At 62.2% G+C, this 55,904-nt stretch carries 58 protein-coding genes, 1 tRNA gene and 1 riboswitch (2 of these 60 running past the window's edge); of the genes, 31 read left to right on the forward strand and 28 right to left on the reverse strand.

The features are described 5' to 3' along the window. From G6N78_RS16480 to clpP, 8 genes are all read right to left on the reverse strand, one after another. Positions 1-73, reverse strand: the beginning of a protein-coding gene (locus tag G6N78_RS16480) for a hypothetical protein (RefSeq protein ID WP_165220371.1). Its footprint begins 584 nt before the window's first position; the window shows 73 of its 657 coding nt (coding positions 1-73); it begins with the start codon at positions 71-73; the stop codon falls past the left edge of the window. An 805-nt stretch (positions 74-878) separates the two neighbouring features. Further along, complete coding sequence (locus G6N78_RS16485) at positions 879-1,898, reverse strand: NAD-dependent epimerase (RefSeq protein WP_165220374.1); 1,020 nt, start codon at positions 1,896-1,898, stop codon at positions 879-881. Positions 1,899-2,068: 170 nt separating this feature from the next. Continuing rightward, positions 2,069-4,267: an esterase-like activity of phytase family protein gene (locus G6N78_RS16490; RefSeq protein ID WP_165220377.1), complete on the reverse strand. Its 2,199-nt coding sequence runs from the start codon at positions 4,265-4,267 to the stop codon at positions 2,069-2,071. Positions 4,268-4,365: 98 nt separating this feature from the next. Continuing rightward, positions 4,366-5,226, reverse strand: coding sequence for a DMT family transporter (locus tag G6N78_RS16495; protein ID WP_165221904.1), 861 nt, complete (start codon positions 5,224-5,226; stop codon positions 4,366-4,368). Between the two features lie 178 nt (positions 5,227-5,404). Beyond that, a riboswitch (FMN riboswitch) is annotated at positions 5,405-5,559 on the reverse strand. A 129-nt stretch (positions 5,560-5,688) separates the two neighbouring features. Then, a complete protein-coding gene (gene hupB / locus G6N78_RS16500) occupies positions 5,689-5,964 on the reverse strand; it encodes a DNA-binding protein HupB (protein WP_165220380.1) in 276 nt (91 codons plus the stop codon). Positions 5,965-6,161: 197 nt separating this feature from the next. Next, positions 6,162-8,582: an endopeptidase La gene (lon, locus tag G6N78_RS16505; protein ID WP_165220383.1), complete on the reverse strand. Its 2,421-nt coding sequence runs from the start codon at positions 8,580-8,582 to the stop codon at positions 6,162-6,164. Between the two features lie 349 nt (positions 8,583-8,931). Further along, positions 8,932-10,212: an ATP-dependent Clp protease ATP-binding subunit ClpX gene (gene clpX, locus G6N78_RS16510; protein WP_165220386.1), complete on the reverse strand. Its 1,281-nt coding sequence runs from the start codon at positions 10,210-10,212 to the stop codon at positions 8,932-8,934. A gap of 288 nt (positions 10,213-10,500) precedes the next feature. After that, the gene (clpP, locus tag G6N78_RS16515; protein ID WP_165220389.1) at positions 10,501-11,133 is read right to left on the reverse strand and encodes an ATP-dependent Clp endopeptidase proteolytic subunit ClpP; all 633 of its coding nucleotides are present in this window, start codon (positions 11,131-11,133) and stop codon (positions 10,501-10,503) included. A gap of 247 nt (positions 11,134-11,380) precedes the next feature. On the opposite strand from clpP, the gene G6N78_RS16520 reads away from it, so the two are divergent. The 6 genes from G6N78_RS16520 (at position 11,381) to G6N78_RS16545 (ending at position 16,844) form a co-directional block, all read left to right on the forward strand. Continuing rightward, complete coding sequence (locus G6N78_RS16520; RefSeq protein WP_165220392.1) at positions 11,381-12,637, forward strand: GGDEF domain-containing protein; 1,257 nt, start codon at positions 11,381-11,383, stop codon at positions 12,635-12,637. Between the two features lie 114 nt (positions 12,638-12,751). Next, positions 12,752-14,509, forward strand: coding sequence for a gamma-glutamyltransferase (ggt, locus tag G6N78_RS16525; protein ID WP_165220395.1), 1,758 nt, complete (start codon positions 12,752-12,754; stop codon positions 14,507-14,509). A 50-nt stretch (positions 14,510-14,559) separates the two neighbouring features. Next, positions 14,560-15,807: a cytochrome P450 gene (locus G6N78_RS16530; protein ID WP_165220398.1), complete on the forward strand. Its 1,248-nt coding sequence runs from the start codon at positions 14,560-14,562 to the stop codon at positions 15,805-15,807. Positions 15,808-15,867: 60 nt separating this feature from the next. Then, entirely contained in the window at positions 15,868-16,140 is a 273-nt protein-coding gene (locus G6N78_RS16535) for a hypothetical protein (RefSeq protein ID WP_165220401.1), read from the forward strand. Then, entirely contained in the window at positions 16,137-16,523 is a 387-nt protein-coding gene (locus G6N78_RS16540; RefSeq protein ID WP_165220404.1) for a type II toxin-antitoxin system VapC family toxin, read from the forward strand. The genes G6N78_RS16535 and G6N78_RS16540 overlap by 4 nt, the downstream gene beginning before the upstream one ends. A gap of 81 nt (positions 16,524-16,604) precedes the next feature. After that, positions 16,605-16,844, forward strand: coding sequence for a type II toxin-antitoxin system Phd/YefM family antitoxin (locus G6N78_RS16545; RefSeq protein ID WP_165220407.1), 240 nt, complete (start codon positions 16,605-16,607; stop codon positions 16,842-16,844). 60 nt (positions 16,845-16,904) lie between these two features. On the opposite strand, the gene G6N78_RS16550 is transcribed toward G6N78_RS16545, so the two are convergent. Both G6N78_RS16550 and G6N78_RS16555 read right to left on the reverse strand, forming a co-directional pair. Further along, on the reverse strand, positions 16,905-17,249 hold the full coding sequence (locus tag G6N78_RS16550) for a cupin domain-containing protein (protein ID WP_165220410.1): 345 nt from the start codon (positions 17,247-17,249) through the stop codon (positions 16,905-16,907). A 53-nt stretch (positions 17,250-17,302) separates the two neighbouring features. Continuing rightward, complete coding sequence (locus tag G6N78_RS16555) at positions 17,303-18,586, reverse strand: O-acetylhomoserine aminocarboxypropyltransferase (protein ID WP_165220413.1); 1,284 nt, start codon at positions 18,584-18,586, stop codon at positions 17,303-17,305. A 248-nt stretch (positions 18,587-18,834) separates the two neighbouring features. Between G6N78_RS16555 and G6N78_RS16560 the strand changes: the two genes are divergently transcribed. Continuing rightward, entirely contained in the window at positions 18,835-19,269 is a 435-nt protein-coding gene (locus G6N78_RS16560; protein WP_165220416.1) for a hypothetical protein, read from the forward strand. Between the two features lie 104 nt (positions 19,270-19,373). On the opposite strand, the gene G6N78_RS16565 is transcribed toward G6N78_RS16560, so the two are convergent. Continuing rightward, positions 19,374-19,808, reverse strand: coding sequence for a CoA-binding protein (locus G6N78_RS16565; RefSeq protein WP_165220419.1), 435 nt, complete (start codon positions 19,806-19,808; stop codon positions 19,374-19,376). Positions 19,809-19,908: 100 nt separating this feature from the next. On the opposite strand from G6N78_RS16565, the gene G6N78_RS16570 reads away from it, so the two are divergent. The 10 genes from G6N78_RS16570 to G6N78_RS16615 all read left to right on the forward strand — a co-directional run bounded on the left by G6N78_RS16570 (position 19,909) and on the right by G6N78_RS16615 (position 27,597). After that, positions 19,909-20,259, forward strand: coding sequence for a hypothetical protein (locus G6N78_RS16570; RefSeq protein WP_165220422.1), 351 nt, complete (start codon positions 19,909-19,911; stop codon positions 20,257-20,259). A 241-nt stretch (positions 20,260-20,500) separates the two neighbouring features. Further along, a complete protein-coding gene (gene rplM, locus G6N78_RS16575) occupies positions 20,501-20,965 on the forward strand; it encodes a 50S ribosomal protein L13 (protein ID WP_165220425.1) in 465 nt (154 codons plus the stop codon). A 2-nt stretch (positions 20,966-20,967) separates the two neighbouring features. Further along, positions 20,968-21,435, forward strand: coding sequence for a 30S ribosomal protein S9 (rpsI, locus tag G6N78_RS16580; protein WP_165220428.1), 468 nt, complete (start codon positions 20,968-20,970; stop codon positions 21,433-21,435). 142 nt (positions 21,436-21,577) lie between these two features. Continuing rightward, a protein-coding gene (locus tag G6N78_RS16585) for an IS5 family transposase (RefSeq protein ID WP_234905797.1) occupies positions 21,578-22,359 on the forward strand; the annotation gives its coding sequence in 2 pieces (ribosomal slippage) (positions 21,578-21,908 and positions 21,908-22,359; 783 coding nt in all). Positions 22,360-22,389: 30 nt separating this feature from the next. Beyond that, positions 22,390-23,427, forward strand: a complete 1,038-nt coding sequence (locus G6N78_RS16590; RefSeq protein WP_165220431.1) for a GTP pyrophosphokinase — start codon at positions 22,390-22,392, stop codon at positions 23,425-23,427. Between the two features lie 2 nt (positions 23,428-23,429). Continuing rightward, a complete protein-coding gene (gene speB, locus G6N78_RS16595; protein ID WP_165220434.1) occupies positions 23,430-24,389 on the forward strand; it encodes an agmatinase in 960 nt (319 codons plus the stop codon). A gap of 72 nt (positions 24,390-24,461) precedes the next feature. Continuing rightward, positions 24,462-25,394, forward strand: a complete 933-nt coding sequence (gene argC / locus G6N78_RS16600) for an N-acetyl-gamma-glutamyl-phosphate reductase (RefSeq protein WP_165220437.1) — start codon at positions 24,462-24,464, stop codon at positions 25,392-25,394. Positions 25,395-25,430: 36 nt separating this feature from the next. Further along, positions 25,431-25,829 carry a VOC family protein gene (locus G6N78_RS16605; protein ID WP_165220440.1) on the forward strand — a complete coding sequence of 133 codons (399 nt, stop codon included), beginning with the start codon at positions 25,431-25,433 and terminating at the stop codon, positions 25,827-25,829. Next, on the forward strand, positions 25,826-26,704 hold the full coding sequence (locus tag G6N78_RS16610; RefSeq protein ID WP_165220443.1) for an aminoglycoside phosphotransferase family protein: 879 nt from the start codon (positions 25,826-25,828) through the stop codon (positions 26,702-26,704). Before G6N78_RS16605 ends, G6N78_RS16610 begins: the two co-directional genes overlap by 4 nt. 65 nt (positions 26,705-26,769) lie before the next feature. After that, positions 26,770-27,597 carry a DODA-type extradiol aromatic ring-opening family dioxygenase gene (locus G6N78_RS16615; protein WP_165220445.1) on the forward strand — a complete coding sequence of 276 codons (828 nt, stop codon included), beginning with the start codon at positions 26,770-26,772 and terminating at the stop codon, positions 27,595-27,597. Positions 27,598-27,605: 8 nt separating this feature from the next. On the opposite strand, the gene G6N78_RS16620 is transcribed toward G6N78_RS16615, so the two are convergent. After that, positions 27,606-28,709, reverse strand: coding sequence for a COX15/CtaA family protein (locus tag G6N78_RS16620; protein ID WP_165220447.1), 1,104 nt, complete (start codon positions 28,707-28,709; stop codon positions 27,606-27,608). Between the two features lie 135 nt (positions 28,710-28,844). On the opposite strand from G6N78_RS16620, the gene G6N78_RS16625 reads away from it, so the two are divergent. Both G6N78_RS16625 and G6N78_RS16630 read left to right on the forward strand, forming a co-directional pair. Beyond that, positions 28,845-29,054 (forward strand): DUF2842 domain-containing protein, encoded by a 210-nt coding sequence (locus G6N78_RS16625; RefSeq protein WP_165220449.1) that lies wholly within the window; start codon positions 28,845-28,847, stop codon positions 29,052-29,054. A 135-nt stretch (positions 29,055-29,189) separates the two neighbouring features. Continuing rightward, complete coding sequence (locus G6N78_RS16630) at positions 29,190-30,419, forward strand: GNAT family N-acetyltransferase (protein WP_234905823.1); 1,230 nt, start codon at positions 29,190-29,192, stop codon at positions 30,417-30,419. A gap of 24 nt (positions 30,420-30,443) precedes the next feature. Here the strand turns inward: G6N78_RS16630 and G6N78_RS16635 are convergent, their stop codons facing one another. Continuing rightward, positions 30,444-32,660 (reverse strand): GumC family protein, encoded by a 2,217-nt coding sequence (locus tag G6N78_RS16635; RefSeq protein WP_165220451.1) that lies wholly within the window; start codon positions 32,658-32,660, stop codon positions 30,444-30,446. 215 nt (positions 32,661-32,875) lie between these two features. On the opposite strand from G6N78_RS16635, the gene G6N78_RS16640 reads away from it, so the two are divergent. The 9 genes from G6N78_RS16640 to G6N78_RS16680 all read left to right on the forward strand — a co-directional run bounded on the left by G6N78_RS16640 (position 32,876) and on the right by G6N78_RS16680 (position 38,844). Beyond that, entirely contained in the window at positions 32,876-33,430 is a 555-nt protein-coding gene (locus tag G6N78_RS16640) for a polysaccharide biosynthesis/export family protein (protein WP_370691527.1), read from the forward strand. Between the two features lie 5 nt (positions 33,431-33,435). Further along, positions 33,436-34,596 (forward strand): glycosyltransferase family 4 protein, encoded by a 1,161-nt coding sequence (locus G6N78_RS16645; RefSeq protein WP_165220455.1) that lies wholly within the window; start codon positions 33,436-33,438, stop codon positions 34,594-34,596. 79 nt (positions 34,597-34,675) lie between these two features. Continuing rightward, on the forward strand, positions 34,676-36,226 hold the full coding sequence (locus G6N78_RS16650) for an undecaprenyl-phosphate glucose phosphotransferase (protein WP_165220471.1): 1,551 nt from the start codon (positions 34,676-34,678) through the stop codon (positions 36,224-36,226). Then, the gene (locus G6N78_RS16655; protein WP_165220474.1) at positions 36,223-37,482 is read left to right on the forward strand and encodes an O-antigen ligase family protein; all 1,260 of its coding nucleotides are present in this window, start codon (positions 36,223-36,225) and stop codon (positions 37,480-37,482) included. The genes G6N78_RS16650 and G6N78_RS16655 overlap by 4 nt, the downstream gene beginning before the upstream one ends. A gap of 63 nt (positions 37,483-37,545) precedes the next feature. Continuing rightward, positions 37,546-37,839, forward strand: a complete 294-nt coding sequence (locus G6N78_RS16660; protein WP_165220477.1) for a helix-turn-helix domain-containing protein — start codon at positions 37,546-37,548, stop codon at positions 37,837-37,839. Positions 37,840-37,900: 61 nt separating this feature from the next. Next, positions 37,901-38,065 carry a hypothetical protein gene (locus G6N78_RS16665; RefSeq protein WP_165214244.1) on the forward strand — a complete coding sequence of 55 codons (165 nt, stop codon included), beginning with the start codon at positions 37,901-37,903 and terminating at the stop codon, positions 38,063-38,065. 108 nt (positions 38,066-38,173) lie between these two features. Continuing rightward, positions 38,174-38,362 (forward strand): hypothetical protein, encoded by a 189-nt coding sequence (locus tag G6N78_RS16670; protein ID WP_165220480.1) that lies wholly within the window; start codon positions 38,174-38,176, stop codon positions 38,360-38,362. An 82-nt stretch (positions 38,363-38,444) separates the two neighbouring features. Then, positions 38,445-38,521 (forward strand) — tRNA-Pro (locus tag G6N78_RS16675). 140 nt (positions 38,522-38,661) lie between these two features. Next, positions 38,662-38,844 (forward strand): hypothetical protein, encoded by a 183-nt coding sequence (locus G6N78_RS16680; protein WP_165220483.1) that lies wholly within the window; start codon positions 38,662-38,664, stop codon positions 38,842-38,844. Between the two features lie 24 nt (positions 38,845-38,868). Here the strand turns inward: G6N78_RS16680 and G6N78_RS16685 are convergent, their stop codons facing one another. From G6N78_RS16685 to G6N78_RS16710, 6 genes are all read right to left on the reverse strand, one after another. After that, entirely contained in the window at positions 38,869-39,411 is a 543-nt protein-coding gene (locus G6N78_RS16685; protein ID WP_165220486.1) for a MerR family transcriptional regulator, read from the reverse strand. Between the two features lie 129 nt (positions 39,412-39,540). Next, positions 39,541-39,879 (reverse strand): integration host factor subunit alpha, encoded by a 339-nt coding sequence (locus tag G6N78_RS16690; protein ID WP_165220489.1) that lies wholly within the window; start codon positions 39,877-39,879, stop codon positions 39,541-39,543. Between the two features lie 89 nt (positions 39,880-39,968). Beyond that, positions 39,969-40,940: a beta-ketoacyl-ACP synthase III gene (locus tag G6N78_RS16695; RefSeq protein ID WP_165220492.1), complete on the reverse strand. Its 972-nt coding sequence runs from the start codon at positions 40,938-40,940 to the stop codon at positions 39,969-39,971. Positions 40,941-40,959: 19 nt separating this feature from the next. Next, positions 40,960-42,009 carry a phosphate acyltransferase PlsX gene (gene plsX, locus G6N78_RS16700; RefSeq protein ID WP_165220495.1) on the reverse strand — a complete coding sequence of 350 codons (1,050 nt, stop codon included), beginning with the start codon at positions 42,007-42,009 and terminating at the stop codon, positions 40,960-40,962. A 94-nt stretch (positions 42,010-42,103) separates the two neighbouring features. Beyond that, positions 42,104-42,676 (reverse strand): YceD family protein, encoded by a 573-nt coding sequence (locus G6N78_RS16705; protein WP_165220498.1) that lies wholly within the window; start codon positions 42,674-42,676, stop codon positions 42,104-42,106. Between the two features lie 7 nt (positions 42,677-42,683). Further along, on the reverse strand, positions 42,684-43,277 hold the full coding sequence (locus tag G6N78_RS16710; protein ID WP_165221909.1) for a ubiquinol-cytochrome C chaperone family protein: 594 nt from the start codon (positions 43,275-43,277) through the stop codon (positions 42,684-42,686). A 209-nt stretch (positions 43,278-43,486) separates the two neighbouring features. Here G6N78_RS16710 and G6N78_RS16715 point away from each other — a divergent pair, with 209 nt between their 5' ends. After that, positions 43,487-43,978 carry an outer membrane protein assembly factor BamE gene (locus G6N78_RS16715; protein WP_165221912.1) on the forward strand — a complete coding sequence of 164 codons (492 nt, stop codon included), beginning with the start codon at positions 43,487-43,489 and terminating at the stop codon, positions 43,976-43,978. A gap of 77 nt (positions 43,979-44,055) precedes the next feature. Here the strand turns inward: G6N78_RS16715 and G6N78_RS16720 are convergent, their stop codons facing one another. The 4 genes from G6N78_RS16720 to ribH form a co-directional block, all read right to left on the reverse strand. Then, positions 44,056-46,194: a sodium-translocating pyrophosphatase gene (locus G6N78_RS16720; protein WP_165220501.1), complete on the reverse strand. Its 2,139-nt coding sequence runs from the start codon at positions 46,192-46,194 to the stop codon at positions 44,056-44,058. 193 nt (positions 46,195-46,387) lie between these two features. After that, positions 46,388-47,614, reverse strand: coding sequence for an MFS transporter (locus G6N78_RS16725; protein ID WP_165220504.1), 1,227 nt, complete (start codon positions 47,612-47,614; stop codon positions 46,388-46,390). Between the two features lie 12 nt (positions 47,615-47,626). Further along, a complete protein-coding gene (gene nusB / locus G6N78_RS16730) occupies positions 47,627-48,106 on the reverse strand; it encodes a transcription antitermination factor NusB (RefSeq protein WP_165220507.1) in 480 nt (159 codons plus the stop codon). Positions 48,107-48,109: 3 nt separating this feature from the next. Further along, complete coding sequence (gene ribH / locus G6N78_RS16735; protein WP_165220510.1) at positions 48,110-48,565, reverse strand: 6,7-dimethyl-8-ribityllumazine synthase; 456 nt, start codon at positions 48,563-48,565, stop codon at positions 48,110-48,112. 162 nt (positions 48,566-48,727) lie between these two features. On the opposite strand from ribH, the gene G6N78_RS16740 reads away from it, so the two are divergent. Further along, a complete protein-coding gene (locus G6N78_RS16740) occupies positions 48,728-49,258 on the forward strand; it encodes a GNAT family N-acetyltransferase (protein WP_165220513.1) in 531 nt (176 codons plus the stop codon). Between the two features lie 113 nt (positions 49,259-49,371). Beyond that, a complete protein-coding gene (locus G6N78_RS16745) occupies positions 49,372-49,710 on the forward strand; it encodes a hypothetical protein (protein WP_165220516.1) in 339 nt (112 codons plus the stop codon). A 44-nt stretch (positions 49,711-49,754) separates the two neighbouring features. Here G6N78_RS16745 and G6N78_RS16750 read toward each other — a convergent pair whose 3' ends face one another. The 5 genes from G6N78_RS16750 to G6N78_RS16770 all read right to left on the reverse strand — a co-directional run. Then, a complete protein-coding gene (locus G6N78_RS16750; protein ID WP_165220519.1) occupies positions 49,755-50,378 on the reverse strand; it encodes a riboflavin synthase in 624 nt (207 codons plus the stop codon). Beyond that, a complete protein-coding gene (ribD, locus tag G6N78_RS16755; RefSeq protein WP_165220522.1) occupies positions 50,360-51,718 on the reverse strand; it encodes a bifunctional diaminohydroxyphosphoribosylaminopyrimidine deaminase/5-amino-6-(5-phosphoribosylamino)uracil reductase RibD in 1,359 nt (452 codons plus the stop codon). The genes G6N78_RS16750 and ribD overlap by 19 nt, the downstream gene beginning before the upstream one ends. Before the next feature lie 4 nt (positions 51,719-51,722). Continuing rightward, positions 51,723-52,202 carry a transcriptional regulator NrdR gene (gene nrdR / locus G6N78_RS16760; protein WP_165220525.1) on the reverse strand — a complete coding sequence of 160 codons (480 nt, stop codon included), beginning with the start codon at positions 52,200-52,202 and terminating at the stop codon, positions 51,723-51,725. 15 nt (positions 52,203-52,217) lie between these two features. After that, the gene (gene glyA, locus G6N78_RS16765) at positions 52,218-53,507 is read right to left on the reverse strand and encodes a serine hydroxymethyltransferase (protein ID WP_165220528.1); all 1,290 of its coding nucleotides are present in this window, start codon (positions 53,505-53,507) and stop codon (positions 52,218-52,220) included. Positions 53,508-53,621: 114 nt separating this feature from the next. Further along, positions 53,622-55,904, reverse strand: the 3' portion of a protein-coding gene (locus tag G6N78_RS16770; RefSeq protein WP_165220531.1) for a DUF3772 domain-containing protein. The gene runs 141 nt beyond the window's last position; only the last 2,283 of its 2,424 coding nucleotides appear in the window; its start codon lies off the right edge, out of view; the stop codon is at positions 53,622-53,624.

Genomic DNA, 55,904 nt, shown 5'->3' on the forward strand with positions numbered 1-55,904 from the left:
CGACCAGGGAAGCAAACGGCGCGGCCAGACGCCCATGCTTAGCCTCAAACTCGGAGCGTAGCCGGTAGGTCATGGATTAACCTCCATACTACGAAAGGGAATGGCAACTACCGGCCTTTCCCGCGAGACACTCGTTCTGGCCAAGCACTGAAAACGCTCAACTTTTCCAAGTGTCTCAAAATCCCATAAAATACCGGAAAATCTCACAAATGGCGGGTTCTCATCGCCCACCATTTCTCCCTTTGATGCTGTTTTGCTTGTCGTTGTTGACTGAGTGCTTTGAGTCTGTCGCGACTGCGTGGACAACTCGCCGAGCCGTTGAGCAACTTCTACGCATTACATCTGCCGGGTCAGGTTATTCCACTTTCTTCAAATAGTCCCTCAGATGAAACACCACGATGCAGGCGAGGTAGGCTCTCCGGCGGGAATTTGTCGTCTCCTCATATTCACGCAAAGTGGGAAGCACTATTTCCCCCATGTACTGACATGGGGGCATGAGACTTGCGATCATTGGTGTCCTCCAGTCGCGCTTTGGCAGGTGCGAGCCCTCACCCGGCCTCCGCTTCGCTCGGCCACCCTCTCCCCAAGGGGAGAGGAGATTCGCAAGGGCTGCGGCGCCTTCTTCTCCCCTCGGAGAGAAGGTGCCCGAAGGGCGGATGAGCGGCGGCTTGCACGGCTCGCGTAAATCTACGCCCGAATCAACTCGCCAACAATCTCTGGACACCCCGTGCTGCCTCTGTCACAAGCGCCGCGGGGCGCGACCGCCGTTATCTATAGAACGGGTTCGGGCGACAGATTGACGTCACGTTGCTGCCACGAGAGTACGTGGCCGCCCCGCTGTTTTCCCCGACATCAGGATCAGAGCGCTCTCGAAAGCGTCAGAGCTGCAGTTCGTCGCGGTTTTCCAGATACCAGGCGACAAAAGCCTTCACGCCAACGTCGAGGCCGATCTCCGGCTTCTGGCCGGTCAGCGCCACCAAAAGGTCGGGGCTTGCATAGGTGCGTGGCACGTCGCCCTTCTGCATCGGCAGCATCTTTCGCCGCGCGGGCTTTCCCATCACCTTCTCGATCGTCTCGACGAAATCCATCAGCCCCACCGGCTGGCCGCCGCCGATATTGACGACGCGGAACGGCGCCTGGTGCGACAGCGTGTCGGAGACACCGGGCAGCGTCACCCGATTCGATTCGTCCGGCGCCACCTTGGAGAGCGCAACGATCCCCTGAACGAGATCGTCGATGTAGGTGAAGTCGCGACTCATCTTCCCTTCGCCGTAAATCTCCACCTCGCGGTCCTCCAGCATTGCCTTGACGAACTTGAAGAGCGCCATGTCCGGGCGGCCCCAGGGGCCGTAGACGGTGAAGAAGCGGAAGGCGGTGGTCGGCACCTTGTGCAGATGCGCATAGGAATGCGCCATCATCTCCATCGCCTTCTTGGTGGCGGCGTAGAAGGTCAAGGGTTCGTCGGCGCGGTCGGCCTCGGCGAAGGGGATCTTGTCGTTTGCGCCGTAGACGGAGGAGGTGGAGGCGAGCATCAGGTGGCGCACGCCGACAGTCTTTGCCAGTTCGAGGATGTTCCAGGAGCCGGTGAGGTTCGAATCGAGATAGGCCTTCGGGTTTTCGAGGCTGTAGCGCACGCCCGCCTGGGCGGCGAGATGCACGATCACCTCCGGCGCCCCCTCCTCCAGCGTGCTTTCCAGGAGGCGCTGATCCTCGAGCATGCCGATCACCGGGCGGAAGCCTGGAAACTGGCCGAGCGCCGCGTGTCGGGCCTCCTTGAGGCGAAGATTGTAGTATGGGGTCATGCCATCGAACCCGGTGACGCGGTGCCCCTCTTCCAGGAGGTGCCTGGCCAGATGAAAGCCGATGAAACCCGCGGTTCCGGTGATCAGATAATGCATGATGTGGCACCCCTATCCTTGCGGGCGGATAGAAAACCATCCGCCCGGCGGATGCAACCCGCATTCAGGCCGCCGTGGCAGCCTGTCGTTCAACCGCGCGTGACGAAAATGGGCCCCGGCGATAACGCCGGGGCCCATCGTGATGGATCAAGTGATGGCGACGATGCCGGTCAGTTGATTGCTTTCATCTCGACGGGGAAGAAGATCGTCTCGCCGGAGGAATCATCCACGCCGTCATTGTCGGTCACCGCATAGGCCTTGCCGGACTTGTCGAAGGCGAAGCCCTCGAGCTTGTCCACGACGTACCCGTTGGTGGCGGCCTTCAGATCCGGCAGGAAGTCATGCACGTCCTCCTTCTTGACCACCGGCAGTTCGCCGCCGAGCTTGGCGCCCTTCAGATCCGCGATCGCCACGCGGAAGAGCTTCTTCAGCTTCGCTTTGTCGCCGATCTGGTTGTCGCGTTCGACGATATAGACGTAATCGCCATGGGCGGTGATTTCCGACAGGCCGACCCAGCCCTCGCCCGCCTTGTCCAGCGGATAGCGCACGGCAGACCACTCCTTGGTCTTCGGCTTGTAGGCGACGAGTTTGACGCTGCCCTTCGGATCGTCCTTCCATTCGCGCTGGACGGCCATCCAGAGCGTCAGGTCGTCGCCCTTACCGACGCTCGTCACACCTTCGAAACCGAAGCGGGTTTCGCCGGCAAGCAGTTCGGCCGGAAGACCGATCTCCGCCTTGATCTCGCCCTTGGCATCGACGTTGTAAAGCGCGTGCGGCACGAGCTTGGACGAGTCGCCTTCGGAGGCCAGCCAGAAGCCGCCCTTGCCATCCAGCGCAATGCCTTCGAGGTCGAGCTTCTGGGCCGGCTGGCCGCCGCGCGTCACACGCACGACATTGGTGATTTCAGCGGGCGTCTTGCTGGCATCGATCGTGAAGATCGACGGCTGCATGCTGTAGAAGGAATCGGAGACCGCATAGAGGATGCCGTCCTTTTCCGCATCGCCGGCCAGACCGGACAACGCGCCCCAGCCGATGATCTTGCCATCGACATCCTTGGAGACGAGCGTCGGATAGGTCGGCCTGCCTTCGGCATATTGGTAGAGCATCACATGCGAGCGCACGCCGCCATCCTTGCCGAGATCGACTTCGTTGGCGGTGGCGAGCAGGTTGCGGCCGGGGATGGCGACGGCGCCTTCCGGGGAAATGCCCGAGGGCAGGAGCTGCGTCAGCTGTGGTTCGGCGCCGGTATCCTTGTAGACGCCAACCACCGAGGCGCGCTCGGCGAGCACGAAAAAGTACTTTTGGCCGCCAAAGGTCGCGGCTTCCAGACCTTCCGGCTCGACGCCCTTCGACTTGGCGCGCTTGTCCGGGAAATGGCCGATGCGGGCAATCGCCTGCTCGAACGCAGAGCCCGATTCGTAGAGAACCTTGCCGGTCTTGTCGAAGATGGTGAAGCCGCGTGTGCCACCCTTCCAGTCGCCTTCGTTGGCGATGACGAAGCGGTCATTGTCCAGCCACTTCACGGCATCAGGTTCACGCGGACGCTCATCCAGCTTGCCGGTAAAAGTGAGTGCGCCATCGGACTTGGTGTCAACGCCTTCGACCGCCGTCTTGCCGGCGGAGAATCTCGTCTTCACCGTGCCGGTCTTGCCGTCGATGATGACGATATCATTGTTTTCCTGCAGCGTGAGCGCAACCTCGCCGAGGCTGTTGATGGCGACGAATTCCGGCTCCGGATCATCCCCAGCCACATCGGCCAGACCGGCCAGCGTGACGTGCTTGATGGAGGCGCAGTCGGCAGCGCCATCCTTCAGGGGGACGATCACGAGATCGCCGGCCGGCATCTGCGGGATCGCCCCGTCATTCACCTTCTCGTCGCGCTCGTTTTCGATGGCAATCGCCGCGAAGCTCTTGTCGGGAGACACGGAGACGGAATCCGGCTGGCCGCCGAGATCGCAGCTGGCCTCCACCTTCTTCGTCGCCAGATCGACGACGCGCAGCTGGCCGGACGGCTTCACATAGCTCTCGGACGTGTTGACGGCAGCGAGGACCTTCTTGCCGGCAACCGCAACCGAGGTCGGCTCACCATCCATCATCAGCGCGCCGGCGGCCTTCGGCGCCTTGGGATCGGTGATGTCGATGAAGCCGATCGCGCCCAGCGGGCTGTCGGAATAGATCAGCATGGTGCCGTCTTCGGACGCGGTGATGATTTCCGCCGAACTCGGCGTCAGCTTGTCCTTTTCGGCCGGCAGGTTCTGCGCCACCGGGAAGGCGGCGATCCGGTTGAACACCTGTTCGGCGGCGGCGGGAGCCGCGACCGAGGCCAGCAGTGCCGCGGTCAGCGCGGCGCGCGAAATCTTCGTTTTCATGAAACAGCCCTCCATGTCCAGACATTGAACAGGGCGCTTTTGCGGCATGGTCATGACAGCGGGATGACATGATCCCCTATTTGGCGGGGACGTCAGGGTCAGATCGTCTCCTGTCCGGCTTCCTGCCTGCTTTCCTGGCGCGCCTCGCGCAGGAGGAGCGACAGCGAGGCGGCGAGGATCAGAAGGGCGCCGAGCCAGAGCGTGCCGCTCGGGGCGTAACCGAAGACCAGCCAGCCGGCGGCGACATTCAACGGCAGCTTCAGATCATCGAAGGGCTGCACATAGGCGGCATCGGCGGCATTGTAGGCAAGCGTCAGCAGGTACTGGCCAAAGGCGGTCAACAGGCCGGCAAACAGGAGCAGCCAGAGGCTCATGCCCTCCGGGACGGCAAAGCCGGTGCCGAGCGCGAGTGCGGCGTTGATCGGCGTCAGCAGGACGAGCAGCCAGACCGTCACCGTTTCCGGTGCCTCGTGATGGGTGAGGTTCTTCATGATCAGCGACGACCCGCCCCACAAAAGCGCAGACAGGACCGGCAACAGGGAAGCGGCGGTAAAGCCAGCCGACCAGGGTTGCAGGATGATCATGGCGCCGACAAAACCCGCCACCGTCGCCAGCCAGCGGTGGAGGCCGATGCGTTCGCCGAGGAAGAGTCGGGCGCCGATGATGACGAAGAAGGGCGAGGTCATGACGAGCGCGATCGCCTGCCAGATCGGCACCGTTGCCAGCCCCACCACCCAGGCCTGCACGCCAAGCGCTGCGAGCGCCACCCGCACCAGATGGCGAACCGGATAGCGCGTGCGCATGGACCGCACGCCCAGCCGCCACAGAAGCGGCAGGCTGAAGACGAGTGCAAAGCCATACTGCCAGAAGGCGGTGGACGCGGCGGGAAAATGCAGGACCATGGCGAGCCATTGCGTGGCAACGTTGAGCGCCGCAAAGACGATGCCGGCGAGCACCATGAACAGCGCGCCGATCACGGCACGGGACCGAAGGGCTGAGGTCTTGGCGGCAGTTTTTGCACTCACGGACAGGCTCCTGGCTCGGGTTGACGATACCAGGACGACGAAGCACCACGCCGCCCCCTGCCCTTATCGAGGCACAGAACAGCGTGCAACGCCGGCGGATCGCCGGCGCGCGCCTCGTTCTCTCTCATCCGGACTATGACCGTCGGCTCCGGAGTTCGACCGGATCTGCTGACCCCGCACTGCACGACGCATTGACGGGCGCTCGCGGGCTTGAAGCTTGAGCTTCCTACCGCCGGTGGGGAATTGCACCCCGCCCTGAGAACGCTGCCGGTCTTTGGCCGGCTCGTTTTGTTATCCCATCACCGGGACGGTGACAAGCAAGACGAAAAAGGCCCGGCGCAGGGGCCGGGCCTTGATCAGGTCGCGAGGAGCTTCGCCGCGGGGCGGCGCCAGACCTCAGCTGTTGACGGCGTCCTTCAGGCCCTTGCCGGCCGAGAACTTCGGAACATTGCGAGCCGGGATATCGACTTCAGCACCGGTCGAGGGGTTACGGCCCTTCGATGCTTCACGGCGCGAAACGGAGAAGCTGCCAAAGCCTGCAAGACGAACTTCGCCACCGTTCTTCAACTCGCCCTGAACGGCTTCGAATACGGCGTCAACTGCGGACGCGGCATCAGCCTTGGAGAGACCTGCCTTTTCGGCGACGGCGGATACCAATTCGTTCTTGTTCATGTTTCCACCCCTTTCAATGGTTTCACATACAATGGATCGGTCGGGGGCGACTCGTGTTTCTGACGACCCCTTCGCAAACCCAAAAGCTCCGCAATGGCCTGAAAAACAAGGGGTACAGACCAGTTTTCACAAAAAAGGCCGGCGATTTGCCGGCCTTTTTCACAGCTATGTGCAATTTTCGCACACTTCACAGCCCATCAATGGGCGAGCGAAGTGCCGGTTTCCTCGGCGCCCTCGACCGTCGCAATCACCGGTGTTTCCACCGTACCGTCCCATTCGATGGGCTCCGGTTTGCGGGTCAGCGCGTGTTCGAGCACTTCCGACATCAAGGAGACCGGAATGATCTCCATGTTGTTCTTCACGTTGTCCGGAATTTCCGCCAGATCCTTGGCGTTCTCTTCCGGGATCAGAACCTTCTTGATGCCGCCGCGAAGGGCTGCGAGCAGCTTTTCCTTGAGGCCGCCGATCGGAAGCACGCGACCGCGCAGGGTGATTTCACCCGTCATCGCCACGTTCTTATCGACCGGGATGCCGGTCATGATCGAGACGATGGCGGTTGCCATGGCCACACCGGCGGACGGACCGTCCTTCGGCGTGGCGCCTTCCGGCACGTGGACGTGGATGTCCGACTTGTCGAAGCGCGGCGGCTCGATGCCAAAATCGACGGCACGGGAGCGCACGTAGGATGCAGCCGCCGAAATCGATTCCTTCATCACGTCCTTCAGGTTGCCGGTGACGGTCATGCGACCCTTGCCGGGCATCATGACGCCTTCGATCGTCAGAAGCTCGCCGCCGACTTCCGTCCAGGCGAGACCGGTGACGACGCCGACCTGATCCTCACGCTCTGCCTCGCCGTGGCGGAACCGCGGCACGCCGAGATAGTCGTGAACGTTGGCCGCAGTGACTTCCACCGTCTTCGTCTTGCCCTTGATGATCTCGGTGACCGCCTTGCGGGCGAGCTTCATCAGTTCGCGCTCGAAGTTACGCACGCCGGCTTCGCGGGTGTACTGCTGGATGACCGCCATCAGGGCATCGTCGCTGACGGAGAATTCCTCCGGTTTCAGCGCATGTTCCTTGATGGCCTTCGGCAGCAGGTGCCGCTTGGCGATTTCGCGCTTCTCATCTTCCGTGTAACCGGCGATGCGGATGATCTCCATGCGGTCCATCAGCGGTGCCGGAATGTTCAGCGTGTTCGCCGTGGTGATGAACATCACGTCGGACAGGTCGTATTCCACTTCCAGGTAATGGTCCATGAAGGTGGAATTCTGCGCCGGATCGAGCACTTCGAGCAGGGCCGACGACGGATCGCCACGGAAATCCATGCCCATCTTGTCGATTTCGTCGAGCAGGAAGAGCGGGTTCGAGCGCTTGGCCTTCTTCATCGACTGGATGACCTTGCCGGGCATCGAGCCGATATAGGTGCGGCGGTGACCGCGGATTTCGGCCTCGTCCCGCACGCCGCCAAGCGCCATGCGGACATATTCGCGACCGGTGGCCTTCGCGATCGACTGGGCGAGCGAGGTCTTGCCGACGCCCGGAGGACCGACGAGGCACAGAATCGGGCCCTTGATCTTCGTGGCACGCGCCTGGACCGCCAGATATTCGACGATGCGTTCCTTGACCTTGTCGAGACCGTAGTGATCCTGTTCGAGGATCTTCTCGGCATTGTTCAGGTCAGCCTTGATCTTCGACTTCTTGTTCCACGGAATGCTCAACAGCCAGTCGAGGTAGTTGCGCACGACCGTGGCTTCCGCCGACATCGGGCTCATCTGCTTCAGCTTCTTCAGTTCGGCATCCGCCTTTTCGCGGGCCTCCTTGGTCAGCTTGGTCTTGGCGATGCGTTCTTCCAGTTCGGCCATTTCGTCACGGCCGTCCTCGCCCTCGCCGAGCTCCTTCTGAATGGCCTTCATCTGCTCATTCAGATAATACTCGCGCTGGGTCTTCTCCATCTGGCGCTTGACGCGCGAGCGGATGCGCTTTTCGACCTGAAGAACCGAGATCTCGCCTTCCATGAAGCCGAGCGCCTTTTCCAGCCTGCCCTTCACGCTCACCGTTTCCAGCATTTCCTGCTTTTCGGTGATCTTGATGGACAGATGCGAGGCAACGGTATCGGCGAGCTTCGAGTAGTCCTCGATCTGGCTTGCCGCACCAACGACTTCCGGAGAGATCTTCTTGTTCAGCTTGACGTAGTTTTCGAACTCGGAGACCACGGAGCGGGCCAGTGCCTCCACCTCGACGGAATCGTCTTCCGGCTCGGCGAGAACCTTGGCGGTCGCCTCGTAGAAATCTTCGCGGCCCGTGTAGGTGTCGATCCGGGCGCGGGCGCGGCCCTCGACCAGAACCTTCACGGTGCCATCGGGCAGCTTCAGAAGCTGGAGGACATTGGCAACCGTTCCCACCTTGTGGATGGCAGACGGGTCCGGATCGTCATCTCCGGCATTGATCTGGGTGACGAGCATGATCTGCTTGTCGGACCCCATGACCTCTTCCAGCGCGCGAATGGATTTTTCGCGCCCGACGAACAGAGGTACGATCATGTGGGGGAAGACCACAATGTCGCGCAAAGGCAGGACCGGATAGACATCCCCGCCAGGTGCCGCAGACGCTGTATTCGTCATGTCATTTCCTTTCACTCGTCCCGTTTCCGGGAGCCGGCCCGACCACAGGAGGCGGGCACTTCTTTCCTCCCCAAAGTGGAGGTTTTAACGGGTCTTTTCAAGCCTTGCGCGTCGCGCCATTGAAGGAAGCGCTAAGAGAGCACACTAGGACGGGATGCTTACGCGTGACTGGTCAGTCCGTCGGAACCCTGGAGGCACAAGCGCATCGGCGCCTTTCGCCATCCATCCGGTTCGCCGCCCATCAGCCTCTCTGGCTGGCGCGGCACCTGCGGCGTGATGCCTCAAGTTCGGCATCGGACCCGCAAGGCAAAATGAGGCGAGGCACCCAAGGTCCCTCGCCCCTTATTCATCAGGCCGAAACGTTGGCCTTCTCGTCCTGGCGGTCGGCATAGATGTAGAGCGGACGGGCTGCGCCGCGAACGACCTCTTCCGAGATCACCACTTCACGCACGCCTTCCAGCGCCGGCAGTTCGAACATCGTGTCGAGCAGGATCTTTTCCATGATCGAGCGCAGGCCGCGGGCGCCGGTCTTGCGCACGATCGCCTTCTTGGCGATCTCGCGCAGCGCGTCCTCGTGGAAGGTCAGTTCGACGTCTTCCATCTCGAACAGGCGCTGGTACTGCTTCACGAGCGCGTTCTTCGGCTCCGACAGGATCTGGATCAGCGCATCCTCATCGAGATCCTCGAGCGTTGCCAGGACCGGCAGACGACCGATGAATTCCGGGATGAGGCCGAACTTGACCAGATCTTCCGGCTCCAGTTCGCGCAGCACTTCGCCGACGCGGCGATCATCCGGCGCCTTGACGGTGGCGGCAAAACCGATCGAGGTCTTTTCGCCACGGGCGGAGATGATCTTGTCGAGGCCGGCAAAGGCGCCGCCGCAGATGAACAGGATGTTCGTCGTATCGACCTGCAGGAATTCCTGCTGCGGATGCTTGCGACCGCCCTGCGGCGGAACGGAAGCGACCGTGCCTTCCATGATCTTCAGAAGCGCCTGCTGCACGCCTTCGCCCGACACGTCGCGGGTGATCGACGGGTTGTCGGACTTGCGGCTGATCTTATCGACTTCGTCGATATAGACGATGCCGCGCTGGGCACGCTCGACGTTGTAATCGGCCGCCTGCAGAAGCTTCAGGATGATGTTTTCGACGTCCTCGCCGACGTAACCGGCTTCGGTCAGCGTCGTGGCATCCGCCATGGTGAAGGGCACGTCGATGATGCGGGCGAGCGTCTGGGCGAGATAGGTCTTGCCGCAACCGGTCGGGCCGACGAGCATGATGTTGGACTTCGCCAGTTCCACTTCGCCGTTCTTGGACGCATGCGCCAGGCGCTTGTAGTGGTTGTGGACGGCAACAGACAGGATCTTCTTCGCCTGCTTCTGGCCGATCACGTATTCGTCCAGCACCTTGATGATGTCCTGCGGCGTCGGAACGCCGTCACGCGAGGACTTCATCATGGAGCTCTTGTTCTCCTCGCGGATGATGTCCATGCACAATTCGACGCATTCATCGCAGATGAACACCGTCGGTCCGGCAATCAGCTTGCGGACTTCGTGCTGGCTCTTGCCGCAGAACGAACAATACAACGTATTCTTGGAGTCGCCGCCGTTGCTGCCGCTGACCTTGCTCATATCACTTCCCTTCCAGCACACCGCCAGCCCGTGATCCGGGCGCGGACACTTCTCTTGCCGACCAGCATGCCTCACGGGGAGGCAGTGCCCGCCACTCCTTCAAGGGGTACTCTGCCGGCAGGGATCAATCTTGTCCCCGGTCCGGTGGCAACGAAACCCCGTCCAGACCGCATGCTATGTCATAAAATTTCAACACAGCATTAATATGCAACTATTAGCGCTTTCGCGGCGAGTTGAAACCCCGTTTTCGGTCACAACGGGGTGACACTTTCGCCGGCACCGCCACCGTCAATCCGCGGAGCCGCCTTCGAGTTCCTGACGCGAGGTCAGAACCTTGTCGACAACACCCCAGGCCAGCGCCTCGTCACAATCCATGAAGTGATCCCGATCGAGGGTCTTTTCGACTTCCTCGTAGGTGCGGCCGGTGTGCTTCACATACACATCATTCAGCCGCTTTTTCATCTTCAATATGTCACGAGCATGGCGCTCGATATCCGAGGCCTGGCCCTGGAAACCGCCGGAGGGCTGGTGCACCATGATGCGCGAGTTCGGCATGGCAAACCGCATGCCCTTTTCACCGGCCGCCAGAAGCAGCGAGCCCATGGACGCGGCCTGACCGATGCAGAGCGTCGAGACGGCCGGCTTGATGAACTGCATGGTGTCGTAGATCGACATGCCGGCGGTGACGACGCCACCGGGCGAATTGATATACAGCGCGATTTCCTTCTTCGGGTTTTCGGCCTCGAGGAACAGGAGCTGCGCGCAGACGAGCGAGGCCATGTGATCTTCGACCGGACCAGTCAGGAAAATGATCCGCTCTTTCAGCAGGCGCGAATAGATGTCGTAGGAGCGCTCGCCGCGGTTGGTCTGCTCGACGACCATCGGCACCAGGGCCATAGCGGTATCAACGGGATTTCTCATGGTGTTCCTTTGTTTCATCGGCGCCCGACGACTTGAACTCAGCGCCAGGAATCGTCTTCATCAGGTCAGCTCTCTACATAGAGCTTGGACGCACCGCACTTCAAGAGTCGGCGGTGGATATCCTTAATCCCTTGGCCTTTTCATCAACGGACAATGAGGATCGTTAGCAATTTCCTTCCAGGAGCAACCAGCTTTTAAACTCTATCCCGCAATGTGGCGGTGGAGATTGTGCAGGAAAGACCGTCTTTTGGATTACGCGACCGCCATGATGCTCTGGGCGACGGAGGCCCTGACACTTGCCATCCTGATGGTGTGCGCCTGGCTGCACGACCGCCGGCAGGCGGTCACGGGCCTGTGGGGACTGGGCTTCGGCCTGCACGGCATCGGCGTTGCGCTGGTCGGATTGCGCGGCGTTGTTCCCGATGTCGTCTCCGTCATCGGCGGCAACGGGTTGATGCTGATCGGCATTGCCGCCTGGTGCAACGGCGTGTTGCTGTATGACGGCCACCGGATGCGGTTCTTTCCGCTTGCTCCTCTCGCCGCGTGGCTTGCAGCGCTGCTCGTGCCCTTCATCATGGAGAACTTCTGGACCCGCAGCGTCGCCATTCAACTGGCGGCGGGGGCATCCTATCTGACGCTCGCCATGGTGCTGCTTTACGGTCGCCAGGAACAGCGCCTGACGCGTCTGGCCTTCGCGCTGGTCTCCACGGTCCAGGCCTGCCTGATGTTCAAGATGGCCTTCGACTGTTTTCACCTCCGGCCGTCCAGCTTCGTCGAAATGCCGCACCTGACGTCGTTTGCCATCGGAAACATCTTTTGTCTGGTGGCAGGCATCCTGCTCGGTGCACAGCTGCTGATGGCGCGTTCGGAAGCCCACCTGCAACACCTGGCAGACAGCGATCCGCTCACCGGCGTCCTCAATCGTCGCGGGCTTCTCGACCGTTTCCACCAGCTTTGCCGCAAGGCCGTCGGCGGCAAGAACCAGATCGCGATCGTGATCTTCGACCTCGACCACTTCAAGCAGGTCAACGATCGGCACGGCCACAAGGCGGGCGATACCGTGCTGCTGGAGTTTTGCCGTGTTGCCACCACCTGCCTTGGCCAGCGGGGCATCTTCGGGCGCATGGGCGGCGAGGAATTTGCCTGCATGATGCAGGTCGGCGGAGCGGCAGAAGCCATCGGGATTACCGAGGCGATCCGGCTCACCCTCGAACACAGCGACATCGTGGTCGATGAAGCGGGGACGTCCGTGTCCGTCACCGTCAGTTGCGGGATCGGGCTGTCGCCGATCGCATCCGCGGATCTCGACCAGATGCTGATCTGTGCCGACCGCGCTTTGTACGCCGCCAAGTTTGACGGCCGCAACGGGACAGCCATTGCCAGCAGCCTCAAGGACGACATCCAGCTGATCGGCCCCGGCGCCATCGATCCGACCCACGAGGAGCGGGAGCCCGTCTTGCTGAAGCGCCCCGCGCTCGTGCCGATCACCGGCGGTCGGATCTGATCCACGCTCCACACTTGCCCTGCTGGCGTTTGTCGGCGACACTCCCCCTCCATCATGCGGGCATTCCGTAACGGAACGTCCCGGCTTTTTTAGAGCCGATACCTGGAGGCCATCATGCGGCACACCTTCCTCCTTGCGACCTTCACAGCAGTCCTGATGCAGACGACGGCGGGCTTCGCGCAGCAGGCCTCCGATACGGTGGCGCCCGAAAAGGCAACCGCCATCACCTCGGCGAAACGGGTCGAGGCGAAATCCTTCATGGTGGCGGCCGCCAATCCGCTCGCGGCGGAGGCCGGTCGCGCCATCATTGACAAGGGTGGCAGCGCGATCGACGCTCTGGTGGCGGTGCAGACGGTGCTGGGACTCGTCGAACCGCAGAGCTCCGGCCTCGGCGGCGGTGCCTTCCTTGTCTATTACGATGCGGCATCCAAGAGCTTGACCACCTTCGATGGGCGGGAGACCGCACCGATGGCCGCCACCCCGAAACTCTTCCTCGACGACAAGGGGCAGCCGCTGAAATTCATGGAGGCGGTCGTCGGCGGCCGTTCGGTCGGCACCCCCGGCACCGTGCGGCTGATGGAGGATGTGCACAAGCGCTTCGGCAAACTGCCATGGGCGGATCTCTTTGCGCCGGCCGAAAAACTGGCGCAGGGCGGATTTGCCGTCTCGCCCAGACTTGCCACGCTGGTGGCCGGCGAAGGCGACAAGCTGAAACGCTATGCGGGGCCGCGCTCCTATTTCTTCGGGCCGGACGGTGCGCCTTTGAAGGCCGGCACCGTCCTGAAGAACCCGGATTACGCCAAGACACTGGCTGCTATTGCCAAGGGCGGCGCGAATGCCTTCTACACCGGGCCGATTGCCGAGGCGATCGTCAAGACGGTGCGGGAGGCAGAAGGCAATCCGGGCGTTCTGTCGCTGGCGGATCTTGCCAATTACCGGACGAAGGAACGGCAACCGGTCTGCGTGACCTACCGGGCGCTCGATGTCTGCGGCATGGGGCCGCCCTCCTCCGGTGCCGTCGCCATCGGCCAGATGCTCGGCATGCTGGAGAACTTCGATCTCAAGGGCTACGAGCCGGACAACGTGCAGAGCTGGCGGCTGATCGGCGATGCGCAACGCCTCGCCTTTGCCGATCGCGAACGGTATCTCGGCGACACCGATTTCGTGCCCTCGCCGATCAAGGGGCTCGTCTCCAAGGATTATCTCGGCCAGCGCGCCAAGCTGCTGGATACGGACCGGGCGCTGCCGGCCGATCAGGTGAAGGCGGGTGAGCCGACCTGGGACCACGCGCTTCTCTTTGGCCGCGGCGCGGCTATCGAACTGCCCTCCACCAGCCATTTCGTGATCGTCGACAAGGACGGCAATGTCGTCTCCATGACGACGACGATCGAGAACGGCTTTGGCTCGCGGCTGATGACGGGCGGCTTCCTGCTCAACAACGAACTTACCGACTTCTCCTTCAAGACCCATGACAAGGGCGTGCCGGTGGCAAATCGCGTGGAGCCGGGCAAGCGGCCGCGCTCCTCCATGTCGCCCACCATCGTGATGAAGGACGGCCAACCGCTACTTGCCATCGGTTCGCCGGGCGGCAGCCAGATCATCGGTTATGTGGCGCAGGCGCTGATTGCCTATATCGACTGGGGCATGCCGGTGGAGCAGATCGTCGCACAGCCGCATCTGATCAACCGCTTCGGCAAGTATGACCTGGAAGCCGGCACCGCGGCGGAAAAGTTTGCCGATCCCTTGAATGCGTTGGGCTTTGACGTGAACCTTGCCGAGATGAATTCCGGCCTGCACGCGATCGAGATCACACCCGCCGGCCTTGCGGGAAGCGCCGACCCGCGGCGCGAAGGTGTGGCTGTCGGCGAATAAGCGGCGAAACCGGCTTTTCTTGTCGCACAAGATATTTTACCCCATCGGGCATGACACAGATGCCCGATTTCCTCCACATCGACGCCGCCACCCGCACGGTCTCGCTCGACGCCCGCAATCCCGCCTTCTACGGCGACCCGAACCGCGCTTATGCGGCGCTGCATGCGCGGTGTCCGACGTTTTACTGGCAGGAGCAGAAGCAGTGGTTCTTCTGCGGTTATGACCACGTGAACGCGCTTTTGCGCGACCGCCGTTTTGGCCGCCAGATCCTGCATATTGCGAGCCGCAAGGAGTTGGGCTTGGCCGAACCTGCCGCCCACACGGCGCATTTCGACCTCGCCGAACGCCATTCGCTGCTGGAGATCGAACCGCCGGAGCACACCCGCCTGCGCACGCTCGTCAACCGCGCCTTCGTCTCACGGCATGTGGAAAAGATGAGCGGCGAGATCGAGACGCTCGCCAACAGTCTGATCGATCGGTTCGAGGCCGACGGCCAGACCGAACTGCTCTCCTCCTTCGCCGACATCATTCCGGTCACGATGATCGCCCGGATGATCGGCATTCCGGAGGCGATGGGGCCGCAGCTTCTCAAATGGAGCCATGATTACGTCGGCATGTATATGTTCAAGCGCTCCCGCGCCGACGAGGACGCCGCCGACCGTTCCGCAAAGGAATTCGCCGATTACGTCAAGACGGTGATTGCCGAGCGCCGCGCCAACCCGCGCGACGACCTTTTGAGCCACATGATCCACACCGAACACAAGGGCCAGCTGCTGACCGAGGACGAGCTGGTTTCGACCACCATCGTACTCCTGAATGCCGGGCATGAGGCGACCGTGCACCAGATCGGCAATTCGGTCAGGGTCATCCTCGACAGCGGCCTTGATCCGCAGGCGATGTTTGCCGATGCCGCTGCCACAGAGCGAACGGTGGAAGAGACGCTGCGCATCTGTGCGCCGGTGCACATTTTCCAGCGCTGGGCCCTGGAAGATGTCGAGGTGGATGGCGTTTCCTTCAAGCGCGGCGACAAGGTGAGCCTCATCCTCGCCGCCGCCAATCTCGACCCGAAGAAGTTTTCCGATCCGCTGCGCTTCCAGCCGGAGCGGAACGAGGGCGCCAACCTCTCCTTCGGCGCCGGCATCCATTTCTGCATCGGCGCGCCGCTGGCACGGCTCGAGCTCAACATCGTGCTACCGCTGCTGTTCAAGCGTCTGCCAGGGCTGCGGCTGGCGGAAAAGCCGGCTGTGAAGGACGTCTATCATTTCCACGGGCTGGAGCGGCTGGATCTTGCTTGGTGAGCAGATCCTTCCCTTTTCGCCAGGGAAGCGTATAGTTTTCCGAGGAACAGGGTGCTTGTCATGTCAACGAGATCCTCAGGCAAAACACGCATGATCGTGGCCGGTGAGAGCACCGGGCCCGAGCAGATCCGGTTTGACCAGAGCGAACTCGATCTTATCGTTCAGGCCCTCGATACCGGCGATCGACAGACGACCGAGCAGGCGCTTGAAACGATCGAAACCGCGACGGCGCGCAAACGTCGTCCCGGTCGCTTCAAAGGCCGCCTTGTGGTGGGCGACGAATTCTTCGAACCGCTGTCGCCGGAGGTTCTGCACGATTTCGACCAAGCATGAAGTATCTGCTGGATACGCACACGCTGCTCTGGTGGCTGTCCGATAGCCCGCAATTGTCGCCGGCCGCCGTCAGGCTGATGGAAGACGGGGACAATGAGATTTTTGTCAGTGCCGCCTCCGCTTGGGAGGTCACGACCAAATGGGTGCGAGGCAAGTTGCCGTCTGCCGCGGTCCTGCTTCCCGACTTCGCTGCGGTGGTGCATGAAGAAGGTTTCCTGGAACTTCCGGTGACGAGCGCCCACATGGTGCGCAGTTGCCTGTTGCCGGGCGTCCATCGTGACCCCTTCGACCGAATTATTGCGGCACAGGCGATCCAGGAGGGAATGGGCTTGATCTCGACCGATGACAAGATTGCCGAATTTGGCGTCGTTCTGCACTGGTAGACCGGGCTGGACAGCCTCTCGTGAAACGAGCCAAAGGCGTGTATGTTGAAAAGGCGATCCAGGAGTTGCAGCATGCGCCACGTGTCGATTGCCGAAGCAAAGGAAAAGTTTGACGAGTTGATTACGCTCGTGCGTGCCGGCGAGACCGTTGTTCTGACCGAAGACAACCGGAATATCGTCGAGCTGAAAGCCGCGCCGGCACCGATGAAGCCTGTGGATATCGAAGCACTTCAGCGGGACCTGGCGGAGCTGCGTGCCTCGATGAAGGGCTTTACCCTCGACGAGCTGGCGGAATTCCGCCGTGAGGGCCAAAAAGGCTGATGCGCTTCATCATTGATGCCTCGGTCACCGCGTCCTGGCATCGCTGTTGGCAGACACGATCTAAAGCCGGATCACGTAATCCTTGCGAGTCGTTTCAATCACTTCCCAGGTTCCTTTGAAGCCCGGTCGCAAGATCAGGCGGTCGCCTGCCTTCAAATGAACCGGCTCGCCGCCCTCTTCCGTGACGATCGAATAGCCGTCGAGGATATGGAAATACTCCCACTCGTCATAGGAGATCCGCCACTTGCCCGGTGTCGATTGCCAGATGCCGGCATAAAGCCCGCCGTCTGCCTCCTCGATATTCCAGGTGGTGAAGCGCGGATCGCCGGAGATCAGACGGTCCGGTGCCGGCGCCCCCTCTTCCGGGGTGATGGCAGACAGGTCGAACGACAGAAAACGCGACATCGGCGGGCTCCGGTGAGGGTGGCGGCGCTGGATGCCCCGCCTCCCTTCGTTTCTTAGACTTTCGCCAGCGACTGTTCCAGATCGGCGATGATGTCGGCGACGTCCTCGATGCCGATCGACAGGCGCACGACATCCGGCCCGGCACCGGCGGCCACCTGCTGTTCCGGCGTCAACTGCCGGTGCGTGGTGGAGGCGGGATGGATGACCAGCGAGCGTGTGTCACCGATATTGGCCAGGTGCGAGAAGAGTTTCAGACCCTCGACGAAATTCTTGCCGGCCTCGTAGCCGCCCTTCAGCCCGAAGGTGAAGACGGCACCGGCGCCGGACGGCGCATAATGCTGCTGCAGCGCGTGGTTCGGATGGTCTTCCAGGCCGGCGTAGTGCACCCACGACACCTTGTCATGCGCCTTCAGCCAGGCGGCGACGGCCGCGGCATTGTCGCAATGCCGCTGCATGCGCAAGGACAGTGTCTCGATGCCGGTCAGGATCATGAAGGCGTTGAAGGGCGAGATGGCGGGGCCGAGATCGCGAAGGCCGAGCACGCGGCAGGCAATGGCAAAGGCGAAGTTGCCAAACGTCTGGTGCAGCACGACGCCCGCATATTCCGGGCGCGGTTCCGACAGCATCGGGTATTTGCCGGAGGCAGACCAGTCGAAGGTGCCGCCATCGACGATGATGCCGCCCATGGAATTGCCGTGGCCACCGAGGAATTTCGTCAGCGAGTGGACGACGATATCGGCGCCATGCTCCAGCGGGCGCACCAGGTAGGGGCTTGCCATGGTGTTGTCGACGATGAGCGGCAGGCCATGCGCCTGCGCAACCTCGGCAATCGCGGCGATATCGACGAAGGTGCCGCCTGGGTTGGCAAGGCTTTCGATGAAGACGCCACGGGTATTTTCATCCACCTGCGACGCAAAACTATCGGGATCGGCCGGATCGGCCCAGCGTACCTCCCAGCCGAAATTCTTGAAGGCATGGCCGAACTGGTTGATCGAGCCGCCATAGAGCCGCTTCGCCGCGATGAAATTGCAACCCGGCTGCATGATCGTGTGGAAGACCAGCATCTGCGCCGCATGGCCGGAGGCAACCGCAAGGGCCGCGGTGCCGCCTTCGAGCGCAGCGACCTTTTCTTCCAGCACCGCCTGGGTGGGGTTCATGATGCGGGTGTAGATATTGCCGAACTGCTGCAGACCGAAGAGAGCCGCCGCATGATCGGCATTCTCGAACACGAAGGACGTCGTCTGGTAGATGGGTGTTGCACGGGCGCCGGTCGCCGGGTCCGGCTTGGCACCGGCATGGATGGCGAGCGTCGAAAAGCCTGGCATTGCATCGGTCATGAAATATCCTCCCTGTTGTGTCTTTTGTCGGCGTCCGGTGCGTTGGATGCCAAGAGCAGCGACTATAACGGCGCTTGCGGCAGACGGACAGGCGACCGTGCACAACATCCGATCATCGGGCGCAAATTTTTGCTCACCTCGGCGGCTTATGGAAAAACACGTCCGGTTGTTCCCGATTTGACCAGGATCAAGGTCGGTTGCGGCGCCTCTGGCATTTTCATCGCAGATGATCAGCCTGGAGCCGTGACATGACCATGAACGATGCCAAATCCCATCTCGCGCAGCGGGTCGGCAAACAACTCGTTGATTGGTATTCCGACTTGAGGGTCCGGCACGAGGATGAACGGGCGCTGGTGAACCTCGACCCGGAAAGCCGTCGGCAGCTGGCCGCGGATTGCAACGTCAATTTCGACACATTGCTCGAAGTGGTGCGCGCCGGTGCCCATGGCGCCGACGAGATGATCGAGATGCTGAAGGCGCTGCATATCGATCCGGCCGATCTTCAGGCGCACCTGCCGGATCTTTTCCGCGACATGCAGGTGACCTGTGCCACCTGTCAGGACAAGGGCCGCTGCCGGTACGACCTGAAAGACGGCACGGCGCCGGTGAATTTTGCAGATTACTGCGCCAACGCACCGGCGCTCAACGTGATGCGGGCAGAGCCGCCACTCCTACGGGAATGAGCCACAGGCTCGCATGCCCGACCGCTGCCCTCTTCCGATTTGCCCAATGACGGGATGGCAGCGGCTTTTTATCACCAGCGCCGGATGGCGCCGGCGCGTGGCGTTCAGTGATGACCGAGCAGCCTGGGATATTCGATCGCCGGGCACCGGTCCTGCACGACCTTGATGCCGGCCGCCTCTGCACGGGCTGCCGCTTCATCGTCCCGCACGCCGAGCTGGGTCCAGACCACCTTCGGCTTGGTGGACAAGGTCAGCACGTCGTCCATGATCTCGTCCATGAATTCCGGCGACCGGAAGACATCGATCATATCCACCGCCTCAGGCACTTCGCTCAGCGCGGCGTAAACCGTCTGGCCCTGGATCTTCTTGCCCGCCTGGCCCGGATTGACCGGGATCACATGATAGCCTTTGGACAACAGGAAGCCGATGACCCCGTAGCTGGGCCTGACCGGGTTGGGTGAAGCACCCAGCACGGCCACGGTTTTCACCGTCTTCAGGATCTCTGCAACATAACCGTCGTCATATCGATCGTGATTCATCGCGTCATCCTCCAAGTTCGGCCAAATTGCCGTCAGCGCCACTTGGCCGTAAGGTATTGTGCGCTATCTCCGTTCCATGAGCTTTAACAGGAATTCTAAGATGCGACAGACATTTCCCGTTCTGCTGTCCGTCATACCGCTGTCTCTCGTTCTGGTCGCACCGGCACATGCCATCTCGCGGTACAATTCCACCGGCATGACCTGCCAGGCGGTGCAATCCACCCTCGCCCGCGAAGGTGCCGCGGTGCTGCGCTATCCCGGGCGTACCGGGGTGACGCTCTATGACCGTTACGTCTCGTCCGGCCGGTTCTGCACGGCCGACGACTTTGCTGATGACGCCACCGTTCCAACACGCGACCGCGCCGATTGCCCCGTCAAACATTGCGTCAAACGCCCCTCTCCCGAGGATTGCGGCGGCTTTTTCGAACCCGGCTGCACGGGCTTTCCCTGACCTAAATTGTGGTATCATATAACCACATCATCAACCCATTGAATTTGCTTATCTATTTTTCAGAGCGCCGAATTGGCGCCGATTGACGCTTTGTCATGGCTTGCGTATAAGCGCCGCCAGGATACGGGCACGGTGTCGTGCGCGCTTCCCCGGCCGTGCAGACGGCCACAACCAAGCAACAAAAAACGCCCTGAGACGAGGACTTGAGCCTTGCTTTGGGATCACCAAGAAGAGAGCTATCATGTCTACCTTCGTACAGAAGCCCGCCGAGGTGGAGAAGAAGTGGGTGCTGATCGACGCCGAAGGTCTCGTCGTCGGCCGTCTCGCCACCATCATCGCAACCCGCCTGCGCGGCAAGCACAAGGCCACCTACACGCCCCACGTCGACGACGGCGACAATGTCATCGTCATCAATGCCGACAAGGTCGTGTTCACCGGCAAGAAGTACACCGACAAGAAGTACTACTGGCACACCGGTTACCCGGGCGGCATCAAGGAACGTACGGCACGCGCCATCATCGAAGGCCGCTTTCCGGAGCGCGTTCTCGAAAAGGCCGTTGAGCGCATGATCCCGCGCGGCCCGCTCGGCCGTCGCCAGATGAAGAACCTTCGCGTTTACGCCGGTTCCAACCATCCGCACGAAGCCCAGCAGCCGGTCTCGCTCGACGTCGCCAAGCTCAGCAACAAGAACACAAGGAGCGCCTGATTATGGCTGACCTTTCCTCTCTCAAGGACCTCGGCACGGTCGCCCAGGCTTCCGCTCCGGTTCGCGAGCGCAAGGTTGACGCACAGGGCCGCTCCTACGCAACCGGCAAGCGCAAGAACGCCGTTGCCCGCGTATGGGTCAAGGCCGGTTCCGGCAAGATCATCGTCAACGGCAAGGACTATTCGGCATACTTCGCCCGTCCGGTCCTGCAGATGATCCTGCAGCAGCCGATCGTTGCTGCCGCACGCGCCGGCCAGTTCGACGTGATTGCCACGGTTGCCGGCGGCGGTCTCTCCGGCCAGGCTGGTGCCGTTCGTCACGGCATCTCCAAGGCCATGACCTACTTCGAGCCGGGCCTGCGCTCGGTTCTGAAGAAGGGTGGCTTCCTGACCCGCGACAGCCGCGTTGTCGAGCGTAAGAAGTACGGCAAGGCCAAGGCCCGCCGTTCGTTCCAGTTCTCCAAGCGTTAATCGCCGGAGACCGGATTACGGTCAAAGATCAAGGCGGGGCTTCGGCTCCGCCTTTTTTGTGTATAACTTCTAGGTCCTGTTGACAAAGTGGATTCCCAAATCAGCGGAAGCATGATTCAAGACTGCTTTTTAGGAGGCAGCTTTGGCTCGTGGCGACCTGACGGATATGGAGTGGCGGATCATTGAGGGTCTGTTACCCACCGAACGTGGTAGGAAATCCCGGCCCTCGCACGATAATCGACGATACCTGAACGGTATGCTGCATGTTCTTCGGGTCGGCTGCCCCTGGCGCGATATGCATGAGCGCTACGGAAAGTGGAACTCGGTCTATGTACGCTTTCGCCGTTGGGCCGAACAGGGCGTGTGGGACGCTCTTCTTGAGACCTTGGTCGAACTTGGGCTAACGGATGACTGGCAGCACATGATCGACAGCACCACGGTTCGCGGCCATTCGCAGGCTGCGGGCGCTAAAGGGGGACTTATCAGGAGGCTTTTGGTCGATCACGCGGCGGCTTTACGACGAAAATCCACGCCCGAGCAGACGGTCAGGGACGCCCTCTTGGCTTCATCCTGACGGGCGGAGAGGTTTCGGACTACAACGCCGTTCCGGACCTGCTGGCGATACCGGTCGGCAAACCGAGGCTGTTCCTTGCCGATAAAGGCTATGACGGCGATTTCCTGCGTGAAGAACTCCTGATCCACGGGATCAGGCCCGTCATTCCGCCGAAGGCCAACCGGAAGAACCCGCCTGCCTGCGACTTCCGGGCATACAAGGATCGAAACCGCATAGAGCGGATGTTCAACCGCCTCAAGCAGTTCCGTCGCATCGCGACCCGATACGACAAGACCCGAAAATCCTTCGCAGCATTCCTTGCCCTGGCCGCCGCAAAGATATGGCTGCCATACTTTGTCAACAGAACCTAGTTAATAGCTGAATTTTCCAAGGTAGTTGCCATGTCAGATTTTCAGGATTTCTACCGCTCTCGGGAGGCGCTGCTACAACGAACATGCAACGCAGCAACAGGATTGATTTCAAGCCTGCTCGAGGCAAAGGAGATTGAATACCTTTCCGTGTCGGGCAGAGTAAAGTCGCTTACATCATGCCTGGAAAAGATTGTCAGAAAACAGTACAAAAAGCCAAGCGAATCCATTACCGATCTAGTTGGGATTCGCGTAATAGTTTATTTTGAACATCAATTAAGCGAAGTAGAAGAAATAATACGCACCAATTGTTCAGTAGACGAAAACAATTCTTCGTCAAAAGATGCTGATTTGGGCGATGACAGAATTGGGTATAGATCAACGCATTTGGTATGCACCTTTGATCGCAGTAGATCCTCGCTCATTGAATACCGCAATGTGTCAGGACAGCGCTTTGAAATCCAAATTCGAACTGTTCTACAACACGCATGGGCGGAGCTCGCGCATGACCGGGCATACAAACTTTCAGGCGGCCTACCGAAGAAGATTCAGCGAGAAGTCAATCTGTACGCGGGAATGCTGGAAATAGCAGATTCTTCATTCAGTAAGATTGTCAAAGAGATTGATTTATACAAGAAAGACATCGAGTTCAGAAATATAGACGATAAACAGATAAATGTTTTAACTGTAAATCGCCTGATCGAGGACATATCAAATGCGAATAACCTCAAATTTAGAGATAAACGTTACTGCGACGATGTTATTATCGGAGAGCTAGCGAATTTTGGCTTTGAGAACATAGGCTCACTGCGTAAGGCAATCGATAGTGAATTTATTGAGGCCACCAAACGATATCAAACAGACAATACAGACGCCGGCTTTCTACGGGATCTAATGATGTGGATCGATCCGAACAAATACTTTTCAAAATGCTGGAAAGGCAGCTGGAATGGAGTAGATGGCAACACTCAGGAAATGATTGAGATAAAGCATCCAAACTTTGCATTAATACTTGAAGAGTTTGCTATCGATATAGATGATGATTTTGGTGCTCCTAACGAAGACGATTAGCAATGAAATCCATCGACCATGCCTTTACCGCAAAACAGCTGCGCAGTGCGGCCACAGACCCGACCTATGCCGGGGCGCTCTCCTTCATGCGCCGCCCCTATTCGAAATCGCTGGTGGATGTCGATGCCGTGGTGCTCGGCATCCCCTTCGACGCGGCCGTTTCCAACCGGCCGGGCGCGCGTTTCGGGCCGCAGGCGATCCGGCGGGCGTCCGCCATCTTCGATAATGATCCGCAATACCCGTTCGCCCGCGACCTCTTCGAACAGATGGCGGTGGTCGATTATGGCGACGTGCTGCTGGACTACGGCAACCACCAGGAGACGCCGGCACGGATCGAGGAACAGGCGGCGGCGATTCTGGCCTCCGGCGCCTATCTTCTCGGTCTCGGCGGCGATCATTTCGTCACCTGGCCGCTGCTGAAAGCCCATGCGGCCAAACACGGCCCGCTGGCGCTCGTCCATTTCGACGCGCATCAGGACACCTGGGACGACGACGGACAGCGCATCGACCACGGTTCCTTCGTTGGCCGGGCGGTGCGCGAAGGTGTCATCGACGCTGCCCATTCGATCCAGATCGGCATCCGCTCTGAGGCGCCGCAGGATTTCGGCATCCGCATTCTGCATGGCTACGAGGTGGAGGACATGAGTGCGCAGACGATTGCCGAGGCGATCCTTGCTCATGTCGGGGAGCGCCCCTGCTACCTCACCTTCGATATCGACTGCCTGGACCCGGCCTTTGCGCCCGGCACCGGAACACCGGTCGCCGGTGGCCCGTCGTCGGCCAAGATCCTCTCCGTGCTGCGCAAGCTCGGGCCGCTCGATATTCGCGGTTCGGACGTGGTGGAGGTGGCGCCCGCCTATGATCATGCCGATATCACCGCCATTGCCGGTGCGACGGTCGCGATGTATATGCTGGGCCTTCGGGCAGAACGGCTTTCCGAGCGACTGGCGGCTTCCCGTTAACAAACTGAATCAAGTGGCGGATAAACTGATTCCGCCAAGCAGGCTAACCCACTGACCGATTGGACAAATGACATGAGCGCGAAGATCTTCATTGATGGCGAACACGGCACCACGGGGCTGCAGATCCGCACCCGCATGGCCGGCCGCCGCGATGTCGAGCTCCTGTCGATCCCGGAAGCGGAACGCCGCAATGCCGCGATGCGCGAAGACCTGTTGAACAGCGCCGACATCGCGATCCTCTGCCTGCCCGACGACGCCTCACGCGAGGCCGTCTCGATGCTGTCGGGCAACAACAAGGTGCGGATCATCGACACGTCCACCGCCTATCGGGTGGCGGACGACTGGGCCTATGGTTTTGCCGAAATGGACAGCGCGCAGAGGGAGAAGATCCGCTCCGCACGCTGCGTCGCCAATCCGGGCTGCTATCCGACGGGCGCCATCGCGCTTCTGCGGCCGCTGCGGGCTGCCGGCCTGCTGCCGGACGGGTATCCGGTCTCCGTCAATGCGGTCTCCGGCTATACCGGCGGCGGCAAACAGATGATCGCGCAGATGGAAGACGCAAGCCGCGACGACGCGATCACCGCCAATAATTTCCTCTACGGACTGACGCTGAAGCACAAGCATGTGCCGGAGATGAAGATCCACGGCCTGCTGGACCGTGCGCCGCTCTTCTCGCCCTCCGTCGGTCGTTTTGCCCAGGGCATGATCGTGCAGGTGCCGCTGTTCCTCGAGGATCTGAAGGACGGCACAACACTGGAAGGTGTGCACGCCGCCCTCGTCGCCCATTATGCCGGCCAGGACATCGTCCGTGTCGTGCCGCTCGAGGAAAGCGCCAAGCTTTCCCGCATCGATGCGGAGGAACTGGTGGGCCAGGACACGATGAAGCTCTTCGTCTTCGGCTCGGCCGGCGGCGCGCATGTCAACCTCGTCGCCGTGCTCGACAATCTCGGCAAGGGTGCCTCTGGGGCTGCCGTCCAGAACATGGACCTGATGCTGTCGGCCTGAGGGGCGGAACCTGGACCACCCAACAAGGAGGCGGGAATGCTGGATCACATCGGCCTGTCTGTTGCGGATCTTTCCCGTTCCCGCGCCTTCTACGACGCCGTCATGCCGACGCTCGGTGCAGCCTGCGTCATGGCCGTGACGGCGGAGGAGACCGGCGGCACCTATGAGGGCGCCGGCTATGGCCGCAGTGGCAAACCCTCCTTCTGGATCGGCAGCGGCGGACGCACGAAGGGCAGCTTGCACGTTGCCTTCGTGGCGGAGAGCCGCGCCGCCGTCGATGCCTTCTACGCTGCCGCCATGGCAGCGGGGGCTACCGACAATGGCGCGCCGGGGCTGCGCCCTCATTATCACCCGAACTACTATGCCGCCTTCGTGCTCGATCCCGACGGCCACAATATCGAGGCCGTCTGCCACCTGCCGCCCGTTAGCGCATGAGCGGGCATGACAGGCCGGCAGCAATCGATCCCCTCCTGAGGCCCGACCTTCTGGCCGCGTGGCAGCTGACGGAAGCAAGCCTGCTCGCCGACACCCATACGAGCCGTCTCTACCGTGTCCGACGCACAGATGGCACGACAGCGGTCCTCAAGCTTTTGAAGCCCGAGGGCCGGCATGAGCGGGCGGGCTTTGCCTATCTCGCCTGGCGGGACGGCCTGGGTGCCGTGCGACTGCTGGCGCAGGAAGAGGACGCCTGCCTGCTCGACGATGCGGGTGCGCAGAGCCTTGCCGACCTGCACGAGAAGGAGGGAGACCGGACCGCGACGCCGATCCTCTGCCAGATTCTGCCGCTTCTGCATGCCCCTTCTCCAGAACCGCCGCCAGCCGATCTCGTGCCGCTCGAGCGGCATTTCCAGAGCCTGTTCGCGCTTGCCGATCAGGACGGCCCGCACCGGGACATGGCACGCTGGGCGGCGCGCGGAGTGCAGGACCTGATAGCGGGGCAAACCCGCCCTATCCCGCTGCATGGCGACCTGCATCATGGCAATGTCCTGAAAGGCGCAGACGGAGACTGGCGGGTGATCGACCCGCAGGGCCTGATCGGCGACCCGGCCTATGAAGTGGCAAACGTCTTCGGCAATCCGTCGGGCGCCCATCTCTTTGCGCCCGAGCGCGTCGCGGTGCTGGCGGAGGCGTTCGCACCGGTGCTGGAGTGCAGCGCCCTGCGGGTGCTGCGGTTTGCCGGGGCACACGCCATGCTGTCGATTGCCTGGTCGCTCGACCGGCCGGATGATGCGGACGCGCTCGAAAACATCCGCGAACGCAGCGCCGTCGCCGGCCTCGTTCGTTCACTGATCGAACAACAATCTGTTTGAGATTTGTGCCATAGTGTGAACAGCCGATCCGCGCTATCGTCGCCTCACCATCGGAGGCCTCGTTCATGCAGCACACCCGCTTTCCCGTCTATTTCATCCCGCATGGCGGCGGCCCCTGGCCGTTCATGGAGTTTCCGAAGGACGAGACGGGGCGCGGTCCCTGGGACGAGCTGGGTGATTTTCTCCGGGGTCTGAGCGCCGAAATCGGCCGCAAGCCGAAGGCGGTGCTGGTTGTCTCGGGCCACTGGGAAACCGAACCGGTGCCGACGCTGAGCACGGCACCGAAGCCGCCGATGCTGTTCGACTACTACAATTTCCCGCCCCACACCTATGAACTCTCCTATCCGGCTCGAAGCTCGCCGGAGCTTGCCGCGCGTGCCCGCCAGTTGCTGTCGGAGGCCGGCATTGCCTCGGCGGAAGACCCGACGCGCGGGTTCGACCACGGAGTCTTCGTGCCCTTGATGCTGATCTATCCGGATGCGGATGTGCCGATCACGATGATTTCGCTGAAGAACACGCTCGACGTCGAAAGCCATGTGGCGATCGGCAAGGCGCTGGCGCCGCTGCGCGACGAGGACGTGCTGATCATCGCGTCGGGCATGAGCTATCACAACATGCGCAAGTTCCGCTCCCCCGAACCGGAGCATGTGGCGGAAGCCGTGCGGTTCGACGACTGGCTGACGCAGGCCGTTGCCGAGCCTAATCCCGCCGAGCGCGAGACTCGGCTTGCGTCATGGATGGAGAACCCGGATGCCCGGGCCTGCCACGTGCCGGATCATGACCACCTGGTGCCGCTGTTTGTCGCGGCCGGGGCCGCGGGACAGGATGCGGGCCGGCAGATTCTCCGCGCGACCTTCCTCGGCAAGCCCTATTCCGCCTACCGCTTCGGCTGACGGAAACGTCAGCCGATCGTCACAGCCGGCGCACTGTGGCCAAGCTCGCCGTAGAAGCCGCGCCAGTGGGTGATCGCGTAAGCGAGCACGACGAGCCCGCCGCCCTGGTGCAGCAGGCCGAGCTCGATCGGCACATGCAGGAGAAGCGTGGCAATGCCGATCGCCGCCTGCAGGCAGACGAGGCCGAAGAAGATCATCGCACCCTTCGCATGGGTCGTGCCGGGCGTTTTGTTGATCGAGACGATCATGTGCACGAAGGTCAGCGTCAACAGCAGGTAGGCCCCGCAGCGGTGGACGAACTGCACCGTCTTCGGGTTCTCGAAGAGGTTGATCCACCAAGGCTGTTGCACAAAGAGATCGCCCGGCACCAGCGAGCCGTCCATCAGCGGCCAGGTGTTGTAGGCAAAACCGGCATCAAGGCCTGCGACGAGAGCGCCGAGATAGATCTGGAAGAGCGCCAGGAAGGCGAGCCCGCCGGCGGCCAGATGCGACCGGGCTGTCGGCGGTCGATCGACCCTTTGCGGCGTCAGACCGCGCATGATCCAGACGCAGGCGGAAAAGATCAGACAGGCGATCGTCAGATGGGTGGCGAGCCGGTACTGCGAGACATCGGTGCGCACCGAAAGGCCCGAGGAGACCATCCACCATCCGACAAACCCCTGGAAACCGCCCAGCGCCAGCAGTCCGACGAGCGGCAGGCGCAGGCGCTTATCCACCTTGCCCGTCAGCCAGAAATAGAGAAGCGGCAGGCCGAAGATCAGGCCGATGGTGCGGGCCAGCAGCCGGTGCGCCCACTCCCACCAGAAGATGGACTTGAACTCGTCGAGCGACATGCCCTTGTTGATCTGCTGGTATTCCGGGATCTGGCGGTAGAGATCGAACTCCTCCTGCCATTCGGCGACCGACAGCGGCGGGATGACGCCGTGGATCGGCTTCCACTGCGTGATCGACAGGCCCGAATCGGTGAGCCGTGTCGCGCCGCCCACCAGCACGAGGCAGAACAGCGTGACGATCACCACCTGCAGCCAGCGGCGCAGCAAAAGCCGGTTCCGCTCCAAACCCTGAGCCTTGAGGGCCGTCTGCCCGTCGAGGATCGCACCTGATGTCGCCATGACCGTCTCCTGACATTCGTCAACAATGCCGTTGGCCGTTGATTTGCCTCATGCCCCTGTGCAAAACAAGAGCTGAGGGTTTGCGGCATGCCGTCGCGGCATCACCTGCAAAACAGTTACTGGGAGAGGCGTATCATGCCGGTTCGGCTGAAGAAACTCATCGGCACGGTCCTGATCATCATCCTCGTCTCGATCTATGCCGTGCTTGCCACGACGATTGCGACATTGACGCTCGCCACCTCCCCCTGGTGGGTGCATCTCCTCTATTTCGGCCTGAGCGGTGTCTTGTGGGTGCTGCCGGCCATGCTGATCATCCGCTGGATGGCCGGCCCGCGTAAGACCTGAACGCCGCCTTTCGGATCTCATCATTCACGCGCTGTTTACCATTAATCCCGATCCCTGCGCCCAATGTGTGCCGGAATAAACCGCTTGTTGGAACCTTGCCCCTACCCTTTGGCCTGAATGGCAAAGGGGTCTTTCGTGCACACCATCCGTCCGGCAATGATCGAGGGCGCCGAGCAGGCGCCATACGCGGAGCGGCAAACGGCGTCTGCCGCGGCTACGCTCGAGCTCGATCTGGTGGAGACGATGCACGAGGTCGAAGCCGCGTGGAAAAAGCTCGAGGGCTTGTCGTGCAACTCCCTGCATCAGGGTTTCGACTGGTGCAAGGCCTGGTTCGAAACGAGCGGCGAAGAGCCCCTTCTGCTGCATGGTCGCCGGGGAAACGAGACGCTGTTCCTGCTGCCGCTGTCGCTGAAGACGCGTCACGGCATTCGTCGGGCCGGATTTCCGGGCGGGCGCTACAACAATTTGAACACCGGCCTGTTTGCCGAGGATTACCGGCCGACGCCGGACGAGCAGCGCGCGATCGCGCTGAAGCTCAAGACGCTTCTCGCCGGTCGGGCGGATATGGTGGTTCTGGAGGCCGTTCCGCGTGAATGGCGTGGCCACCGCCATCCGCTTCACAGCCTCGCGGTGCAGGAGCACACCAACCATTCCTTCCAGCTGCCGCTGTTTGCCCGCTTCGAGGACACGCTGGCGCAGGTCAATGCCAAACGCCGGCGCAAGAAGTTCCGGGTCCAGACGCGGCGGATGGAGGAAATCGGCGGCTACGACTACATCACGCCGCAGACGCCGGAGGAACGGCATGGTCTGCTCGATCTGTTCTTCGCGCAGAAGAGCACCCGGTTCCGGGCGCAGGGCCTGCCGGATGTGTTTGCCGATGGCCGGGTGCAGGCCTTCCTCCACAGGCTGCTTGATGTCGCGCCGAACGGCATCGATCATCCGCTGGTGCTGCACGCAATCCGGCTGCGGCAGGGCGGCGACAACGATATTCCGGCCATTGCCGGCCTCTCGCGCAAGGGCGATCACATCATCTGCCAGTTCGGCTCGATCGACGAAAGCCGCGTGCCGGATACCAGCCCCGGCGAGCTTCTGTTCTGGCACATGATCGAGGAGGCCTGCGGACAGGGCGCGGCACTGTTTGACTTCGGCGTCGGTGACCAGCTTTACAAACGCAGCTGGTGTCCCGTCGAGACGGTGCAATATGACATCGTGCTGCCGGTCTCGCTGAAGGGGCAACTTGCGGCGCAGGCACACACGGCCCTGACGCGGGCCAAGGCTATGGTCAAGCGCAATCCGTTGCTCTACCGGACCCTGCAACGCATTCGCTCGGCGCAGGTGACCACGCCGAGCGATAAAGATGACTGAACCGTCTTCTGCGACCGCCGTCGATCAGGCGGCGTAGCGGCCGCTCCGGCTGGGACGCCCGGCGATATCGGCGGACATGACGAGCGGCTGGCGATAGCCGGCGGCTTCATAATCCTCCAGAAGTTCCGCGATTTCGGCAGGGCTTGCTTGCGGCAGCGACAGAATGAGTTCGCTTGCGCCGTCGCGCGTCAGACGCTTCAGCCCGGTCGCCTCCGCTTGGCCGCACTCGACCAGAACCACGTCATACGCACCGGAGAGCGCATCCAGAACCATCGTCAGCCGATCGGCGCCGCGCATCGCCTGTTCGGCATCGGCGGTTCCCTGCGGGATGATATGCGCATCGGACAGCCGGTCCGGATGGATGGTCTCGCCGAACGGCGTCGTGCCGCACAGAAGATCCGTCACGCCCGGCAGGCTGGCGCTTTCGGCCATGAGGCGCGTCGGGCAGGCCGTGCCCGTCATATCGACCACGACGACCGAGCGGCCGGCTTCAGAAATTTCACGCGCCAGAAGCACGGTGGCGGTCGAGCCTTCGTCACCGGTCGGGGATACGGCAACGGCAAAGGGCGCCTCCCGCCGCAGGAGGTAATCGCGCACTGCCTCCAGGCTGAGGGCAGCATGCGGCACGGCCAGTTCCTCCGCCCCCTCGTCGTCTAGCGACGGATCGTCTTGCTCGGGCTGATCCTGCACGCTGGCACCGGCAAGCGCCGAGAGATCGCGCTCCGCAGAAGCGGCGAACTCGTTGCGATGGACGTCGTCCTCATCCTCGTCCGCGTCCACGTGGTGTGCCAGGACCGGCTGGCGGGCACTCTGGCGCGAGGCTGTCGGATGATCAAGCGTGCCGTCATCGGCGGGGCGAAGGCCGCGACCGGTAAAGAGCGCCAGCACGATGATGCCGATGCAATAGAGAATGAGGGTCGCCAATGCCACGACGATGGTGATCGGCAGGATTTTCGGAAAATAGGGTTCGACCGGTTCGATGGCGGTGGAGACCACGCGGGCATCGGCCGGCGTCGAATTGGGATCGACGCGGGATGCGGCCTCGCGGTAGCGCGCGAGATAGGTTTCGAGCAGCTGGCGCTGGGCGGCGGCTTCGCGCTCCAGGGCCCGCAGGCCGACTTCCTCTTCACCGGCACGGGCGCTGTCCGCCTTCACGCCGTTCAGCTGCTGGACAAGCTGCTGTTCGCGCAGCTTGGCAACCGTCGCCTCGCTTTCGAGGCTCGCCAGGATCTTGCGGGTTTCCGCCTCGATCTGCTGGCGGATGCCGGCGAGCTGGGCCCGCAAACCCTTCAGGCGCGGATGCCCATCCATCAGCGCAATCTGGGCCTGGGAAATATCCGCCTGGATATTGGCTTCGGTTTCCTTCAGCCGCTGGATGACGGACGAACTGACGACATCGCCGAGCGTATCGAAACCGGCCCCGGCCTTCAGGGCGGTGCGGACATTTTCGGCCCGTGCTTCAGCATTCGCCCGCTCGCCGCGCACGCGCGCCAGTTCCTGGGAAATGTCGTTCAGCTGCTGCGAGGAGAAACTGGTGTTTTCGCTGGATTGGAACAGACCGGCATTTGTCCGGTAATCGGCGACGCGCTTTTCCGCCTCGCGCACCTTTTCACGCAGGCTTGCGATTTCCGGCTCCAGCCAGCGGGTGGTTTCCGTGTGGGTATCGAGCTTGGCGCCGCTCTGCATCGAGAGATAGACGTCCGCCATCTTGTTCGGGATGCCGGCGGCAAGCTTCGGATCCTCCGACGCAAGCTCGATCGCGATGACGCGCGAGCCTTCGACGGGGTAGACCTGCAGCTTTTCGCGGAAGGCCTTGATGACGCGATCTTCCGGAGGCAGATCCATCGGGTTCTGCTTGAGGCCGAGCAGCACCAGCGGATCGGGCAACCAGGAATGCGCCTCCGGATCGAACTCCTTCAGATCGAAGAGCTTCATGTCGCGGGCCACCTGGCGGATCAGATCCGCCGATTGCAGAATCTGCGCCTGGCTGACGATGTTATACTGGTCGAGCACCTGATCATTGGTGCCCTGCGGCGCCTCCCCGCTCATATGCGTGTCGCGCGCTTCGATCAGAATGCGGGTTTCCGCCTTGTATTCCGGCGTCATCAGGCTGGAGCCGACAAAGGCCACCGCGGCGGCAATGGCGGTCGTCGTCAGAATGGCCTTGCGCCGTTCCCACACGGCTGCAAAAAGCTGGCCGATATCGATATCCGCATCCTGATTGCCGCTTACGCCTGACATCGCGCTTCTCCACTTGAACACTCGCGGGCGAGCGTAAAGGAACATGGTAAGCATGGTGTTAACGCTGCGGGAGAGAGCGGCTTTCTTACAGCTTAGGCAAGAAAGTTCAGAAGTGCGCCACCTCTTTACCGGGCATTAACCCTAACGGATGGATAACAGCACTCATGTTTTTTCAGCCGGAGTCCGCGCGGATGATTTTCGCACGTCGCAAACCAATGTTGGCATGGGCGCTCGCCAGCGTCGTGGCCATGGCCCTGTCCGGTTGCACCTCTTATCAGCCGGCGCCGAAGTCCTTTCAGCAGGCCACCATCCAGCCCTACCGGCTGGACAGCGGCGACCGTCTGCGCGTGACGGTGTTCGACCAGCCGAACCTCAGCAATACCTACACCGTCGATCAGGCGGGCTATATCTCCTTCCCGCTGGTCGGCCAGGTGCCTGCCCGCGGCGAAACGATGGCAAGCCTCGAAGGCGCGCTGGCCGCCAAGCTGCGCCAGGGGTATCTGCGCGATCCGGATGTGACGATCGAGGTCGATCGCTACCGCCCCGTCTTCGTGATGGGCGAAGTGGGTCGTCCCGGCCAGTATTCCTACGTGCCCGGCATGACGGTGCAGAATGCCGTCGCGGTGGCCGGCGGCTTTACCGCCCGCGGCAACCAGCGTGACGTGGACGTTACCCGCAAGATCAATGGCCGGGTGCTGACCGGACGCACGACGATCTCGAGCACCGTGCTGGCCGGAGACACCATCTACGTCCGCGAGCGGCTGTTCTAAATCCGATGGCCGCCAACGAGGCTCCACTCAGGATCATCCACTGTTTCCGCTCGCCGGTCGGCGGGATCTTCCGGCATGTGCGCGATCTCGTGGAGCGGCATGCGGCGGAAGGCCATGCGGTGGGTATTCTGTGCGACAGCTCCACCGGCGGCGCGCATGAGGAAAAACTGTTCGAGGCTCTTCTGCCGCATCTATCCCTCGGTCTGAACCGCCTGCCGATCCGGCGCGCGATCAGCCCGTCGGACCTCGTGGCGCTGCAGGCGAGCTACAGGCACATCAAGAGTTTGAAGCCGGACATTTTGCACGGACACGGCGCCAAGGGCGGCGTCGTCGTGCGGTTGATCGGCTCACTGTTGCGGGTAAACAGGTATTGCGTCGCCCGCCTTTATTCCCCGCACGGCGGAAGCCTGCATTATGACCGGAACCGCCCCTCCGGACAGGTGGTGCTGCGGCTGGAACGCTTTCTGGAGCGCTTCACCGACCAGCTGGTGTTCGTCTGCGACTTCGAGCGGCGCACCTATGAGGCCAAGGTGGGGCGTCCGCGCATTCCGGCCCAGGTGATCTACAACGGCATCACCGACGACGAGTTCGCCGCCATCCCGACAGGACCTGACGGAGCCGATTTCCTCTATATCGGGATGATGCGCGACCTGAAGGGACCGGACGTCTTCATCGATGCCTTTGAGACGGTCGAACGGAGCCTTGGACGTCCCCTCTCCGCCGTCATGGTCGGCGATGGACCCGACAAGGAGCGTTACCGGCAGAGAATTCATGCGCGTGGCCTCTCGGACCGCCTCACCCTGCATGACGCCATGCCGGCACGCGAGGCTTTTGCCATGGCAAAGATCGTCGTCGTTCCGTCCCGCGCCGAGGCCATGCCCTACATTGTTCTCGAGGCCCTGGCGGCGGAAAAACCGCTGATTGCCACCCGCGTCGGCGGCATTCCCGAGGTGATGGGAGAGGAGAGCCCGGCACTCGCCGCACCAGGCGATGCGGCTGGCCTTGCGCGTCTGATGGGTCAGGCACTGACCGAGCCCGGCTGGAAGGAGCGCGCGATGCCACGGCCGGACGATTTCCGCTCCGTCTTTTCCGCATCCCACATGGCCGGTGACATGATGCAGCTCTACCGGAAATTGCTGACAGACCAAAGCTCAAAACTTTCTTAGCATCTTGCTGATATGTCTCGGGATTGGGGGAGAATGAGACACATTCCCCGCATGTTGAGCGACCAATGGGACCCTGGCCATGACTGAGCCGGTAAAGCAGGACGGATTCGACGTCGAGGCCCTGCGCCGCAAGGTATCGGACTTCTACGACCGCAGCTCGACCGGCGGGACGGACGCACCGCCGGAGCTCAACGCGTTCGCCCGGCAGATCGCGGAGCAGTTCCGTGATGAGACCACCAGCCCCGCCATGCTGATCGGCAAGATCCGGCTGCTCGAATGGGCGCTCCTGACGGTAAGTGGTCTCGCCGTCGCACTGCTTGTCGGCTACGGCGATGCGGCCGGCTTCCTGTGGCACCTGCTGACGATCGGCTTCGGTGCCGCCTTCAGCGTACTTTTCCTTCAGATTGCCGATGCCTATCAGATCCCGTCGCTGCGCGCGCCGCACCGCATTACGCTGCGGCTGGGGATGGCCTGGATTTCGGCCTTCCTGCTGCAAAACCTTCTCGCTCTTCTTCTCGACAGCCGGCTCCCGCTCGGCACGTCGCTCGTGTCGCTGATCGTCGACGGCCTGGTGCTCATTGGTGCCCGGTATCTGATGGCCTTCGGTATCCGCAACTGGTCACGCAACGGCATCATGGAGCGCCGGGCGGTCATCGTCGGCGGCGGCCAGCCGGCCAAGGACCTGGTGCGGGCGCTGGAGCAGCAGCCCGACAACGACATCCGCATCTGCGGCATCTTCGATGATCGCGGCAACGCCCGTTCGCCGGATGTGGTGGCCGGTTATCCGAAGCTCGGCACCTTCTGCGAACTGGTGGAATTCGCACGGCTTGCCCGCATCGACATGCTGATCATTGCGCTTCCGGCCACCGCCGAGCAGCGGATCCTGCAACTGGTCAAGAAACTCTGGGTGCTGCCGGTCGATATCCGGCTCGCCGCCCATGCGCAGCAGCTGCGCTTTCGGCCCCGCGCCTACAGCCATGTGGGCAGCGTGCCGATGCTCGATATCTTCGACAAGCCGCTGCGCGACTGGGATTCGGTGGCAAAACGCCTCTTCGACCTCACCTTCTCCATCCTGGCGCTTACCGTTGCCTGGCCGGTGATGATTGCCTGCGCCATTGCGGTGAAGGCGACCTCGAAAGGGCCGGTCTTCTTCGTGCAGAAACGCCATGGCTTCAACAACGAGGTCATCGATGTCCTGAAATTCCGTTCGATGTACACCGAGCTTAGCGATCCGACCGCCAAGAAGGCGGTGACGAAGAACGATCCGCGCGTGACGCCGGTCGGGCGCTTCCTGCGCAAGTCCTCGCTGGATGAACTGCCGCAGCTGTTCAACGTGCTGCGCAGCGAGCTGTCGCTGGTCGGCCCGCGGCCGCATGCGGTGCATGCCCAGACCGGCGAGCGCAAATATGTGGACGTGGTGGAGAGCTACTTCGCCCGCCATCGCGTCAAACCCGGCGTCACCGGCTGGGCCCAGATCAACGGCTTGCGCGGCGAACTCGACAGCGACGAGAAAATCCGCGCCCGCACCGCCTACGATCTGCACTACATCGAAAACTGGTCGCTGTGGCTCGATCTGAAGATCCTGGTGCTGACGCCGATCCGGCTTCTCAACACGGAGAATGCCTATTGACCCTGATCATCGACACAGGCCCGAAACCGTTCAAGCCGCAACTGGCCGGCGTGCGCCTGCTGGGGTCGGCGCTGGTGGCGCTGGGCGTCTTCCTGTCGGGATTCGTCATCTCCGAGCCCGCCCCTTACGAACTGCTGATGGCGGTGCAGATCGCGCTCTGGTTCCTGCTCGGCCTCAAGATCTCGCGGGCGGTGGCGCCGCTCTTGATCCTCTTTTTGCTCTTCAACATCGGCGGCATGTTCTCGCTGACCGTGATGAAGGACATCAGCGGCGGGCCGATGTATATCGCCGTCTCGCTGTTCCTGGCGCTCTCCTCGGTCTTCTATGCCGCGATCATCGAGGATGACCATCGCCGGCTGAAACTGATCTTCCAGGCCTGGGTGGCGGGGGCGACGATCACCTCCATGCTCGGCATTCTCGGCTATTTCCACGCCTTTCCCGGCGCCGAGGTGTTTACCCTCTACGACCGCGCCAAGGGCGCCTTCCAGGACCCGAACGTGTTCGGCCCCTATCTGGTCGCCCCTGCCCTCTATTTGATGTACCGGATTCTCAGCGGCTCGCTGGCCCGTTCGCCGATCTATGTCGTCGGGCTACTCGTCCTGGTGCTCGGCATTTTCCTCTCCTTTTCGCGCGCCGCCTGGGGTCTGTTCCTGTTTGCCGCGATTGCGCTTGTTGTGGTGATGCTGCTGAAGGAACGCACGGCCGCCTTCCGGCTGAAGATCTTCAGCCTGGCGATTGCCGCCGTTCTGATCCTGATGGTGGCGATTGCCGGCGCCATGCAATCGAAGAAGGTCTCCGAACTCTTCCTCAACCGCGCCAAGCTGGTGCAGGAATATGACGGTGCGCGGCTTGGCCGTTTCGAACGCCACAAGCTGGGTTTCCTCATGTCGATGGAGCGCCCGCTCGGGCTCGGACCCATGGTGCTCGGCAAGATGTTCGGCGAGGACGAGCACAATATCTGGCTGAAATCGCTCACCACCTATGGCTGGCTCGGTTTCGTCAGCTACGTGACCCTGATGTGGGCGACGCTGATCATCGGCTTCCGCTCGCTTTTGCGCGAACGGCCCTGGCAACCCTATCTGATGATCGCCTGGATCTGTCTGCTCGGCCATGCGCTGATCGGCAATGTCATCGACATCGACCACTGGCGCCATGCCTACATGCTGTTCGGCATCATCTGGGGCTGCTTTGCGCTGGAGCAGGCGCACAAGCGCCGCAACCGCCTCGCGGCTCAGCAGTCCCGGCCGATCGCCTGACCGGACTGCCGCGGCAGCCGATCCGGCCCTTGACCTGACGCCCAAACGATCCACATCCTCTTCATGATCACGCACGAACAGATCCGCGCCGCGCGCGCCATGCTGAACCTATCTCTCGAAACGCTCGCCCGCGACACGGGGCTTTCGGTGGACGATCTCTCTGCCCTCGAAAATGAAGGGGGCGCCGGTGACAGTCGCACGCTGGAAACGCTGCGCACCACCTTCGAGCGGCACGGCATCGTCTTCCTGGCCAGCGGCGAGGACGACCCCGGCATCGGGCCGGGACTGAGGCTGCGCAAACAGGCGGCGGACGAGGGTCTGCGGCCGGAAAATCTCAACTCCTACAACGACGGATAAACCGTCACCGGACACGGGAACCCTTGTCACCCTGCCGCGTTCATGCGGCAGGAAGAAGAAGATGAAGGAGTTCCCCTTGAACCGCAGCAACAGCCTCTACCTCGTGATTGGTGCCCTCGTCGTCGTGGTCGTCGGCCTCGGCGCCTATGTCGTGCGCGAGGAAACCAAGCCCAAGGGCGTGGAAATGAGCATCTCCAGCGACGGCGTGCGTGTCGAGGAGAATTGACGCGCGTCAAAGACGTATATTCACTGTTTTGCAACTATATCAGCGCGAATCTTGAGAGCATGGCGCTGGTGGCATGCCGACAGCCATGAGAACAATAAAGGGGAAGACATGACACAGCATCTCGATCAGCAGACGGTTGTGAGCCAAGGTCTGAAAAGGGTCTGGAATGTCAGCGAATTCGCCAAGCGTTATCGCCTCGATCAGCGCGAGGAAAACCGCCTGCTGAAGCTGCTCGGCCCCTTTGCCTCCGAACACGAACTGCTGATGAACGCGACCCGCACGCCGAACTTCCGTTGATTGCAGTGGGCTTGTCCACTTTAGGTCTTGCACCGCAGCCGGCAAGTCATTATGGAGGTCGTGCTTCGGCAACGAAGCGGGTCGGGGCGTAGCGCAGCCCGGTAGCGCACTTGACTGGGGGTCAAGGGGTCGTGGGTTCAAATCCCGCCGCCCCGACCATTTCAAAATCAGCCGCAGCATCCCCCAGATGCCCGGTCCTTCTCCAAAAAAGATTGTTGTCCCAAACACGGTTTCGCTGCTGCGGAACCATGTCCGCCTGTTGCCGTTCGTTTCCAGAACACGATGGAGACTGAACAGCCATGGCAGACGAGAGACGAAATCCTTCCACACCCGCAAACCCCGATGCCGTGCCGCCCGGAACACCGGACGCAGCGGAAAACACCTGCCGGCGCTGCGCAGGCAGCGGCGAAATCGACGGACAGGAGTGCCCGGATTGCGGCGGTTCCGGCATCGTACTGACACCGGTCGGCGGGGCGGGATGAGGAAAATGGGTTGAGGCGGCCCGCTCAGCGGACCTGATCGAGCAGGCGTTTGCATTCGAGGAGATCGAAGAGCGCCTCCTGCAGCAAAGCGCGGTCTTCCTTGCCGATGGCGCTCTTGCCGGCGGCAATGTCGAGCGCGCTGTCATCGCCCGCCCCGCCGAAGCCGAAGAATCGGCCGCTCGGCTTGGTCTTGGCGCGACCGACGATCTGATCCTCTTCGTCGCTGCCGCCGATCTTCGGCTCGCCTGCCCCTCGGTCGCTGTTGGCCGCCATGATGGCTTCCATGGTGGCCACATCGCCAGAGGCAATTGCCGAGACGAACTTGTTGCCGTTGGTCTTCAAAAGCTTCTGAACGCCCTTGATCGTATAGCCGTGATCATAGAGCAGATGCCGGATGCCCTTCAGAAGATCGACATCTTCCGGGCGGTAGTAGCGGCGCCCGCCGCCGCGCTTCATCGGCTTGATCTGCGGAAAACGGGTTTCCCAGAACCTGAGCACGTGCTGCGGCAGGTCGAGGTCGTCTGCCACCTCGCTGATGGTGCGGAAAGCATCCGGACTTTTTTCCACGCGGGCTCACTCCAGAATTCTGCGACTCACGCTGTGCCGAAACACGACACGACGAGCCGCATTTCAACGGTTTGCGCCGCGCAATTCAAGTTCTTTCGGAGATTGTGAACAGATGCCGGTCCGCCCCGCTCAGGCGGCCGGATTGGCAGGCTTCTGTTTGGCCTTGCGCAGCAGATGCGCCTTCAGAATGCGCTGCTTCAGCACATTGGACGCCTTGAACGTCATCACCTTGCGCGGCGAGATCGGCACTTCTTCGCCCGTCTTCGGGTTTCGACCGATGCGCTCGTTCTTGGCGCGGACCTGGAAGGTCGCAAACGACGAGAGCTTGACGGTTTCGCCCCGCACGATGGCGTTGCAGATCTCGTCAATCACGGTTTCCACGAGTTCCGCCGATTCGGTCCGGGACAGCCCGACCTTGCGAAACACCGACTCTGCCAAATCCGCCCGTGTCACTGTTTTGCCGGCCATGACCCCCGCCCGTGAAATGTCTTGTTTTATCAACGCGCCCAAACACTATGTTCGTTGTCGTCCCGGGTCAAGCGCTTGTAAAGACGACATTACCAGCGAATGAGCAGCGCGCCCCAGGTGAAGCCGCCGCCCATGGCCTCCAGCATCACCAGATCGCCTTTCTTGATGCGCCCGTCGGCGGCTGCAACCGCGAGTGCCAGGGGAATCGACGCCGCCGAGGTGTTGCCGTGCAGGTCCACGGTCACGACGACCTTTTCCAGCGGAATGCCGAGTTTCTTGGCCGACCCATCAATGATGCGGCGGTTCGCCTGGTGGGGAACGAGCCAGTCGAGGTCTTCCGCCGTCGTGCCTGTCGCCTCGAAAGCGGCAACGATGACATCGGTGATCATGCCGACGGCATGCTTGAAGACCTCGCGGCCTTCCATGCGCAGATGGCCGACGGTGCCGGTGGTCGAGGGCCCGCCATCGACATAGAGCTTGTCCTTGTGCGAGCCGTCCGAGCGCAGATGCGCGGTCAGGACGCCACGATCATTGACGGTGCCCTCGCCTTCCTGGGCTTCAAGGACGAGCGCGCCTGCGCCGTCACCGAAGAGCACGCAGGTCGTGCGGTCGTTCCAGTCGAGGATCCGCGAGAAGGTTTCCGCGCCGATGACCAGCGCGCGCTTGGCAAGACCGGCGCGCAGATGTGCGTCCGCCGTCGCCATGGCGTAGACAAAGCCGGTACAGACGGCCTGGACGTCGAAGGCATAGCCGTGCGTCATGCCGAGACGGTTCTGGATGTTGACGGCGGTGGCCGGGAAGGTGTTGTCGGGCGTCGAGGTTGCCACGATCACCACGTCGATGTCGGCAACCGTCAGCCCGGCATTGTCGAGCGCGGCGCGGGCCGCCTGCTCGCCCAGCGACGCGGTCGTTTCGCCCTCGCCGGCAATGTAACGCTGACGGATGCCCGTGCGCTGCACGATCCACTCGTCGGACGTTTCCACCTTCTCTTCCAGTTCCTTGTTGGGAACCACGCGTTTCGGCAGTGCCGATCCAAAGCCTCGAACAACTGAACGGATCATGCTTGAGTGTTTCCTGTCTTCACGCTGCTTCTTCCGGTCCTGCGGGTGGCAGGCGGCGGGCGTGATATGTTTTCAAATCCTGCGCGATCTTTTCGTTCAGCGCATTGCGGGCCATGTCGTAACCGACGTCGATGGCAGATGCATAACCTTCCGCATCGGTGCCGCCATGGCTCTTGATGACGATGCCGTTCAGCCCGAGGAAGACGCCGCCATTGACCTTGCGCGGGTCCATCTTCTCGCGCAGGCGGTCAAAGGCGCCCTTGGCAAACAGATAGCCGATCTTGGCCCAGATGGTGCGCGACATGGCCGAGCGCAACAGCTCCGCCATCTGCTTGGCAGTGCCTTCCGCCGTTTTCAAGGCAATGTTGCCGGTAAAACCTTCCGTCACCACCACATCGACCACGCCGCGGCCGATATCATTGCCTTCGACAAAGCCGTGATAGGAAATGGTGGAGAGGTTCGCCTCGCGGATCATCCGGCCCGCTTCGCGGACCTCTTCCTGGCCCTTCACCTCTTCGACGCCGACATTCAGCAGGCCGACCGTCGGGCGTTCGATCTCGAAGAGCGCGCGCGCCATGGCGCCGCCCATCAGGGCGAAATCGAGAAGCTGCTGCGCATCGGCACCGATCGTCGCGCCGACATCGAGCACGATGCTTTCGCCCCGCAGGGTCGGCCAGATACCGGCAATCGCCGGGCGCTCGATGGTCGCCATGGTGCGCAGGCAGAATTTTGCCATGGCCATCAGCGCGCCGGTATTGCCGGCAGAGACAACCACATCCGCCTCGCCCGTCTTCACCGCCTCGATCGACCGCCACATGCTGGACACGTAGCGACCGCGTCGAAGCGCAGCGCTCGGCTTTTCATCCATGGTGACGGCGACTTCGCAATCGTGGAAGGTCGATTTATCCTTCAGCTTCGGAAAGCGGTCGAGGATCGGTTCGCATTCGTCCTTGCGGCCGAAGATGAGGAAGGTCACGTCCGGATGGCGTTCAAGCGCCTTGGCAGCGCCTGGTATCACCACGGAGGGACCAAAATCACCACCCATGGCATCGAGAGAAATTCTGATCACGCGTTCCTGGTCCTTCCGTCCCACTTCTGGCGAAATCGCAGCCGATCCCGTCGGTTCAGCCGCCCATACAACTCATTGGCGGATGAATGCAAATCTATTCCTTGCTTTTCCAATCCTTCAGCACCGCAAACGGATTGGGTTTTGCGTCTGCCTTGCTATCGTCAGCTTCAATATGATCGGCAAATTCAACCCCCGGCTTGCGGGGATAAGGATCGATGGCGAGAGCCACGAATTCCGCCACCGTGACGCCGGCGTCGATCGTGTCGCCCTCGAACATTTCCGGCAGATCCGGACCGTCGGGGTCGAGCACCATCTCGCTGCTGTCGCCATTGCCCATCAAGCGGGCGAGCTTCGAGCCCTCCGGCACGAAGATCTGCTCGAAGGGTTCCTCGATCACGCTCTCCACCGGCTCGAGCGTCACGACGCAGGCCTGAGTCAGCCGCGCCTTCACCTGGCCCTTCAGGCGCACGCCATCCTTTTTCCAGCGCGCGACCTGCATTTCGGCCGACAGTTCCTCGACGGACACGACCTTCCAGAGTTCGGCAAGCGCCGCCCGCTCCCGCTCGTCCGCCTTGAGATGGACGGTGACGGGATTTGCGGAAATGTGTCCCACCTTCACGCCATAGGAAAATGGCGGCCTTGCGCGACGTTCAGTCTTTTCGATCATCATGTCCTCAATGGCCGGGCGACGGGATCACGAGTTGACCTCGTGCGATCGTCTCCTCCGGCACTGTCTTCAATTCCTGTTCCACCTGCAGCAGAAAGCGGGCAAGCGGCTCCATCGTCGGCGCATCTGCGGCATCCGGATGGATGTTGCGTCTCAACGCCGCGGCCAGTTCCGTTGCATCTGATGCATCGAGCGCCGCGGCATAGGCCTGCAGCCGGCCATAGAACATCGCGGCCAGCTTCTTCATGCGTTTCGGCACGCCCTGGTCTCCGATTCCCAGTTCGCGGATCGAATGGTCGATATCCGTGAAAAAAGCGTCGATGATTTCCTGGGCCAGTTCCTGACCGCTCGTTTCCGATTTTGCCGTCCGGCGGAAGAACAGAATCATCACCGCGGACACCATCTCGAAACGGCCCATCACCGTGTCCGGCACGTCCATATCGGTGTAGTAGAAAGGAACGCGCGCCGCGGAAGTCAAGGCGGCGTACTGCCGATCGACAATGATGCGATTGTTATTTTTCTTGCCGAACAGCCCGAAGATCATAAAAGCCTGCTCTCTTCGTCGCCAAAGCGACCGCCGGCACCGCCAGCCTTGTTGCATGGAAACCAAAGCTGGTTTACCGAAGCAGGCACGAATTGCAATGCCGGAGCCGTTTCGCCAGAGGAGAAGACGCAACGGAGCCTGGTCTTTGACGATTCGTGCGGCAACGTTCGCGGAATAGCCACAATGCTGTTCCAGCAGAGGCCGGAGGTCGTGGCCGGCGAGCACATGAGGTCAAGGTGTTGAAGAAGCGCGTGTTTCAGTCTGACATGGGAATGATGGGCAAGGCCGCCATGCTGGCTTTCGGTGTGTCGCTTGGACTTGCGGGCTGCACGACTTCCAACATGGGCATCGGCGAAACCATCTATAACGGTTACGTGCTGGACAAGGATTCGCTTGATCTCATTCCGGAAGGATCGAGCCGCGAACAGGTCCTGCTCTCCATGGGCACGCCCTCGACGACGGCGACCTTCGACGGCGAGGTCTTCTATTACATCTCCCAGAAGCGCGAGCGCCCCGTCGCCTTCATGAAGCCGAAGCTCGTCGAACAGACGGTGGTGGCGATCTATTTCAACAAGGAAGGCACCGTTGCCCGCCGCGCGATCTACACGATGCAGGACGGCAAGGTGTTCGACACGATCAGCCGCACGACACCGACCGGCGGCAAGGATCTGACCTTCCTGCAGCAGCTGCTGACAGGCGGCGGCGGTGCAGCCGGTGCCGCGGGCTCGGCGGTGCGCAACCTGCTGGGCGGCCAGTAAGGTTTTTCTTCTCTCCGATACAAAGAACCCGCGGATCGCTCCGCGGGTTCTTTCGTTTCAGGCGGTCTTTCGCAGCCTCAGGCGGCGAGGATCGCCAAAAGCAGCAGCGCGACGATATTGGTGATCTTGATCGCCGGATTGACGGCGGGGCCTGCCGTATCCTTGTAGGGGTCGCCGACCGTATCTCCGGTGACGGAGGCCTTGTGCGCATCCGACCCCTTCATGTGGCGGGTGCCGTCCTTATCGACGAAACCATCCTCGAAGCTCTTCTTGGCATTGTCCCAGGCACCGCCGCCCGACGTCATCGAGATCGCCACGAAGAGACCGTTGATGATGACGCCGAGAAGCGAGGCACCGAGCGCCGCAAAGGCCGAGGCCTTGGAGCCGGAGATCAGCAGAACGCCGAAATAGACGACGATCGGCGCCAGCACCGGCAGAAGCGATGGCACGATCATTTCGCGGATGGCGGCCTTGGTGAGAATATCCACCGCGCGACCGTAATCCGGCCGCTCAGTGCCGGCCATGATGCCGGGGCGCTCGCGGAACTGCTTGCGCACTTCCTCAACGATGGACCCCGCGGCACGCCCGACGGCGGTCATTGCCATGCCGCCGAAGAGATACGGGATCAGGCCGCCGAAGAGGAGGCCCGCCACGACATAAGGATTGGCGAGGCTGAAGGAGATCTCGCCGATGCCGGCGAAATAGGGATATTGCTGGCCATTGGCGGCGAAGTAGCTCAAGTCGTTGGCGTAAGCCGCAAACAGCACCAGCGCGCCGAGACCGGCAGACCCGATCGCATAGCCCTTGGTGACGGCCTTCGTCGTATTGCCGACCGCGTCCAGCGCATCGGTGGACTTGCGCACTTCCGGCGGCAGGCCCGCCATTTCGGCGATGCCGCCGGCATTGTCGGTGACCGGGCCGAAGGCATCGAGCGCCACGATCATGCCGGCAAGGCCGAGCATGGCGGTCACCGCAATGCCGGTGCCGAACAGGCCGCCCAACTGATAGGTGGCAATGATGCCGCCGACGATGACGATGGCCGGCAGGGCCGTCGATTCCAGCGAAATGGCAAGCCCCTGGATGACATTGGTGCCGTGGCCGGTGACGGAGGCCTGGGCGATCGAATTGACCGGGCGCTTGTTAGTGCCGGTGTAATATTCCGTAATGACGACGATGAGGGCCGTCACCACCAGGCCGAGAATGCCGCACAGGAAGAGATTGGTGCCGGTGATCTCCATGCCGGCGACGGTGCCGATCGAACCCCAGCCGATGGTGAACGAGGTGGCGGCGCCCATGCCGACGATGGAGAGGATGCCGGTCGCAATCAGGCCCTTGTAGAGGGCGCCCATGATCGAGCCGTTGGCGCCGAGCTTGACGAAGAAGGTGCCGATGATCGAGGTGATGATGCAGGCGCCGCAGATCGCCAGCGGATAGAGCATGATGTCGCCGAGTGCGGGGACGCCGGCAAAGAAGATCGCCGCCAGAACCATGGTTGCGACGACGGAGACGGCATAGGTCTCGAAGAGGTCGGCCGCCATGCCGGCGCAATCGCCGACATTGTCGCCCACGTTGTCGGCAATCGTGGCCGGGTTGCGCGGGTCGTCTTCCGGAATGCCGGCTTCCACCTTGCCGACGAGATCGCCGCCGACATCGGCGCCCTTGGTGAAGATGCCGCCGCCGAGGCGGGCGAAGATCGAAATCAACGAGGCGCCGAAACCGAGCGCCACCAGCGCATCGATGACATGGCGGCTGCCGGGCGCATTGCCGAAGCCGTAGACGAGGATGGCGTAATAGATCGCGACGCCGAGCAGCGCGAGACCCGCCACCAGCATGCCGGTGATGGCGCCGGACTTGAAGGCGATCTCGAGGCCCGCGGACAGGCTGTGCGAAGAGGCCTGCGCCGTGCGGACATTGGCGCGGACGGAGACGTGCATGCCGATGAAGCCGGCAGCACCGGACAGGACGGCGCCGATGATGAAGCCGATGGCCGCAAGGCCGGACAGAAGAAGCCATGTTGCGATGGCGACCACGACGCCGACGATGGCGATGGTCATGTACTGACGGGTCAGGTAGGCCTGTGCGCCTTCCCGGATATAGCCCGCAATTTCCTGCATTCGCTGATTGCCCTGGTCAGCCGCGAGGACCGACCGTGTGGCCCAGACGGCATACACCACCGACAGGAGGCCGCAGACGATCACACCCAGTATTACTGTCATACGATTGTTCCTCTCCCAAAAATCCGGCCGCAATCATTGCACCGGCACGGAACGGCAACGCTCCCCTCCCAAGAAGCCCGTGTTGTCGCCCGGATGCGAGATTGCGGCTCTCCGGAAATGGCGTCAAGGGTTTCCCCGGCAAGGGTACGTTTGCGAGGCTATTTCAGATGCGGGGAGATGTATCTGCGGAAAATCAAGCCGCAGCGGCGGGGCGGCCACTCAGAATCAGCAGGCCGACGAGAATCAGGCAGAGGATCGCGACCGGCCAGATGAAGAGGTTCATGATGCTCCAGCCATAGGCGGTGAACACCTTGCCGGACGAGAAGGACGATAGCGCCACGGTGCCGAACAGGATGATGTCGTGGAACCCCTGCACCTTGTCGGCCTCATGCGGGCGATAGGTGGAGGCGACGATGGCGGTGGCGCCGATGAAGCCGAAGTTCCAGCCGATGCCGAGCAGCACGAGCGCTGCCCAGAAATTCCAGAGTTCGATGCCCATATGGGCGACAACCGCGCAGGCCATCAGCGTGACGAGCCCCATGGCGACGACCTTTTCGGCGCCGAAGCGGGCGATGATCATGCCGGTGAAGAAGCTCGGGCCGAACATGGCGAGCACGTGCCACTGGATGCCGAGTGTCGCAAGTTCCGTCGGGAAGCCGCAGCCGATGACCATGGCAAGCGGCGCGCCGGTCATCACGAAGGACATCAGCGCATAGGTGCCGATGCCGCAGATCATGCCGGTCGCGAAGCGCTGCGTGGTGATGATCTCGCGCAGCGGGCGGGCCGGCTGGCTGGTGGCCGTCGCCTTGGCCGGTTCGGGAAGCTTGAGGAACAGCAGGATGCCGATCGCGGCGAGGCAGAGCGGCACCAGCGCCAGGAAGGTTCCGGCAAAGGTGATCGGCTCGAACAGATCCTTTGCCCAGATGGCGAGCTGCGGGCCGACGACGGCCGAGACGATGCCGGCGCCGAGAATCCAGGAAATCGCCTTGGGTTTGTAGTGCGAGGGCGAGGCATCGGCGGCGGCAAAACGGATTTTCTGGGTAAAGCCGCCGCTGATGCCGATCATCATCAGGGAAATGGCAAACAGCCAGAAATCGGCGCGAAAGAGCGCGATCGTGGCAAGCGCGCCGCCGGAGGCGCCGATGAGGGCGCCGGTCATGAAGGCGGCCTGGCGGCCCATGAAGCGCGAGACGAAGGCAATCGCCATGGCGCCGATCGCGGTTCCGACGTTAAAGCCGGTGACCGGAGCGGTGGCGAGCGACTTGTCGGCTGCAAGCAACTGGTAACCGGCGAGCGACCCGACCGAAATGGACAAGGGCGCCGCGGAGCCGAGAATGGCCTGCGCTGCCGCCAGGAAGGCGACGTTGCGTTTGGCGGCCTTCAGCTGCCGTTCCAGTCCATCGCCGCCCGCATTGTCCATGTCGTGTTACGCCTATTTCTTGATGTCGCCGCGAACCTGCTTGGCAATGCGGTCGAGAACCGCATTGACGATCTTGGGCTCCTCGCCTTCGAAGAAGGCCTGGGCGATCTCCACATATTCGGTCACGATGACCGGTACGGGCACATCCTTGCGCTCGAGGATCTCGAAGGTGCCGGCACGCAGGATGGCGCGCAGCGTCGAATCCAGGCGCGACAGCGGCCAGCTTTCGAGAAGCGTTGCCCGCACCAGCGGATCGATTTTTGTCTGGTCGCGCACGACGCCGGCGACGATCGAGCGGAACCAGGACGGATCCGCCTTCAGATAGGTGTCGCCATCCAGCTCCTGGCCGAGACGGTGTTCTTCGTATTCGGCCACGACTTCGAGCACGCCGGTGCCGCCGATATCCATCTGATAAAGCGCCTGCACGGCGGCGAGACGGGCGGCACCACGCTGGTTCGCCGGCTTCACCGGCTGCTGCAGATCCTTCGACATGGCTCAGGCACCCAGCTTTTCACGCAGCGCGATCATGGAGAGCGCCGCACGGGCGGCAAAACCGCCCTTGTCCTTGTCGCTCTTCTTGGCACGCGCCCAGGCCTGATCGTCGTTTTCGACGGTCATGATGCCGTTGCCGATGGCAAGCGATTCCGACACGGCGAGGTCCATCAGCGCACGCGAGGATTCGTTCGAGACGATGTCGAAATGATAGGTCTCGCCGCGAATGACCATGCCGAGGGCCACGAACCCATCATAGTTGACGCCACCCTGTTCGGCGGCATCGAGCGCCATGGCGATCGCCGGCGGGATTTCAAGTGCGCCCGGAACGGTGATCACATCATAGGTGGCGCCGGCCTCTTCCAGGGCCGAGGTCGCGCCATGGAGCAGCGCGTCGGCCATATCGTCGTAGAAACGGGCTTCGACGATGAGGAGATGAGGCTTCAAAGAATCGGTCATGGGTCGTCCTGGTCGCAATTCTGCGATTTGAGATGTTGGGAATTGGCGCGGTCAAATCACGCCGCGCGCGGATTGGCAAGCGATTTTCGCAGACGGGCTGCTGTGCAGGCCCTGCAGATCCGGCGTAGAAGGTGATCTCCGACGACAACCGAGACTGCAGCCATGCGCGACATACCGACAATCACCACCTCCAGACTGGTGCTGAGAGCCCACCGGGCGGACGATTACGACAGCTTCTGCACGCTCTGGGCCGATCCGGAGGTGGTCCGCTACATCGGGGGCACGCCTTCCACCGCCGAAGCCACCTGGCAGCGGCTGATGCACCGGGCCGGCATGTGGCATCACATGGGCTTCGGTTTCCTCGCCATCGAGGAACGGGCGACGGGACGTTTCATCGGCGAAGCGGGCTTTCACGAGGTGCACCGCGACATGACGCCCTCGCTGATCGGCACGCTCGAAACCGGCTGGGTGCTGCTGCCGGAGTTCCACGGCAAGGGCTATGCCCGCGAGGCGGTGACGGCGATGATCACCTGGGCAGAGACTTATCATCCGGGCATGGAGATGACGGCGATCATCGCGCCGGAGAACGCCGCGTCTCTCACGCTTGCAGAGCGGCTCGGTTTCCGGGAAGAAACGCGCACGGACTATCATGGCGAGGTGGTGGTGCTGCGGCGAAAGATGTCCAAGATTTAACCCAATCTCACACGCTGGTGAGTTGGCCTTTTGTCCCTTCGGCGCGACCATGATCACGACCGGCACACAGCATTTCCCCACGCTGCCGGTCAGGTTCACGGAGGAGTGCAACCATGTCCAGGATCATCACAGTCACCGCCGCCAGCATCATCGCTGCCCTCTCGCTTGCCGGCACTAGCCATGCGACCATGCTGCCAGCCGATCGTGCGCTTGCGGCGGATCACAATCCGCGCATTCTCGTCATGAATACGGACGAGATCGAAAAGCACGACATGTTTCAGGATACGCTGAACGCGCTGTCGCCGGCGAGCCCGGAGGTGCGCGGCGTGCAGGAAGCAATCCGCGAAAACCCTGCGCTGAAGCACGAATTGCTGGCGCAGCATGTGGAGCTGAACAATGTGATCTTTGCCGACGAAGCAGCCGATGGCAGCTTCGTGCTCTACATCCGCTGACGTGCGTCGGAGTGAGGCGCGCCCGGTTTGTTGCCGGGCGCCGCTTATCCGGCCTTCGCAGCGACTGGAAACTCCGCCAGCCGCGCCGCATAACGGGCCATCGTATCCACTTCGAAATTGACGAAATCGCCAGCCTTGCGATCGCCCCAGGTGGTCACTTCCAGCGTGTGACGGATGAGCAGGACGTCGAAATCCGGGCCGTCCACGGCATTGACGGTGAGCGAGGTGCCGTCGAGCGCCACCGACCCCTTGGGAGCCACGAAGCGCGCCAGCTCGGCCGGAGCCCGCAGGCGGATCCGCACCGCCTCGCCTTCCGAGGTGACGGAGAGGATTTCCGCCTTGCCATCCACATGGCCGGAGACGATGTGGCCGCCGAGTTCGTCGCCGATCTTCAGCGCCCGTTCGAGGTTGACGCGGGTGCCGACGGTCCAGGCGGAAATCGTCGTCAGCCGCAGCGCCTCTTCCCAGGCCTCCACCTCGTACCAGCGGGTGTTGCTCTCGGTTTCCGACAGCTTGGTCACCGTCAGGCAGACGCCGCCATGCGAAATCGAGGCGCCGATATCGATCGTTGCCGGGTCGTAGTTGGTGGCGATCCTCAGGCGGATACCTTCGTCCAGCGGCTGAAGCTCCGACACGGTGCCGACATCCGTCACGATACCCGTAAACATTCGAATTCCCTTTCGTAATCGCAGCAGCTGTCCGCCCCGAAGCGCATGCGCCGGACGGGTTTGTAATCCTTCGGGATATCGTGTGCCGTCAGCGGCGATTCAATGCCGCCTTCACCGATCACCGTCTCGCCCTCGAAGAGCAGGATGCGATCAACGAGCCCCGCCTCCAGGAAGGCGCGGGCGACAGAGGCCCCGCCTTCGACCAACAGCGAGGAGAGACCGCGGCTGGCGAGCTGCGTGAGGAGATCCGCCAGGTCGGCGGCATCGAGGACTTCGACACCGGCGTCGGTGAGGGCTTGGCGGCGGGCGGCCAAAATTGCCGGTTCGGCGTGGGTGTTACCCCCCTCTGCCCTGCCGGGCATCTCCCCCACAAGGGGGGAGATCGGCAGAGCGGCACCGTCGGCGCCGCTGAATGTTTCCCGTATGACTTCTGGCGTCTCAAGAGCCGAACGGGTCGTTGCCTTTTGCTGTTCCCTCTCAAGGGCCGGAGCGTGCGCATCCTCGATCTCCCCCCTTGTGGGGGAGATGCCCGGCAGGGCAGAGGGGGTCTTTTCAGGCAGAACCTCGCTTGACCGCGCAGCAGCCGGCATCACAGCCACCATCACCGGCACATCCCCCGCCGTCCGCACCAGTTTCGAGGTCAGCGGCAGGCGCAGGTGGCGATCGAGGACGATGCGGACGGGAGAACGGTCTTCGAGCCCCGGCAGCCGGACCGTCAGTTCCGGATCATCGGCAAGCGCCGTGCCGATGCCGACGAGGATGGCGTCCATTTCGGCGCGCAGCGCATGCACCTGGGCGCGGGAGATGGGCCCGGTGATCGCCACCTGCCCTGCCCCCTTGCGACCGATCATGCCGTCGGCGGAAACCGCAAGCTTCAGAGTCACATGCGGGCGGCCCTTCATCTGGCGCATGAGATAGGCTTCGAGCGCCTGGCGGCCCTCCTCCTCCAGTACGCCGCTCACCACCTCGATGCCGGCCTCGCGCAGGATGGCAAGGCCGCGACCGGAAACGCGGGGATCGGGATCGGTGAGGCAGACGACGACGCGGGACACCCCGGCGGCCACCAGCGCATTGGCGCAGGGCGGCGTCTTTCCCCAGTGCGAGCAGGGTTCGAGCGTGACATAGGCGGTTGCGCCGCGGGCGGCCTCACCGGCAATCGAAAGCGCCTGGGTTTCGGCATGCGGGCGGCCTCCCCGCGCCGTCACAGCCGAGCCGACGACGATGCCGTCCTTGACGATGACGCAGCCGACGGAAGGATTGGTGGAGGTGAGACCGGTGTGCCGACGCGAGAGCCGGATGGCAGCTGCCATGTAGCGCCGGTCCTCGGGCGTCACGGTCACGATGTTACGGCTCCACCGTCGAGTCGCGGCCGATCTTGGCGTTGATCTCGGAAATCACCTTCTCGAAATCCTCCGCATGGGAGAAGTCGCGGTAGACCGAGGCATAGCGCACGAAGGCAACGTCATCGAGGCTCTTCAGGGCTTCGAGAACCTGAAGGCCGATCTGTTCCGAACTGATCTCGCTTTCGCCCGAGCTTTCCAGCCGGCGGACGATGCCGGAGACGGCCCGTTCGATCCGGTCGGGATCCACGGGCCGCTTGCGCAGCGCGATCTGGAACGACCGCACCAGCTTGTTGCGGTCGAACGGGACCTTGCGGCCGGTCTTCTTGATCACCATCAGCTCGCGCAACTGCACGCGCTCGAAGGTGGTGAAGCGCCCGCCGCAATCCGGGCAGATGCGCCGCCGGCGGATGGAGGTGAAATCCTCCGCCGGACGCGAATCCTTGACCTGCGTGTCTTCGGAACCGCAATAGGGGCAACGCATCGCCTGAAATGCCTCTTACATGTAGGGGTACATGGGGAAACGGTCGGTGAGTGTCACGACCTTGTCCCGCACGGCGGCTTCCACCGCGGCATTGCCCTCATCGGAATTCGCGACCTTCAGACCGTCGAGCACTTCGGCGATCAGGTTGCCGATTTCGGCGAATTCGGCTTCCTTGAAACCGCGCGTCGTGCCGGCCGGGGTACCGAGACGCACACCCGAGGTGACGAAGGGCTTTTCCGGGTCGAACGGGATGCCGTTCTTGTTGCAGGTGATGAAGGCGCGGCCAAGCGCTGCTTCCGCCCGCTTGCCGGTGGCGTTCTTCTTGCGCAGATCGACCAGCATCAGGTGGTTGTCGGTGCCGCCGGAGACGATGTCGAGATTGTGCTTGATGAGCGTATCGGCGAGCGTCTTGGCGTTCTTGACGACCTGGGCGGCGTAATCCTTGAACTCCGGCTGCAGCGCTTCACCGAAGGCGACGGCCTTCGCGGCAATCACGTGCATCAGCGGACCGCCCTGCAGACCCGGGAAGACGGCGGAGTTGAACTTCTTTGCCAGATCCTCATGGTTGGTGAGGATCATGCCGCCGCGCGGGCCGCGCAGCGACTTGTGCGTCGTGGTGGTTGCCACATGGCAGTGCGGGAACGGCGACGGATGCACGCCACCGGCGACCAGACCGGCGATGTGGGCCATGTCGACCATCAGGTAGGCGCCGACCGAATCGGCGATCTCGCGGAAGCGCTTCCAGTCCCAGATGCGGGAATAGGCGGTGCCGCCGGCAATGATCAGCTTCGGCTTGTGCTCTTCGGCCTTGCGGGCCACTTCATCCATGTCGAGCTGGTGGTCGTCTTCACGCACGCCGTAGGAGACGACGTTGAACCACTTGCCGGACATGTTGACCGGGGAACCGTGGGTCAGGTGACCACCGGAGTTGAGGTCGAGACCCATGAAGGTATCGCCCGGCTGCAGGAGCGCGAGGAAGACGGCCTGGTTCATCTGCGAACCGGAATTCGGCTGGACGTTGGCGAAATCGACGCCGAACAGCTTCTTGGCGCGCTCGATGGCGAGTTCTTCGGCGATATCGACGAACTGGCAACCACCATAATAACGCTTACCCGGATAACCCTCGGCGTATTTGTTGGTCATGATCGAACCCTGCGCTTCGAGAACGGCGCGCGACACGATGTTTTCCGAGGCAATCAGCTCGATCTCGTGACGTTGGCGACCCAGTTCCTTCTCGATCGCGCCAAAAATTTCCGGATCGGTTTCAGCAAGCGGACGGGAGAAGAATGCATCTCGATGCGACATGACGGGCTCCTGGAGAAATGATGCGTTGGCGTCTTAGCGGGAGGTCCCGCCAAGGGCAATACGCAGAGCGACATTTGCGGATCAAACAACGGTATCGCGCGGCAATGTGTTCGATTATGCCGCAGGCTGCGGCGAATCCGCGGGAAGTGTCTCCTGCTCCTTGCCCTGCCCTTTGCCGGACACCTGGGCCAGGATCTGGTCCAGATTGCGGATGGTGACGTCGCTTTGGGCAAAGGGGATCTCAATGCCGGCAGCGGCAAGCGCGGCGTTGAGGGCATACAGGAGATCGGAGCGCACGCTGATTTCAGTGCCCACGTCCCGCAGGAAACACCGCAGCTCGAAATCCAGCGCATTGTTGCCGAAATTGCGGAAGAACACCTGCGGCTGCGGATAGGAGAGCACGCCGGAATGATCGTTGGCGACCTCCAGCATGATCGTCGTCGCGCGCTCCACATCCGACCCATAGGCAATGCCGATCGGCAGAATCATGCGGCCGATCTGCGAGCTCAGCGTCATGTTCTTCACCGTGCCGGCGATCAGGTCCGCATTCGGAATGATGACGTCATGTCTGTCGAAGGTTTCGATTCGGGTCGAACGCACGGCAATCTTGCGCACCGTGCCGGAGAAACCCGACACCTCGATCCAGTCACCCTCCTTGATCGGCCGTTCGATCAGCAGAATGATGCCCGAGACGAAGTTCGACACGATGGTCTGCATGCCGAAACCGACGCCGACCGAAAGCGCACCGGCAATAATGGCGAGGTTCGACAGATCGAGACCCGCCGCCGAAATGGCAAGAACGGTCGAAAGGATGAAACCGACGTAACCGAGGCCGGTCTTGATGGCATTGCGGGCGCCGCTGTCGATCTGCGTCTTCGGCAGGATGACGCGGTCCGTCACCCGCTGCACCCAGCGCGTCAGAAATACGCCGACCGCCAGCGTGCCGCCGAGTACGATCAGCACCCTTGGCGACAGACGCACCCCTCCGAAATCGATGCCATTCTGGATCAACCGCCAGATTTCGCCGAGTTCCGCCTCACGCGCGCCCCAGGCCATGGCCAGCAGCGGCAGACTGACGACGAGGATCAGGATGCCGAGCAGCATGGACACGAGTTCCACCGATGACTGACGATCGGCCATCGCGGCGCGAACCGGCATCATCACCCCGTGATGCAGAATGAAGGCAAGGCCGAAGATCGTCAGGCTCAGCATGGTGGGCGCCAGACCGGCGCGCGCCAGCGGCACGTAGCCGAGGCTGGCGGCGACGATCGACAGAGCCGCCAAAGCCTGGATGGCATAACCGGAAAACACGAAAAAGCCCGGTCCGAACGGCGTATCCTCAAGCGCGTCCTTATCGACCTTCGCTTCTCTTGCCACGGCAAACAGAACACGCGCGAGGCCGGACAGGACGATGCAGCCGATCAGGATGCTGATGCCCTGCAGCACCGAGGTTGCCGGCGCGGAAAAGGGGTAATCCTCTGTCGCTCCATCGACCAGCGCATCCATGCCAAGCGCCGTGGCAAAGGCGATGGACAACCAGTAGCAGGTCCGCGCAAGGCCGTCGCTGAGACCAACCAGGCGCAGGGCCGGCTGGTTCGGTGTGAACAGGACGTTGCCGATCCAGCTCGCCACGACGAAGATCACCGTCACGCCGAGGATCGCGCCGGAGAGATTGGCGGTCGAGGTTATTCCCCATTCGGCGAGCAGCACGGCTGCGATCACCAGCGCCACGGCAACAAGCGACACCACCAGCCGCATGATGTGCACGCCGCCGGCCTGGAGGATGAAGCGCAGCGTGTTGGGAGGCGCCGTTACCCGCCGCTCCAACTGGATCAACCCGTAATGGCCGACACCGACCGGAAGGAGCAAGGCTCCCAGCAGGATGCCGAGGGCGATGATCAGACGGCTGTCGTAAATCTCGGCCTCATCGGGGTTCAATGCGGCATAGCGTGCGGTCTCCTCGCTGAGCCTCGTGGCGAACTTGCCGAGTTCGGTCGCCGTCGTCTCCCAGCTGGACGGAAGCAGCGGTGATGGCTTGCGCGCCATCAGGTCCTCCGCCGAACGGGTGCGGATGAGGCGGTCGATCTCCTCGATCAGAACATTGGCTCTGGCGGATGCCAGACGCGCCGCAGCCACCGGAGCTTCGGCCGCATCAAGCGCATCGGAAAGCGCCTTGCGTCTCTGCGCGGCCTTTTCCGGCTCGGGCTGATCCTTGCCCGGCGATGGTCCCAGCGTTTCGATCTGTGCCTTCAGGAGGCGGATCGCAAGCCCGCCGGCCTCCGCCGCCGCGTCAGCATCCGCACGCTGCTGGGCAAGTTCCGAGCGCAGAACCTCGAAGGCTTCCGACGAGGCAAGACCGGACTGCAGGGCCTCTTCCGCACGCCGCGCCGTATCACT

Origin of the sequence: Allorhizobium pseudoryzae (assembly GCF_011046245.1) — a bacterium.
In the GTDB taxonomy this organism is placed as follows: domain Bacteria; phylum Pseudomonadota; class Alphaproteobacteria; order Rhizobiales; family Rhizobiaceae; genus Neorhizobium; species Neorhizobium pseudoryzae.

Bases quoted from the DNA above. Each gene is read 5' to 3' on its own strand.
- G6N78_RS16485 (WP_165220374.1), bottom strand. From the start codon at position 1,898: ATGCATTATCTGATCACCGGAACCGCGGGTTTCATCGGCTTTCATCTG.
- G6N78_RS16490 (WP_165220377.1), bottom strand. From the start codon at position 4,267: ATGAAAACGAAGATTTCGCGCGCCGCGCTGACCGCGGCACTGCTGGCC.
- G6N78_RS16495 (WP_165221904.1), bottom strand. From the start codon at position 5,226: ATGGTGCTCGCCGGCATCGTCTTTGCGGCGCTCAACGTTGCCACGCAA.
- hupB (WP_165220380.1), bottom strand. From the start codon at position 5,964: ATGAACAAGAACGAATTGGTATCCGCCGTCGCCGAAAAGGCAGGTCTC.
- lon (WP_165220383.1), bottom strand. From the start codon at position 8,582: ATGACGAATACAGCGTCTGCGGCACCTGGCGGGGATGTCTATCCGGTC.
- clpX (WP_165220386.1), bottom strand. From the start codon at position 10,212: ATGAGCAAGGTCAGCGGCAGCAACGGCGGCGACTCCAAGAATACGTTG.
- clpP (WP_165220389.1), bottom strand. From the start codon at position 11,133: ATGAGAAATCCCGTTGATACCGCTATGGCCCTGGTGCCGATGGTCGTC.
- ggt (WP_165220395.1), top strand. From the start codon at position 12,752: ATGCGGCACACCTTCCTCCTTGCGACCTTCACAGCAGTCCTGATGCAG.
- G6N78_RS16530 (WP_165220398.1), top strand. From the start codon at position 14,560: ATGACACAGATGCCCGATTTCCTCCACATCGACGCCGCCACCCGCACG.
- G6N78_RS16535 (WP_165220401.1), top strand. From the start codon at position 15,868: ATGTCAACGAGATCCTCAGGCAAAACACGCATGATCGTGGCCGGTGAG.
- G6N78_RS16540 (WP_165220404.1), top strand. From the start codon at position 16,137: ATGAAGTATCTGCTGGATACGCACACGCTGCTCTGGTGGCTGTCCGAT.
- G6N78_RS16550 (WP_165220410.1), bottom strand. From the start codon at position 17,249: ATGTCGCGTTTTCTGTCGTTCGACCTGTCTGCCATCACCCCGGAAGAG.
- G6N78_RS16555 (WP_165220413.1), bottom strand. From the start codon at position 18,586: ATGACCGATGCAATGCCAGGCTTTTCGACGCTCGCCATCCATGCCGGT.
- G6N78_RS16560 (WP_165220416.1), top strand. From the start codon at position 18,835: ATGACCATGAACGATGCCAAATCCCATCTCGCGCAGCGGGTCGGCAAA.
- G6N78_RS16565 (WP_165220419.1), bottom strand. From the start codon at position 19,808: ATGAATCACGATCGATATGACGACGGTTATGTTGCAGAGATCCTGAAG.
- G6N78_RS16570 (WP_165220422.1), top strand. From the start codon at position 19,909: ATGCGACAGACATTTCCCGTTCTGCTGTCCGTCATACCGCTGTCTCTC.
- rplM (WP_165220425.1), top strand. From the start codon at position 20,501: ATGTCTACCTTCGTACAGAAGCCCGCCGAGGTGGAGAAGAAGTGGGTG.
- rpsI (WP_165220428.1), top strand. From the start codon at position 20,968: ATGGCTGACCTTTCCTCTCTCAAGGACCTCGGCACGGTCGCCCAGGCT.
- G6N78_RS16590 (WP_165220431.1), top strand. From the start codon at position 22,390: ATGTCAGATTTTCAGGATTTCTACCGCTCTCGGGAGGCGCTGCTACAA.
- speB (WP_165220434.1), top strand. From the start codon at position 23,430: ATGAAATCCATCGACCATGCCTTTACCGCAAAACAGCTGCGCAGTGCG.
- argC (WP_165220437.1), top strand. From the start codon at position 24,462: ATGAGCGCGAAGATCTTCATTGATGGCGAACACGGCACCACGGGGCTG.
- G6N78_RS16605 (WP_165220440.1), top strand. From the start codon at position 25,431: ATGCTGGATCACATCGGCCTGTCTGTTGCGGATCTTTCCCGTTCCCGC.
- G6N78_RS16610 (WP_165220443.1), top strand. From the start codon at position 25,826: ATGAGCGGGCATGACAGGCCGGCAGCAATCGATCCCCTCCTGAGGCCC.
- G6N78_RS16615 (WP_165220445.1), top strand. From the start codon at position 26,770: ATGCAGCACACCCGCTTTCCCGTCTATTTCATCCCGCATGGCGGCGGC.
- G6N78_RS16620 (WP_165220447.1), bottom strand. From the start codon at position 28,709: ATGGCGACATCAGGTGCGATCCTCGACGGGCAGACGGCCCTCAAGGCT.
- G6N78_RS16625 (WP_165220449.1), top strand. From the start codon at position 28,845: ATGCCGGTTCGGCTGAAGAAACTCATCGGCACGGTCCTGATCATCATC.
- G6N78_RS16635 (WP_165220451.1), bottom strand. From the start codon at position 32,660: ATGTCAGGCGTAAGCGGCAATCAGGATGCGGATATCGATATCGGCCAG.
- G6N78_RS16640 (WP_370691527.1), top strand. From the start codon at position 32,876: ATGTTGGCATGGGCGCTCGCCAGCGTCGTGGCCATGGCCCTGTCCGGT.
- G6N78_RS16645 (WP_165220455.1), top strand. From the start codon at position 33,436: ATGGCCGCCAACGAGGCTCCACTCAGGATCATCCACTGTTTCCGCTCG.
- G6N78_RS16650 (WP_165220471.1), top strand. From the start codon at position 34,676: ATGACTGAGCCGGTAAAGCAGGACGGATTCGACGTCGAGGCCCTGCGC.
- G6N78_RS16660 (WP_165220477.1), top strand. From the start codon at position 37,546: ATGATCACGCACGAACAGATCCGCGCCGCGCGCGCCATGCTGAACCTA.
- G6N78_RS16665 (WP_165214244.1), top strand. From the start codon at position 37,901: ATGAAGGAGTTCCCCTTGAACCGCAGCAACAGCCTCTACCTCGTGATT.
- G6N78_RS16670 (WP_165220480.1), top strand. From the start codon at position 38,174: ATGACACAGCATCTCGATCAGCAGACGGTTGTGAGCCAAGGTCTGAAA.
- G6N78_RS16680 (WP_165220483.1), top strand. From the start codon at position 38,662: ATGGCAGACGAGAGACGAAATCCTTCCACACCCGCAAACCCCGATGCC.
- G6N78_RS16690 (WP_165220489.1), bottom strand. From the start codon at position 39,879: ATGGCCGGCAAAACAGTGACACGGGCGGATTTGGCAGAGTCGGTGTTT.
- G6N78_RS16695 (WP_165220492.1), bottom strand. From the start codon at position 40,940: ATGATCCGTTCAGTTGTTCGAGGCTTTGGATCGGCACTGCCGAAACGC.
- G6N78_RS16705 (WP_165220498.1), bottom strand. From the start codon at position 42,676: ATGATCGAAAAGACTGAACGTCGCGCAAGGCCGCCATTTTCCTATGGC.
- G6N78_RS16710 (WP_165221909.1), bottom strand. From the start codon at position 43,277: ATGCAACAAGGCTGGCGGTGCCGGCGGTCGCTTTGGCGACGAAGAGAG.
- G6N78_RS16715 (WP_165221912.1), top strand. From the start codon at position 43,487: ATGGGAATGATGGGCAAGGCCGCCATGCTGGCTTTCGGTGTGTCGCTT.
- G6N78_RS16720 (WP_165220501.1), bottom strand. From the start codon at position 46,194: ATGACAGTAATACTGGGTGTGATCGTCTGCGGCCTCCTGTCGGTGGTG.
- G6N78_RS16725 (WP_165220504.1), bottom strand. From the start codon at position 47,614: ATGGACAATGCGGGCGGCGATGGACTGGAACGGCAGCTGAAGGCCGCC.
- nusB (WP_165220507.1), bottom strand. From the start codon at position 48,106: ATGTCGAAGGATCTGCAGCAGCCGGTGAAGCCGGCGAACCAGCGTGGT.
- ribH (WP_165220510.1), bottom strand. From the start codon at position 48,565: ATGACCGATTCTTTGAAGCCTCATCTCCTCATCGTCGAAGCCCGTTTC.
- G6N78_RS16740 (WP_165220513.1), top strand. From the start codon at position 48,728: ATGCGCGACATACCGACAATCACCACCTCCAGACTGGTGCTGAGAGCC.
- G6N78_RS16745 (WP_165220516.1), top strand. From the start codon at position 49,372: ATGTCCAGGATCATCACAGTCACCGCCGCCAGCATCATCGCTGCCCTC.
- G6N78_RS16750 (WP_165220519.1), bottom strand. From the start codon at position 50,378: ATGTTTACGGGTATCGTGACGGATGTCGGCACCGTGTCGGAGCTTCAG.
- nrdR (WP_165220525.1), bottom strand. From the start codon at position 52,202: ATGCGTTGCCCCTATTGCGGTTCCGAAGACACGCAGGTCAAGGATTCG.
- glyA (WP_165220528.1), bottom strand. From the start codon at position 53,507: ATGTCGCATCGAGATGCATTCTTCTCCCGTCCGCTTGCTGAAACCGAT.